The 41045-nt window shown below is 61.1% G+C and carries 39 protein-coding genes and 1 riboswitch (1 of these 40 only partly in view); of the genes, 19 read left to right on the forward strand and 20 right to left on the reverse strand.

From position 1 onward, the window contains the following. Positions 1–377, reverse strand: partial view of a 2'-deoxycytidine 5'-triphosphate deaminase gene (locus G359_RS19290; RefSeq protein ID WP_045837436.1) — the 5' end (the start) only. It extends 748 nt beyond the left edge of the window; only the first 377 of its 1125 coding nucleotides appear in the window; the start codon lies at positions 375–377; its stop codon lies off the left edge, out of view. A gap of 136 nt (positions 378–513) precedes the next feature. Next, positions 514–592, forward strand: a riboswitch (SAM riboswitch). A 72-nt stretch (positions 593–664) separates the two neighbouring features. Here G359_RS19290 and metZ point away from each other — a divergent pair. The 5 genes from metZ to G359_RS19315 all read left to right on the forward strand — a co-directional run bounded on the left by metZ (position 665) and on the right by G359_RS19315 (position 4550). After that, complete coding sequence (metZ, locus tag G359_RS19295) at positions 665–1876, forward strand: O-succinylhomoserine sulfhydrylase (RefSeq protein ID WP_045837437.1); 1212 nt, start codon at positions 665–667, stop codon at positions 1874–1876. A 10-nt stretch (positions 1877–1886) separates the two neighbouring features. Next, complete coding sequence (gene apaG / locus G359_RS19300) at positions 1887–2336, forward strand: Co2+/Mg2+ efflux protein ApaG (protein WP_082073025.1); 450 nt, start codon at positions 1887–1889, stop codon at positions 2334–2336. A 15-nt stretch (positions 2337–2351) separates the two neighbouring features. Further along, the gene (argE, locus tag G359_RS19305; RefSeq protein WP_045837438.1) at positions 2352–3521 is read left to right on the forward strand and encodes an acetylornithine deacetylase; all 1170 of its coding nucleotides are present in this window, start codon (positions 2352–2354) and stop codon (positions 3519–3521) included. Positions 3522–3735: 214 nt separating this feature from the next. Continuing rightward, on the forward strand, positions 3736–4299 hold the full coding sequence (locus G359_RS19310; protein WP_045837439.1) for an EF-hand domain-containing protein: 564 nt from the start codon (positions 3736–3738) through the stop codon (positions 4297–4299). A 26-nt stretch (positions 4300–4325) separates the two neighbouring features. Next, positions 4326–4550, forward strand: coding sequence for a hypothetical protein (locus tag G359_RS19315; protein ID WP_045837440.1), 225 nt, complete (start codon positions 4326–4328; stop codon positions 4548–4550). A 106-nt stretch (positions 4551–4656) separates the two neighbouring features. Here G359_RS19315 and G359_RS19320 read toward each other — a convergent pair whose 3' ends face one another. Genes G359_RS19320 through G359_RS19330 form a run of 3 tightly spaced genes read right to left on the reverse strand, consistent with a single transcriptional unit; the run spans position 4657 to position 7790 of the window. Then, on the reverse strand, positions 4657–5619 hold the full coding sequence (locus G359_RS19320; RefSeq protein ID WP_045837441.1) for an Hsp33 family molecular chaperone HslO: 963 nt from the start codon (positions 5617–5619) through the stop codon (positions 4657–4659). Positions 5620–5634: 15 nt separating this feature from the next. Further along, positions 5635–6618, reverse strand: coding sequence for an ornithine carbamoyltransferase (argF, locus tag G359_RS19325; protein WP_082073026.1), 984 nt, complete (start codon positions 6616–6618; stop codon positions 5635–5637). Beyond that, a complete protein-coding gene (locus G359_RS19330; RefSeq protein WP_045837442.1) occupies positions 6615–7790 on the reverse strand; it encodes an aspartate aminotransferase family protein in 1176 nt (391 codons plus the stop codon). The genes argF and G359_RS19330 overlap by 4 nt, the downstream gene beginning before the upstream one ends. 665 nt (positions 7791–8455) lie before the next feature. Between G359_RS19330 and G359_RS19335 the strand changes: the two genes are divergently transcribed. Then, positions 8456–9019 (forward strand): GcrA family cell cycle regulator, encoded by a 564-nt coding sequence (locus G359_RS19335; protein WP_045837443.1) that lies wholly within the window; start codon positions 8456–8458, stop codon positions 9017–9019. Positions 9020–9206: 187 nt separating this feature from the next. Next, on the forward strand, positions 9207–10202 hold the full coding sequence (ppk2, locus tag G359_RS19340) for a polyphosphate kinase 2 (RefSeq protein ID WP_082073028.1): 996 nt from the start codon (positions 9207–9209) through the stop codon (positions 10200–10202). Positions 10203–10211: 9 nt separating this feature from the next. Here ppk2 and G359_RS19345 read toward each other — a convergent pair whose 3' ends face one another. Together G359_RS19345 and G359_RS19350 are read right to left on the reverse strand one after the other, a co-directional pair. Then, entirely contained in the window at positions 10212–11069 is an 858-nt protein-coding gene (locus tag G359_RS19345) for a hypothetical protein (RefSeq protein ID WP_045837444.1), read from the reverse strand. Next, on the reverse strand, positions 11066–12784 hold the full coding sequence (locus G359_RS19350; RefSeq protein ID WP_045837445.1) for an AAA family ATPase: 1719 nt from the start codon (positions 12782–12784) through the stop codon (positions 11066–11068). The genes G359_RS19345 and G359_RS19350 overlap by 4 nt, the downstream gene beginning before the upstream one ends. Before the next feature lie 115 nt (positions 12785–12899). Between G359_RS19350 and G359_RS19355 the strand changes: the two genes are divergently transcribed. Next, positions 12900–13397: an MmcB family DNA repair protein gene (locus tag G359_RS19355; RefSeq protein WP_045837446.1), complete on the forward strand. Its 498-nt coding sequence runs from the start codon at positions 12900–12902 to the stop codon at positions 13395–13397. A 31-nt stretch (positions 13398–13428) separates the two neighbouring features. Here the strand turns inward: G359_RS19355 and G359_RS19360 are convergent, their stop codons facing one another. Together G359_RS19360 and G359_RS19365 are read right to left on the reverse strand one after the other, a co-directional pair. Further along, positions 13429–13995 (reverse strand): ActR/PrrA/RegA family redox response regulator transcription factor, encoded by a 567-nt coding sequence (locus tag G359_RS19360; RefSeq protein WP_045837447.1) that lies wholly within the window; start codon positions 13993–13995, stop codon positions 13429–13431. A 158-nt stretch (positions 13996–14153) separates the two neighbouring features. After that, positions 14154–15551 carry an ActS/PrrB/RegB family redox-sensitive histidine kinase gene (locus G359_RS19365; RefSeq protein ID WP_082073117.1) on the reverse strand — a complete coding sequence of 466 codons (1398 nt, stop codon included), beginning with the start codon at positions 15549–15551 and terminating at the stop codon, positions 14154–14156. A gap of 135 nt (positions 15552–15686) precedes the next feature. On the opposite strand from G359_RS19365, the gene G359_RS19370 reads away from it, so the two are divergent. Both G359_RS19370 and G359_RS19375 read left to right on the forward strand, forming a co-directional pair. Then, positions 15687–16292: an SCO family protein gene (locus tag G359_RS19370; protein WP_045837448.1), complete on the forward strand. Its 606-nt coding sequence runs from the start codon at positions 15687–15689 to the stop codon at positions 16290–16292. 191 nt (positions 16293–16483) lie between these two features. Then, on the forward strand, positions 16484–17257 hold the full coding sequence (locus tag G359_RS19375) for a M48 family metallopeptidase (protein ID WP_045837449.1): 774 nt from the start codon (positions 16484–16486) through the stop codon (positions 17255–17257). Between the two features lie 7 nt (positions 17258–17264). On the opposite strand, the gene G359_RS19380 is transcribed toward G359_RS19375, so the two are convergent. Then, positions 17265–19652, reverse strand: a complete 2388-nt coding sequence (locus G359_RS19380; RefSeq protein ID WP_082073029.1) for a transglycosylase domain-containing protein — start codon at positions 19650–19652, stop codon at positions 17265–17267. Between the two features lie 261 nt (positions 19653–19913). Between G359_RS19380 and G359_RS19385 the strand changes: the two genes are divergently transcribed. Next, positions 19914–21704, forward strand: a complete 1791-nt coding sequence (locus G359_RS19385; protein WP_045837450.1) for a cation:proton antiporter domain-containing protein — start codon at positions 19914–19916, stop codon at positions 21702–21704. A 95-nt stretch (positions 21705–21799) separates the two neighbouring features. Beyond that, entirely contained in the window at positions 21800–22255 is a 456-nt protein-coding gene (locus G359_RS19390) for a DUF4112 domain-containing protein (RefSeq protein WP_245280095.1), read from the forward strand. 200 nt (positions 22256–22455) lie between these two features. Here the strand turns inward: G359_RS19390 and gyrB are convergent, their stop codons facing one another. From gyrB to rpsT, 6 genes are all read right to left on the reverse strand, one after another. Next, on the reverse strand, positions 22456–24909 hold the full coding sequence (gene gyrB / locus G359_RS19395) for a DNA topoisomerase (ATP-hydrolyzing) subunit B (protein ID WP_045837451.1): 2454 nt from the start codon (positions 24907–24909) through the stop codon (positions 22456–22458). 147 nt (positions 24910–25056) lie between these two features. Further along, positions 25057–26262: a DNA replication/repair protein RecF gene (gene recF / locus G359_RS19400; RefSeq protein ID WP_045837452.1), complete on the reverse strand. Its 1206-nt coding sequence runs from the start codon at positions 26260–26262 to the stop codon at positions 25057–25059. 180 nt (positions 26263–26442) lie between these two features. Further along, positions 26443–27561 carry a DNA polymerase III subunit beta gene (dnaN, locus tag G359_RS19405; protein WP_045837453.1) on the reverse strand — a complete coding sequence of 373 codons (1119 nt, stop codon included), beginning with the start codon at positions 27559–27561 and terminating at the stop codon, positions 26443–26445. Positions 27562–27890: 329 nt separating this feature from the next. After that, entirely contained in the window at positions 27891–29411 is a 1521-nt protein-coding gene (dnaA, locus tag G359_RS19410; RefSeq protein WP_045837454.1) for a chromosomal replication initiator protein DnaA, read from the reverse strand. Positions 29412–29520: 109 nt separating this feature from the next. Next, the gene (locus tag G359_RS19415; protein WP_045837455.1) at positions 29521–29964 is read right to left on the reverse strand and encodes a rhodanese-like domain-containing protein; all 444 of its coding nucleotides are present in this window, start codon (positions 29962–29964) and stop codon (positions 29521–29523) included. Positions 29965–30596: 632 nt separating this feature from the next. Further along, positions 30597–30863 (reverse strand): 30S ribosomal protein S20, encoded by a 267-nt coding sequence (gene rpsT, locus G359_RS19420; protein WP_045837456.1) that lies wholly within the window; start codon positions 30861–30863, stop codon positions 30597–30599. 288 nt (positions 30864–31151) lie between these two features. On the opposite strand from rpsT, the gene G359_RS19425 reads away from it, so the two are divergent. Together G359_RS19425 and G359_RS19430 are read left to right on the forward strand one after the other, a co-directional pair. Further along, positions 31152–31736, forward strand: coding sequence for a hypothetical protein (locus tag G359_RS19425; RefSeq protein ID WP_045837457.1), 585 nt, complete (start codon positions 31152–31154; stop codon positions 31734–31736). A 37-nt stretch (positions 31737–31773) separates the two neighbouring features. Then, entirely contained in the window at positions 31774–32391 is a 618-nt protein-coding gene (locus G359_RS19430) for a hypothetical protein (RefSeq protein ID WP_045837458.1), read from the forward strand. A gap of 1 nt (position 32392) precedes the next feature. On the opposite strand, the gene mutM is transcribed toward G359_RS19430, so the two are convergent. Next, positions 32393–33274, reverse strand: coding sequence for a bifunctional DNA-formamidopyrimidine glycosylase/DNA-(apurinic or apyrimidinic site) lyase (mutM, locus tag G359_RS19435; RefSeq protein ID WP_045837459.1), 882 nt, complete (start codon positions 33272–33274; stop codon positions 32393–32395). A 78-nt stretch (positions 33275–33352) separates the two neighbouring features. Between mutM and ubiE the strand changes: the two genes are divergently transcribed. The 3 genes from ubiE (at position 33353) to ubiB (ending at position 36413) form a co-directional block, all read left to right on the forward strand. After that, on the forward strand, positions 33353–34165 hold the full coding sequence (ubiE, locus tag G359_RS19440; protein ID WP_045837460.1) for a bifunctional demethylmenaquinone methyltransferase/2-methoxy-6-polyprenyl-1,4-benzoquinol methylase UbiE: 813 nt from the start codon (positions 33353–33355) through the stop codon (positions 34163–34165). A 126-nt stretch (positions 34166–34291) separates the two neighbouring features. After that, entirely contained in the window at positions 34292–34585 is a 294-nt protein-coding gene (locus tag G359_RS19445) for a hypothetical protein (RefSeq protein WP_045837461.1), read from the forward strand. A 235-nt stretch (positions 34586–34820) separates the two neighbouring features. Beyond that, positions 34821–36413 (forward strand): 2-polyprenylphenol 6-hydroxylase, encoded by a 1593-nt coding sequence (ubiB, locus tag G359_RS19450; protein ID WP_045837462.1) that lies wholly within the window; start codon positions 34821–34823, stop codon positions 36411–36413. 13 nt (positions 36414–36426) lie between these two features. Here ubiB and G359_RS19455 read toward each other — a convergent pair whose 3' ends face one another. After that, positions 36427–36747 (reverse strand): carboxymuconolactone decarboxylase family protein, encoded by a 321-nt coding sequence (locus tag G359_RS19455; RefSeq protein ID WP_045838265.1) that lies wholly within the window; start codon positions 36745–36747, stop codon positions 36427–36429. A 113-nt stretch (positions 36748–36860) separates the two neighbouring features. Between G359_RS19455 and G359_RS19460 the strand changes: the two genes are divergently transcribed. Continuing rightward, positions 36861–37331 (forward strand): nuclear transport factor 2 family protein, encoded by a 471-nt coding sequence (locus G359_RS19460; RefSeq protein ID WP_045837463.1) that lies wholly within the window; start codon positions 36861–36863, stop codon positions 37329–37331. 44 nt (positions 37332–37375) lie between these two features. Here G359_RS19460 and G359_RS19465 read toward each other — a convergent pair whose 3' ends face one another. Then, positions 37376–38203 (reverse strand): FTR1 family iron permease, encoded by an 828-nt coding sequence (locus tag G359_RS19465; RefSeq protein ID WP_045837464.1) that lies wholly within the window; start codon positions 38201–38203, stop codon positions 37376–37378. Between the two features lie 6 nt (positions 38204–38209). After that, a complete protein-coding gene (locus G359_RS19470) occupies positions 38210–38599 on the reverse strand; it encodes a cupredoxin domain-containing protein (protein WP_052699468.1) in 390 nt (129 codons plus the stop codon). A gap of 231 nt (positions 38600–38830) precedes the next feature. Here G359_RS19470 and G359_RS19830 point away from each other — a divergent pair, with 231 nt between their 5' ends. Then, positions 38831–39655 carry a hypothetical protein gene (locus tag G359_RS19830; protein ID WP_052699469.1) on the forward strand — a complete coding sequence of 275 codons (825 nt, stop codon included), beginning with the start codon at positions 38831–38833 and terminating at the stop codon, positions 39653–39655. Between the two features lie 12 nt (positions 39656–39667). Here the strand turns inward: G359_RS19830 and G359_RS19480 are convergent, their stop codons facing one another. Beyond that, positions 39668–40630 carry a hypothetical protein gene (locus G359_RS19480; protein ID WP_045837465.1) on the reverse strand — a complete coding sequence of 321 codons (963 nt, stop codon included), beginning with the start codon at positions 40628–40630 and terminating at the stop codon, positions 39668–39670. Between the last annotated feature and the right edge of the window lie 415 nt (positions 40631–41045).

Below are 41045 nucleotides of genomic sequence, written 5' to 3' on the forward strand. Positions count from 1 at the left end.
CGGCCCGTCGAGCTTTTCGGGTTCGCGGATGCTTCAACGTCGCTCGGCAGCGCGAGGGCTTCAAGCAGCGGCACGATGTAGACGCAGCCCGTTTCGAGCACAGCGCCTTGGCTGAGGCTGATCGTATGAAGCGCAAGATCATCGAGCTTCGTCTGCACGCGCCCGCCCGGCCTCGGAAGAAAACTCGCGCGCACCCGGTAGGCGACGGCGCCAAGTCTGAGATCGAGACTCGCTGGCTGCACCTGCCCCTCGATGACAGGCTCCGCAATCTCAATCTCACCATCGGCAATCATGCCCGCAATCGCTTGCGACGGCAGAATGCCGACCGTTCGCTCGCGCCGCTTCGACGCCGGATGAGTTTTCTCAGTTTTAGTCATGGCGCCGGTCTACCCCCTAGGGCTTCGTCTAAAGTAGGCCTAATGCTTCGCCAAGCGCGACAATGTCCATAATAGCGGTTATTCCGTGCGGATCGATGCCGCCCCTTGACGCCGCGGGGTGCGAGCGGTAATCCCGCTGAACTCTCGTGGTCCTTTGGCCGGCCGGCTTGCAGCCACGTTAAACAAGTCGCTAAAGAGGCCGTGTGCGCTCCCGGTTTCCCGCGCCCGGTCTTTCGTCAGCCGGCGTCTGCGGACCGGGATTTTTTATTGCGCGAAAGGCCGTTCCGATGGCGAATGACGAACAGTTCCCGTCCAATAACCCCGCATGGCGTCCCGCAACGGCGCTTGTCCATGGCGGCATCACCCGGTCAGAATGGGGCGAGACGTCCGAAGCCCTCCATCTGACTCAAGGCTTCGTCTACAAAAGCGCCGAGCAGGCAGAAGCCCGATTCAAGCAGGAAGACCCGGGCTATCAGTACACGCGCTTCGGAAACCCGACGATCTCGATGTTCGAAGATCGCCTGAAGATTTTCGAAGGCGCCGAGGAATGCCGCGCCACAGCGACGGGCATGGCCGCCGTAACGGCTTCGATGCTGTCATATATGAAGACCGGCGATCACGTGGTCGCAGCGCGCGCGCTGTTCGGCTCCTGCCGCTACATCGTCGAGACGCTCTGTCCGCGCTTCGGCATCGAAGCGACGCTTGTCGACGGCAAAGATCTCGACGCCTGGCGCGCCGCCATTCGCCCGAATACCAAGATGTTCTTCTTCGAGACGCCATCCAATCCGACGCTCGAACTCGTCGATATCGCAGCCGTCAGCAAGATCGCGCGCGACAACGGCATTCTGACCATCGTCGACAACGTGTTCGCCACGCCGATGCTGCAGCGGCCGTTGGCGCTCGGCGCCGATATCGTCGTCTATTCGGCGACGAAGCATATCGACGGACAGGGCCGCTGCCTCGGTGGCGCCGTCCTCGGCAAGAGCGAGTTCATCACCAAATACGTCCAGGAATGGCTCCGCCAGACGGGTCCGTCCATCAGCCCGTTCAATGCGTGGGTGATGTTGAAGGGCCTCGAGACGCTTCCTATCCGCGTGAAGGCGCAGTGCGAAACGTCCGCCAAGATCGCCGACTTGCTGGCTGGCCTCAAAGGCGTGACGCGCGTCCTCTATCCGGGCCGGGCGGATCATCCCCAGGCGGCGCTTGCGGCAAAGCAGATGCCGGGCGGGGGACAGATGGTGGCGTTCGAGGTCGAAGGCGGTAAACAGGGTGCCTTCCGCTGCCTTAACGCGCTGCGTTTGATCCGCATCTCGAACAACCTCGGCGACGCCAAGAGCTTGGTCACCCACCCGGCGACGACGACCCACTTCAAGCTGACGCCCGCGCAGCGCTCGGAACTCGGTATTAGTGATGGTATGATCCGTCTATCGATCGGGCTTGAAGCGGCGGAAGATTTGGCAGACGATCTCACCAATGCGGTGAAGAGGGTCACGGGGTGACAGGGACAATATGAGTAAAAGTACGCCGACTTCGACAGCCAGAAAGGCCGCTGCAGCGGCCTTCCAACCCTATGAAGCAACGACGCGTGGGATCCGCATTCGCGTCGAGCCGCGGTACATGGAAGATCAATCGTCTCCGGAAGACAGCCATTTCGTGTGGTCTTACGCCGTCGAGATCAGCAATGACGGTGCCGAAACCGTCCAACTGAAATCGCGCATGTGGCGGATCACGGATGCGCTCGGCCGCACAGAAGAAGTTCGCGGCGCGGGCGTCGTCGGCCAGACGCCGGTCATCGAACCGGGCAAGTCGTTCCACTACACGTCGGGCTGTCCGCTGAAGACGCCGCAGGGTATCATGGTCGGCAGCTATCAGATGTCGGATGAGGCCGGTAAGCTTTTCGACGTAGCCATTCCCGCCTTCTCGCTCGATAGCCCCTATACCCGGCGCAGCATGAATTGACAGCGGCGACAGCCGATGAGCGAAGTCCGAGGCCCAACCTACACGCCTGTTGAATTGCTCGCGCGCCTCGTGGCCTTCGACACCACGAGCCACAAGAACAATCTTGGCCTGATCGCCTTCGTCGAAGATTATCTTCGCGAGCACGGCGTACCGTCGCATCGGATCGTCAGCGACGACGGTCAGAAATCCTCGCTCTACGCAACGATCGGCTCGGCCGACGAAGGCGGGATTGCCCTCTCCGGCCACACCGACGTCGTACCCGTCGATGGACAGGACTGGACGAGCGACCCATTCACGCTGAGAGCGGAAAATGGCCGCCTGTACGGCCGCGGCTCAGCCGACATGAAAGGCTTCATCGCCGCTTCGCTCGCCGCCGTCCCTGACTTCAAAACGCGCAAGTTGAAGAAGCCGATCCATCTCGCCTTCTCCTATGACGAAGAAGTCGGGTGCATTGGCGTTCGCCCGATGATCGCCGAACTCGGCAAAGCGCTCCCGAAACCGCGCATGGTAATTGTCGGCGAGCCGACGAGCATGCAGGTCGTCGATGCGCACAAAGGGCCGGTTCGCTGGAATGTCGAGGTCAAGGGTCGGGCGGCCCATTCGAGCATGGCCCATCTCGGCGTCAACGCCGTCACCTACGCGACGCGCCTCATCGGCGAGCTCAACCGTATCGAAGCCGAGCTCAAGCAGCGGGTCATAGACATTCGCTTCGAGCCACCCTATTCGACGCTGCAGGTAACGAAGATCGAGGGTGGAACGGCGACGAACATCGTGCCCGTCCATTGCAGCTTCGTTTTCGACATCCGCGCTTTGCCCGGATTGCATCCCGACGAAATCGAAGACCGGTTGCGCCGCTTTGCGGAGACGCATTGTCTCGCTGAAATGCGCGCCATCGCACCTGAAACCGGCATCGATATCGTGCGCGTCAACGCCGTACCGCCCTTTGGCGCCGAGCCATCGTCCGAAGTCGTAGCGCTCGCCTTGAAGTTGACCGGGCAGAATGAAACCTACGGCGTCTCCTACGGCACCGAAGCCTCTCTCTTTCAGAATGCGGGCGCACCCTCCGTCGTCTGCGGACCCGGCGACATCGCGCAAGCGCACACCGCCGACGAATGGATCGCCGAGAGCGAGATCGCGAAATGCATGAGGTTCTTGCACCGCCTGGGGGATTGGGCCGAGACCTGAGAAAAAGCCCCTCGGCCAACGAATGAGCCGTCAAAACTTCATTGCGCCGCAATAAGTTAGCTGGAAATCGCCCTCAGTGTGACCGGACTGCGACACGCCGTGCGACAATCTTGCCGACCCACACTTTTTTCGCGAAGCGCCGTGCTTCCAACGCACTGTTGAGGGTACCAATCACCTGAGCCGCCGAGCTTTCGCAATCTTCAGAGACGTATCAATGACCAAACGCCTTCAACTGCTCAACGTCTCCGCCTGCGCGATCTCCGCTGCGCTCACCGTGGCCGGATGCTCGACCGCCTCCATGCCGACCATCGGCTCCATCAGTCCCTTTGGAGGGAACTCGATTTCTGAAATCGACCGCGCTTATCTGCAGGCCGCAGGAAGCTGGGATCTCAACCACGACAACGTCGTGACGTGCAACGAGTGGAAATCTTACGCGGAAGACCTCTTCAACAGTGCCGACACCGACCACGACGATTCCCTCGACGCGTCCGAGTGGAACAATCTGACCAAGATCGACAAGTTGTTCGTGACTGCAGATTTGAAATATTTCGACCAGAACGGCGACGGCAAAGTCACGCGACAGGAATTCGTCGACAAGCCGAACCCCGCGTTCGTGCTGATGGACAAGGCCGGCACGTGCAAGCTCGATGGATCTCAGATCGCGAGCGCACGCTCGAAGACCGAATACGACACGTCCGGCGCGAAACCGCAAAACAGCGACCCGCGTGAGCAGGGTGGCGACGTCGGTAAAGCCGCAAACGGCGGCCTCAGCAAATAACCATCGTCCTCGGGACAAGCCCGAGGATGACATTTGTGGCTGAAGCGCTGCGCTCGATCCCAACCACCGTCATCCCGGCGAAGGCCGGGATCCAGGCAACGTACTGCGCATTCGCGCTTGCGGGTCACGCGGAGCTAACCGCGCCTGACGTTTTGTTGAAGCTTGTCTGGGTGCCGGCCTCCGCCGGCATGACGGAGTGTGTGCAAGCATGCGGGCAATCCGCCGCCTTCCCGGGCGAAGCGCAAGCCTGACCTTTGAAAACGTCATCCTCGGCTTTATGCTGAGGATCCATGTTTCAACTTGCGCTGCTGCTTGATGGAAATGCGAGGTTAGGATCCTGACCCCGGCACGCGAAGCTCAGCCGCCGGCCGCTCGCAATTCATCGAGCGAGAAGACATATCGCGCGGTGCAGAACTCGCACGTGACGACGATCTTTCCGTTTTCGTCGAGCATGTCGGAAAGTTCGTTTGCACCGAATGCCAGCAGCACGTTCTCGACTTTCTCCCGGCTGCACCGGCAGAAAGATGACAGCGGAATGACCCGCTCGATGGCAACGGCCTCTTCATGGAAGAGCCGGAGCAACAGCCGCTCGACGGTCAGACCCGGATCGAGCAGTTCGAGATCTTCGACGGTCGCGGCGAGCATCTCCACACGCTTCCAGTCGTCGTCCTGGTCGACACCGCCTTCGTCGAGCGACGCCCCGAGGCTTTGCACCATCAAGCCGCCCGCGCGCCGGTGCCAGCGCGTGTCCGACTGCGGCGCCTGCTTCGGCGCAACGTAGTGCTCAGCAACGGCGGTCCGTATGAACGTCGGCAGACTTTCACGCTGCTGGAAGTAAGCGGCAGCCGTCGCCGAGAGCGGCGCATTCTCGAAAGCCAACACGCCTTGATAGCGCTCTTGGCCCGGACCTGAATCGAGCGTGATCGCGAGATGACCGTTGCCCAGCGCCGCCGCAGTCTCCTGCCGCGTCCCGCTTTGAGCGATCTCCGCGACCTTCTCCGCATCATAGCGCGCATAGCCTCTGAGGCGGCCGCTTGCGGTGTAGTCGGCAACGAGAATGGAAACCGGACCGTCCGATCGCGTCAGCAGATTGAGATTGCCGCCTTGCGGCAGCGCTGACCCGCACAACGCCGCCAACGCCAGCGCTTCCGAAAGTGCGCGGCCTGGAAGATCGGGCATCGCATGCGGAGCGACGATCTGATCGAGCGTCGCGCCGAGCCGCACCAGCCGGCCGCGAATATTCGAGTTCTGCGTGCGGAACGCGACGACGACATCGTCGATCGGTATCGCGGGCGATTTTGGCGGAGTGTCAACCGGCATGGGCGAGACAATCCCTCAGGCGCCGAAGCACCATGCAAGAATGGCTTTCTGAGCATGCAGCCGGTTTTCGGCTTCGTCAAAAATAACGGACTGCGGACCCTCGAGAACGTCCTCAGTGACCTCATGCCCCCGGTAGGCGGGCAGGCAGTGCATGAAGATCGCGTTCTTGGCCGCTTTGCTCATGAGCTTCGCATCGACCGCGTAGGGCGCGAGCATCTTCTTCCGCCGCGCCGCATCCGACTGTCCCATCGAAACCCACGTATCCGTGACGACGCAATCGACGCCTTCGACCGCGCGCACCGGATCCGTCCCGATCTCGACATCGCCGTTCTCGCGACGAACCCACGCGAGCGCTTCCTCTTCGGGGAAAAGCTCTTTCGGGCATGCGAGCTTCAGCTTGAAACCGAAACGGACGGCTGCATGCATCCAGGAAACCGCGACGTTGTTGCCGTCACCTACCCAAGCGACCGACTTGCCCTCGATCGGGCCGAGATGCTCCTCGAACGTCTGGACGTCGGCCATTACCTGACAGGGATGGCTCTTCTCCGTCAAACCGTTGATGACGGGGATCGTCGCATGCTGAGCAAGCTCTGCGAGCGTCGCATGCGCGTTGGCGCGGATCATGATGCCATCGGCATAGCGCGAGAGAACGCGCGCGGTATCGGCAACGGATTCACCGCGGCCGAGCTGCAGATCGTTATTGTTGAGCGTCAGCGCACCGCCGCCAAGCTGACGCATCGCGATATCGAACGAAACGCGCGTCCGGGTCGACGGCTTCTCGAAAATGAGAACGAGGACCCGGTCCTCGATATCCTTCGGCCGCAAATTGGCGGGGACGCGTTTGCCTGCCACTTTCATCGCATGCGCCGCATCGATGATCCCGCGCAGCGTCTTGCTGTCGAGATCGGAGATATCGAGAAAATGCCGGACGGTCCGGACAGGTTGTTTCGTGGTCATAACTTGCGGAGCTTTCTCCAGCTCTTTCGAATAGCCGGTCATCGGGACGTCTCGCGAGCGACACGCGAGAGTGCGCGCGATAGGGCTCTCACCCCTTCGCTAATCTCTTCCTCGGTCGCGATGAGGGGTGGAAGAACGCGGACGCTATTATCGCCGGCCCCAACGATGAGAAGCTTCTCCTCATTGGCGGCCTTGACCACCTGCGGTGGCGTGACGTGGGGCTTCAGCTTCAGTCCCGTCAACAGACCCGCGCCACGGACTTCTTCGACGAGCCCCGCGTGCTGATCCTTGAGACTCTCAAGACCCTGCTTGAGGCGAAGTGTTTTCATCTGCACGGCTTCGAGGAAACCGGGCTCCGCGATGACATCGAGAACCGTCGAGGCGACAGCCATCGCCAGCGGATTGCCGCCGAACGTTGAACCATGCGTACCCGGCGTCATGCCTTTGGAGGCTTCCGCAGTCGCCAGCACGGCGCCGACCGGAAATCCGCCCCCGAAGCCTTTCGCAATCGCCATGACGTCCGGCGTGATGCCAGCCCATTCGTGCGCGAACAGTTTGCCCGTCCGCCCGATGCCCGTCTGAACCTCGTCGAGCACGAGCAGCAGACCGTGCTTGTCGCAAAGCTCGCGAACGGCCCTGAGGAATTCCGGAGCAACGGCCCGGACGCCGCCCTCGCCCTGAATGGGCTCCAGCATGATCGCCGCCGTCTCCGGCCTGATCGCAGCTTCAAGTGCATCGAAATCGCCGAGATCGACGTGATCGAAGCCCTCGGCGGTCGGCCCAAAGCCTTCGAGATATTTGTCGTTCCCCGCGGCCGCGAGCGTCGCCAGCGTGCGCCCGTGGAAGGCGCCGCGAAATGCGATGATGCGCTGGCGATTGGGTTCGCCCGATACATAATGATAGCGGCGCGCGACCTTGATCGCGCCCTCGCAGGCTTCCGCGCCCGAATTACAGAAGAAGACCCGTTCAGCAAACGTCAGGCGCGTCAGCTTATCAGCGACGGTCTCCTGACCCTCGACACGGTAGAGGTTCGAGGTGTGCCACAGCTTTTCGGCCTGTGTCTTCAGCGCCGCGACGAGTTGCGGATGCGCATGGCCGAGCGAATTGACGGCGACGCCGGATCCGAAATCGAGATAGCGCTCGCCGCTCTCGGCGATGAGGCAGCAGCCCTCACCGCGCACGAATACGATGTCCTGACGGGCATATGTGCCCATCACAGCCGTTGACGGTCCGCCGTTTTCGGAAGCGCTACGGGAAGCTTTCCCCAGCGCAGCAGGGGAAGAAGACATGGTGCGTGGATAACCCTGAGCAGAAAATCAAAAAGCCGCCCAATTCCGGCGGCTCAATCACAACCCCTGATAACGCCCTCGCGCAATCCTGTCAATAAATGCTCGGTTCGGGCCCTAGACTTCACGGGCTGAATTGCCAACGCCACCCCCTTATGGTTGAATTAGGGGCAAGAGCGCACCGAAATCTGACATATCCCCTGGCGCGAATCGTCTGTGGCGCAGTCGCCACTTCTCCCTGTCAATACCCTGAAGCTTGCAGCTCTGGCTTGTAGACGGGATTCAGCATGTTGTAACTTATGCTTGTCAGGCCACGACATATGGCGGCGCCAGCTGCCTTTTGATCGGTTGTGTATCGGCCCTGACCGCGCTTTGGGCTAACCGCTTGTCAGCGGACTGCCCGTGTCACGTGCGCGTTTCTGTTCTGCGTCTCCTCAAGTTTTTGCGTTTGTAAACCGGTCGGGACCGTCGTCCTCCGCCGTCGCGTCGTGTTCGTTCGCACGCGCTGGCTGGGGTTCGATTGCGGCCGGGGTAACTGCGGGCACCGGGGGGTGCACCGCCGCTGATGCGGCTCGAGAGGGAGCAATCGACGGATGTCTTGGACTGATGAGCGCGTGGACCTTTTAAAAAGGCTCTGGTCGGAAGGACTGAGCGCCAGCCAGATCGCAGGCCGCCTTGGAAGCGTGACGCGCAATGCCGTCATCGGCAAAGTGCACCGGCTTGGCCTATCCGGCCGGGCAACGACGTCACGAATGAAATCGCACCGCCCTCGCACCCGGCTAGCGAATGCAAAGCGCCCGGTGAAGCAGCGCTTCGCGCAAGCCGGAAATCCGGTCGTGCGGGCACTCTATATGGACGCCGAAGCTTACGTGGCGCCTGCGGAGGAGATCGAAATTCCGGCCGCCGAAAGAAAAACTATTCAGACGCTCGGCGAATGCAGCTGCCGCTGGCCGATCGGCGACCCGCAGACCTCTGATTTCCATTTCTGCGGTCGCGCCAAGGTGCCGTTGCTTCCCTATTGCGAAGTGCATGCCCGGCGCGCCTTCCAGCCTGTCGCGCCGCGCCGCCGCGATCGCACGGACGTCGAAGCGCCGCTCACGGCGAGCCTTCCGGCTCCCGCGATCGCAGGCTCCGACCCGACCAAGCAGCGGGCCTGACATTTAACCACCGGCGTGCCGGGGGGCTTGGCCGGTGGATGAAGAGAGAAAGCCAGCAGTCGCGGGGGCGACTGCTGGCTTTCTCGTGTCCTTCAGAGCGATTGACCATCCGCCCATGGTAATTGCTGTCCGGCCGCGCCCCCGTGCTAGGCTCGGAGCCGCTGGTGTCCGGCGACGGAGATTGTAAATGGCTAAAAACAAGCACAAAGACAAAAAGCCTGATGAGCCCAACGTCGATCCGCTGACCGATGAAGCCGCCACCGTGAGTTCGAGCCACGACGGCTCGGGGCGGTCCGCTGAGCATTTGGGCGATCACCACCGATCGGCGTTGCCGAAAGGTTATTCGCTCGACCCTCCGAAATTGCCGAAGGAGATCGACGACGCCGCGATGCGCTCCGGCGGCTATCCCTACGACAAGCGCATGAAGCGGGAAGAGTTTGAGGAACGGTTGCTGACTCTGCAGATCGAGCTCATGAAGTTGCAGAAGCACAATCTCAAAGTCGGCAACCGCATTCTTTGCCTCTACGAAGGACGCGATGGATCAGGCAAAGGCTCATGCATCAAGGCCTTCAATGAACACATGAACCCGCGCAACACACGAACCGTTGCGCTTCCCAAGCCGACGGAGACGGAACGCGGCCAGCTCTATTTTCAGCGCTACATGGTCCATCTGCCGAGCGCCGGCGAAGTCGTTCTCTTCGATCGCTCCTGGTACAATCGCGCCGGCGTCGAACGCGTGATGGGATTTTGCACGCCGGATCAGCTTGCCGTCTTCCTGCGCGAAGCGCCGGAATACGAGGGCCTTCTCGTTCGCGACGGCATCAAGCTCTTCAAGTATTATCTGACGATCGGCCGCGAGATGCAGCTGAAGCGCTTCTACGAGCGCGCCAAAAATCCACTGAAGCAATGGAAGCTATCGTCCGTAGATCTGGCGTCTCTCGGCAAGTACGACGATTACACACGCGCCGAAATCGAGATGTTTCGCTTCACCCACACGGCCATCGCACCCTGGGCCGTCGTGCGCGCCAACGACCAGCGCCGCGCGCGCCTCGAAACCATTCGCCACGTTCTGCTCTCGATCGAATACGAGGGACGGGATCTCGACGCGATCGGTAAGCACGATCCGTTGATCATCGGATCGGGTCCCGAATTTTTCCATCCGGGCGTCGATCAGCAAAATTAGCAGCGCGCTTTAGCGAACGAGAAGGATCGGCGTACGTGCGACGACGGACGCCCGCGCCAATTCACGGCCATCGGCCAACGCCGAGCCGCCGAAAACGGCGATTGTTAAGCTTGGCTTCAGCCGCGCGATGAATTCCGTCAGCGCGCCCGGAACGCCGAACGTCGGACCCGCCTCCTCGAAGATGAGAGGCAGGCTCGATTCCGATGCGAGCAACCGCGACTGCCCTTCGATCTCGGCGTAGTCATGCGCGGTGTCGGCACCGATCACGATATGCACCGGCGCGCGGGGCGCAGATAACCGCTCCGCTGCGCGCAGCATCGACGGCAGCCGTTCGACATCTTCGACGATGACGACAACTCGCGATTGCGTCGATCTTTGTTCGCCACAGAGAAGAAACCCCGTCGCGCCGCTGACATTGGCAAGCAGCGTCCCGATTACGGAGTCGCTGCGCGCGGCCGGCATGCGCGCCAACGCGACGATGTTCCAAGGCCCGCGCTCGTCGCACATCTCCGAAATCCGGTCGACGGCGTCGCCCGAAGCAAGCGTGTGGCGCACCCGAACGCCGTGAGCCGCGCCCACGTCATCGACGGCGCGGCGGCACCGCGTCATGAGCAGCTCGAAGCGCCGCTCGTGTTCGACGAAACCGCCCTTCTCGACGCGCGCGGCTTGGCCGACCATCCGGACAGGCACGCCTTCCGCTTCGCCGGCACTGCCATCGGAAACGACGACCGTTTCGATCTCTGCGCCATAAGCGGCAGCGAGGCGAACAGGCGCTTCAAGGCGCGATGCCGGATAGTTCGCTTCCGGGTCGAGCCAGAGCACGACGCGACCGGAAAGCTCCGATGCTTCCGCGACATGCGCGATCACGGCGCGTTACCTTCAGCGCGCCGCGTGAGCGCTTCAGTCAAATCGGCAGCCCGGATTTGCGATACCGAGTGATCGGCCGCAATCGCATCCGCTTCCTGCAGCAGATGCAAGAGCGCGATCCCCGCGAGCGACACGCGTCCGCCGCCACGGCGAACCGCATCCTTGTAGATCAGCGGCGCAACGGCCGGGTTGAGTGGGCGAAGGCCGTGATCTGACGCCATACGCGCCGCGCCCTTGGCGAAATCGGCTTCGCTGAGTTCCGCGATCGGCACGGTGTCGGCAAGCTTCGCGACGTGCGGGAAATATCGCGCGACGCCCGGCTCGATGGCTTCGAGCTTCGACCACGATTGCGCATCGGCAATGAGCACGATCGTCGCGAGCAGCGGAATGGGATCGGCTTTGAGGCCAACGCCGGCCGCATTGATCGGCACAATCTCTTTGCTGCGAATGGCGGCGCTGAGCGCAAGCCATGCACGCGGGTCAGCGGCAAGCTTCCACGCCTCGATGATGACGATACCTGATCCGGCGCGCATCAGATGGCCGGGAAGAAGTACGGGCACACCCAGCGCATCGCGGCTGATTTCGCCGAGCAGATCGGACGCCGAGGCATTCCGCGCGATGACGACATGGCTGCGCACCGATGGATCGTAAAAATGCCCGTCATCGCAGTCGAGCAGCACAGCCGGCATATACCGTTCGACACCGACGCCGCGGACGGCCGACGTCATGAACGCTTCTTCGATCGCGTCCAGCGCCGCAGCAATGGAGGCGTTCTCAGGATAGGATTTCTTGATCGCAGCAAGGCCCGGACGCACAGCCCGGAGCGCCGTCTGCCGGAGAAGAGCCTCGTGCTTCTCGCTGGCGCTGAATTCAGCCTCCGGAAGCGTCGCGACGATGGACTGAAGCTCGTCCTCGAAGGCCGTGATCTTGGCTTCGACATTGCGCTTGAGGGAATCCGGCAGCGCGCGAAAAACATCCGATCGGACGACGCGGCCCTCATGCATGGGCGCGAGGACGTAACCGTCGAGCGATTTGACGACGGCGATGTTCTGCGCCTCCGCCCGCCGCCGCACGGGCTCGACGGCCTTTTCGCTTTGATAGCGCATCTCCTCCTCGAGCAAATCGAGGCTGATGCGATGCTCTTCGCTTTTGAGATAGCGATTGAATGCGGCCCACGCCTTGGTCGTCGCCCCGCGAACGTCGCGCCGGAAACGCGCCCCGTCGCCAGGCGGCAAGACGAAGCCCTTCGCGCGCGACGGCGCATCATGATCGACGACGTAAATCCAATCCGGAGACGGCGACCGCTCGACATCCTTGCCGATGGACTCGGCAAGTTGGAGACGGCCCGTGCCGGGCTGCCCCAGGATAACGAGATGCTCTCCGCGGCTCGCTTCGAGTGCCGTGCGAATTTTCGCAATCGCGCGTTTCTGTCCGAAGAAGTGCGTCTGCTCGATGGGCTTGATCGTCGCCGGATCTTTCGCCGTCTTTTGCTCGTTCGGCGTCTTCTGCTCTTTCGTTTCGCCGTCCTCTGCCACCGCAGAGACGTCGGCCAAACGATCGGCGAGACGGCTCGTCACGAGCGTCACGACATTGGTCGCAGCCTCCGTTGCGCTGCGCTTGATCGCGCTCCCCGGCTTATCCGCGGCCGCACTCTCGTCCCCAACGTTCGTCGGAGCGTCGGCTTTTTTCTCCGATCTGCTACGCCAGAAAACCATTCGCACGATCTCTCCCCTGGAGACTTACGACTATCGCATGCTGTGTCGGGTGACAAAGAGGCTGCCCCCGCCGCCCGCTTGCCAGTGACAGTCGCACGGGCATAATGGCGGCACCATGACCGAGGCCGCGCCGTCCGCAACGAATCCCGCCTCTCCCGTTCTTCCCAGCGAAAAGGCCCGGGATTATGAACGCGCCCGCGCCATCCTCCGCGGCACGCAGCGGCTGCTCCGGTCGCTCGATTTCGAAAGCGTGAGCGAGGTCTCGCTCGCCAATGGACGCCGCGCCGACGTCTTGGGTATCCGCCGCGACGGCGAGATTTGGATCGTTGAGATCAAGTCGAGTATTGCCGACTTCCGGGCCGATCAGAAATGGCCGGAGTATCGCGACTACTGCGATGCACTTCTCTTCGCAGTCGCAGCGGATTTCCCGTCGGAGATTTTGCCGGTCGATACCGGATTGATCCTCGCCGACGCCTATGCGGGCGAGATGGTGCGAACGCCGCCGCACCATCCATTACCAGCCGCTCGGCGTAAAGCCGTGACGATTGCGCTCGCGCGCACGGCGTCGATGCGGTTGCACGCCGAGCGTGATCCGGGCTTCGGGATAGAATGAAAAGCCAAGCGCTTTAGCTGTCGCCGCCGCTTTATTTCGGTGCGCGCTTCGCGAGGATGCGTTGCAGCGTACGGCGATGCATATTCAGCCGGCGCGCTGTTTCCGAGACGTTGCGATTGCAAAGCTCATACACGCGCTGAATGTGCTCCCAACGCACGCGGTCCGCCGACATCGGGTTCTCCGGCGGTGGTGCCTTTGAATCCGTCGGAGCGAGAAGCGCGTCGGTAACATCGTCGGCGTCAGCAGGCTTCGCGAGATAATCGACGGCGCCGAGCTTCACGGCCGAAACCGCCGTTGCGATATTGCCGTAGCCGGTGAGAACGATCGCGCGCGCATCGGGTCGGGCCCTCGCGAGCTCGGCGATGACGTCGAGACCGGAGCCATCTTCGAGACGCATGTCGACGACAGCAAAGGCCGGCGCCTTTTCGCGGATGAGATCGACGCCTTCAGCAACGGAATGGCCGAAACGAACCTCGAAGCCGCGAAGCTCCATGGCGCGCGCCAAGCGTTGCAGAAACGACCTGTCGTCGTCGACGATGACCAACGAACGGTCGGCCGGCAATTCATCCTGTTTGAATGACAGGTCTTCGGTAACCAAAGGAGCCTCCCGGATCACTTATTATCCGTTGCTTTTTTCATGACAGGCCATAATCCATCGCCGCCTACCCGGCTGCAACCCCTTACGCAAGCAAAAAACAACCTAAAAGGTTACTATCAGAGCAAAAACCGAACACCCATTCGTGCCAAATCGACGGATTATGCCACTTTCGTCGCCGAAGAACGCCGTCCCGGCCAGGCGAAAGCACCGGGCGGGAGTTCGAAAGCGGTTCTCGGCCATGAGATCTGAATATTGGCCCCATGACGAGGCGGCGTGAGGTTTGAGAAGGACACGGTCGCGCCTGAACGCTCCAGAAGCGTCTTGGCGATGAAGAGTCCGAGCCCCAGTCCCGAGTGGCCGTGATCGCCCTTGTCTTCGAAGCGCCGCGTCGTGACGTAAGGCTCGCCGATGCTGTCCATCATCTCGGGCGCAAAGCCCGGACCATCGTCGGAGATCGTGAAGAAGACGTGCGAGCCGTTCCAGCGCGCCGTGATCTGCACCTCCGAATTCGCGAAGCCGACGGCATTCTCGATGAGATTGCCGAGCCCGTAGATGACGCCCGGGCGGCGATGCGCAACGGGCTCGATCCTCACTTCGTCGTCGAGGCCCGGCAACGGACTTGCAGAAATGATGATGCGCTTGCCGGCGTTCCGATGCGGCGTCGATGCTTCTTCGAGGAGCTCCACCACGCTGAGGCTCGCGTGCATCGGATCCTGCTCGTCAGGCTTACGCGTCAGCTTCTGCAGAATTTCCCGGCAGCGGCGGGCCTGACTGTGAAGAAGCTGCAAGTCCTCGCGATAGCGGCTATCGCTGCCAAGCTCGTGCTCAAGTTCCTTGGCGACGAGCGCGATCGTCGAAAGCGGCGTGCCGAGTTCATGCGCCGCCGCTGCCGCCAATCCGTCGAGCGCGTGCAGCCTCTGCTCGCTCGCAAGCACCATGTCTGTCGCCGCCAAAGCAGCTGACATCTGCCGGGATTCCTTGTTCAATCGCCATGTGAAGAAGGCCATGAACACCATCGACGCGGTCATCGCCAGCAGCAAACCGATCTTGTAATCGGTCGGAAGTTCGAAACGCGTCCCCTCCCGCCACGGCAGCGGATAATGATTGTTGATGAGCAGCATGCCGATCGCGATCACGGCTGAACCAAGGAACACCGTGTAGCGCGGCGGCAGCGTCGCGGCCGCGACCGTGACCGGGGCGACGAGCAAAACCGAAAACGGATTTTGAATGCCGCCCGTCAGATAGAGGAGACCCGCGAGCTGCAAGACGTCGTAGACGAGAAGACCGAGCGCGAACCGCGTGCTGAGGCGGTAGCGCACCGGAAAGCGGATCGACAGAAAGACATTCAGCCACGCCGACAGCGCGATGAGAACGAGGCAACTTCCGATGTTCAATGGGAAGCCGTAGAGCAGCGTCACTGCCGCGATGGCAGCGAGCTGGCCGAGCACCGCCATCCAGCGAAGACGAACGCTCGTCATGAGGCGGAGCTGGCTCTCGCGTTCGTTTACGATGCCCTTGAGAACCGGCGCGGGCGCGCTATCAGTAGGCATACTCATGAAATCGATGAATCCGGTTTCGAAGTCGTGACCGCAAGCCGCATATCGCTCGCGCTTGCACGCCTGCATTAGAAAGCCGACATCTTATCAGCTTAGCTTCATTCTTACCCAAAGGGCGACGGAGACATCAAGCTTATGAACCGCACGACGATTGGGATGGTCTTCGCCGGCCTTCTGACAGGCGCCGCACTTGGGTTTATTGCGCTTAAAGTACCGACCCCGGCAATGAATACCGAAACCCAAGTCACCGGTAAGCCGGCTGTCGGGGGTCCGTTCAGCCTTTTCGATCAGACCGGCAAGCGGGTGACCGACAAGGACTTTCTTGGACGGTATATGCTCGTCTTCTTTGGTTATACAAATTGTCCGGATATTTGTCCTGCCGGTCTTCAGGTGATGTCAGCTGCTCTCGACAAGCTCGGCGACCGCGCCCGCGACGTCGTTCCGGTCTTCATCACGCTTGACCCGAAGGAAGATACGCCCGAGCGGCTCGCGACATATCTGAAAAGCTTTCATCCGCGTCTCGTCGGCTTGACCGGAAGCGAGAGCGACACTGCAGCGGCAGCCAAAGCCTATCGCGTTTTTTACCAGAAGGTTCCTGACGACAAAGATCCTTCGCACTACAGCATCGATCACTCGGCGATCTTCTACCTGATGGGCAAGGACGGAACATTGGTTGCGCCGATCCCGCACACGAACGACGTTGATCAACTCGCACTCGCGATCGAAAAAGCAATTCATTAAACATTCGCGGCGATTCGTTCCTGAGACCGGAGCGCCACACTTTCACACGCTGGAGTTATCACTCCGGACATTGCTGCTGGAGCAACGAGCCGAACCTTGTTAGGTCATCTTAGTGCTGTATTGATCCGGCACACGCGAACGGCACTTCGTTGCATCAGTCAGATGCGCGTCGGCTTTTGGGGGCAGAGCGCATGAGGATCATAAATGGACATCGCGCCATCGACCTGAGTTCAAAATCGCGATCGGTTCGTCTCGAGGACATCGGCGCACAGTTGGAAGTCCGCCGTCATCCGGGAGCACGCCGCTTGACGTTGCGCGTCAGCCGCACGCGCCGCGCGGTGATCGTCACGCTTCCTCTTCAATGCGATCTCGATGAAGCAGGCACGTTTCTCAACCGGCACATCGATTGGGTTCGCGCACGGTTGGACAGTCTTCCCAACCACGTTCCCTTCGAAGACGCAGCCGCGATGCCACTGCGCGGTGTCCCGCATACGATTTCATTTACGGGCAACACGCGCACGCGTTTGATCTCCGTCGACGATCGTCAAGCCAATCGCCCCACGATCGTCGTCCCGGGCGACAAGGAGCGTGCACCCGACAGGCTGACGCGTTTTCTGTTCGATGAAGCCAAAAGCGATCTCGCGACCAGCGTTGCCAAGTACGCGCGTCCGCTAGCCGTGAAGCCAACGCGCATCGCCATTCGCGATCAGACGAGCCGATGGGGCTCGTGCTCCACAACGGGCGCGCTTTCGTTCTCGTGGCGCCTGATCCTGGCTCCGTCCTTCGTGCTCGATTACGTCGCCGCGCACGAAGTCGCTCATCTCTCGGAGATGAACCACGGCCCGCGCTTTTGGGCGCTCGTCAAAAAGATCTGCCCCGAATTCGAAACCGCGAAGCAATGGTTGCAGGTTCTGGGACCCGATCTTCATCGCTACGGACCAGCGCACGGCCAGTCACAGAACTGACCCGCACTCACCGCCAGTTGGCGAACGACAAAAACCCACTCTGTTGTTCAGCGGGCGTCTCATTGGACGCGGTGCCGGTCGCGGTTTTCAACTCGCCCGGCGTCGTCGAAACCGCACGAGTGATGAAATTATCATCGATCTCTTCAGCGGGATGATTTTGCGAACCCGCTGACGGGCGACCGGCATCCGCCGCAATCGTTCTTTTCCCCGCTGGCTGCGCCCGCGCGTCCCGCCGCGGCGCCCATGGCAGAACTTCTTTCGCCTCGACGACACGCGGTGTCCGCGACGCCGTCGAAGCAGGCACGAGCGGATTGATGCCGAAGTCTGCCGCATCCGCATCGACGCTTCCAATGACAGTTCCCGGCAACGGCTCGGGCGTCAGACCTTCGTGCGCAACACGCATGACCTGCTTCCAGATCTCGGCAGGCAGCGTGCCGCCGGTTGCGCGGTTCATCGGCTTACCGTTGTCGTTCCCGATCCACACGCCGGCCGTCAGATGGCTCGTGTAACCAATGAACCAGGCATCGCGAAAATCCTGCGTCGTGCCGGTCTTGCCCGCAACCGGCTGATCGGCGAGCGCAGCCCGCTTTCCCGTCCCATAAACAACCGCCGCATTCAGCATGTCGTTCAAAGCACCGAGCCGGTCCGCCTCGGCGATCCTGTGATCCTTCGCTGGCGGCTGGGCTTTGAAAAGCACGCGGCCCGTGCTCGTCGAGACCTTGACGATAACGTGCGGTTCGACGACCTCGCCGCCGTTCGAGAACGCCGTGTAAGCGCCCGCCATCTCGAGAAGCGTCACTTCCGACGTTCCGAGCGCGAGCGCGGGCCCTTCGCGCAATTCCGATTTGATCCCGAGGCGCTGCGCGAGATCGGCCGCCGTGCCGCGCCCGATATCCTGATTGAGCCGCACCGCAACCGTGTTGACCGATTGCGCCAACGCGCGTCGCAGCGTGATCGGCCCAGCGTACTCGTTCTTATCGTTCTTCGGCGACCAGCCGCCGATGGTGATCGGCGCATCGTCGGCGATCGTCTGAGGCGACATGCCCCGCTGCAACGCCGCGAGATAGACGAACGGCTTGAACGCCGAACCCGGCTGGCGCTTCGCCTTGACTGCACGATTGAACTGGCTGTCGGCATAATCCCGCCCGCCGACGAGCGCCCGGATGCCGCCGTCGCTGTCGAGCACGGCGACAGCCGCCTGACTGGCGCCGAACGCCGTCCCTTTCTGTTCGAGACTGTCCGTGACGATTTCCTGCGCGCGGCGCTGCAGCGATTTATCGATCGTCGTCTCCACGACGAGGTCGATGTCATCCGCGCCCGTGATCGGCTGCAGCTGCTCGACAACGTAATCGACGACGTAACCGGCATCGGCCGACGTCTTCGCCATCTTCTGCTCGTTGAAGACGAGCGTTTGCTCAAGCGCTTGCGTCTCCTGCGCTTCGGAGATGAACCCCGCGTCGAACATTTTCGCAAGGACGACGCGCGCACGCGCACGCGCAGCTCCAGGGCTCGCAGCCGGCGAATATTTGGATGGCGCCTTGAGGAGGCCGGCAATCAGTGCCGCTTCCGGCAATGTCAGCTCGCGAGCAGGCTTATCGAAATATCTTCGGCTCGCCGCTTCCACCCCGTAAGCGCCGCCGCCAAAGTAAACTTGATTTAAGTAGAGTTCGAGGATTTCGGACTTCGAGAGCCGAACCTCGAGCCAGAGCGCAAGCCCAAGCTCCGCGATCTTACGCGTCAGCGTCCGGTCCTGAGTAAGAAAGAGGTTTTTCGCCAGCTGCTGGGTCAGCGTCGATCCGCCTTGCGCAAAGCGCCCAGCGCGCAAGTTCGCAAACATCGCCCGGATCATGCCGGCAGGATCGACGCCATAGTGATCGAAGAACCGGCGATCCTCCGTTGCAACGACCGCGGCCGGAACGAGCTTCCCCAGCTGATCGAGCGACACGTACTCGCGAGGCGTTCCCCGCTCCGTCAGCGTCGAGCCGTCGCGCGCCAGAATGCGGAGCAGCGGCGTATGCGCCGTGTTGCGAAGGGCAAGTGGATCGGGAAATACGACGGTATAATAGACCATCATCACGGCGAAGGTCAGCATCGCCACGCCCGCGCCAAGCACCCCGGCACCGAGCGCCACACGGTATTTGAGCTTCAGCCTGGCCAAAAATCCGCGTCGCGCCTCAACCGGCAATGTTGCCTGCAGTTGTTGCGGCGTTTGCGCGTGCAGTTGCGCGAAATCTGCCGGATCGTCGTCGACCCGAAAAGCTTGTTGGGCGACCGATTGAAATGAACCCGGCAGCGTCGGCTCCGGTTGAGGCGCGACTGGGCGCGACCCGCCGAACAGCATCCTGCGGACCAGCCACAGTGCAAAACGCAAAGCTGCAGCGATGGCGCGCAACACGTCAAAACCTCGAAGGCGGAAGTCGCCCCTTGCCGTCCAAGCCTGAAAAGCCTGATCTGAAAGGAAAGCGGGATCAATCCCACAATTGTAATCGAACGTTGGCTAAGGTCGCGTTAACCCGCGGCCCCGCGCCGGTCAGGTATCAAATTCGCAAGTTGTAGGCGCTGCAAAAAAGTCCCGCGTGGCGGGCGAAACGAAATGCCCTGTGGCATCCGGCCCCTCAGGCGGTCATAGTAAATATGAATCTATTGAGGAGAGCTGATGTCTGCTGCGGGTGATCTGGCCAACTACAAGGACGCACTTCTCGTTCTCGGCACGGCCGGTGTCGTCGTACCCGTGTTGCATCGCTTCGGCGTTAGCACCGTTCTTGCTTTCCTGCTGACAGGCGCTTTCCTAAGCCCTGGCGGCCTCGGCGCCTTGACGTCCTACGTACCTCAGCTCTCCTGGCTGACGATCACCGACCCCGAACGATTATCCAAATTCGCCGAGTGGGGCGTCGTCTTCCTCCTGTTCATCATCGGCCTCGAACTTTCCTTCGAGCGCTTATCGACGATGCGGCGCTTGGTCTTCGGCCTCGGTGGTTCGCAGGTCGTCGTCTCCGCCGCACTTATCGGTTCGGTTGCCTATGCGCTCGGCCAGCCTCCGGCGATCGCCCTCGTCATCGGCTCCGCCCTCTGCCTGTCCTCGACGGCCATCGTCATCGAGTTGCTTGCCACTCAAAAGCGGCTGTCGACGTCGGTCGGCAGGACTTCCTTCTCGATCCTGCTCTTTCAGGATCTCGCGGTCGTTCCGATCCTCATTCTCGTCGGCATTCTAGAGCCGGGAAATGAGACGTCGATCGCCACCAAAATTTTAACGGCGCTGGCACAGGCAGCCATCGCGCTCGTCACCATCGTCGCCGTCGGCCGCTTCCTGTTGCAGCCGCTATTTCGGCTTGTAGCTCAGACTCACAACGCCGACCTCTTCATCGCCGCGACCTTGTTCGTCGCCGTCAGCACGGCCTTCGTGACGGCCGCTGCGGGCCTATCTCTCGCTCTCGGAGCGTTCGTCGCCGGCCTCCTGCTCGCTGAAACCGAATATCGCCGGGCCGTGCAAACGACCATCGAGCCGATAAAATCGCTTTTGCTCGGCGTGTTTTTCTTTTCGGTCGGCTCGCAGCTCGACATTCAATCGCTGATATCCGAGCCGGTCGCGATCCTCGCGACGACGTTGGGTCTTCTCGGAATCCAGGTCGTCATCATCTACGGATTGGCCCGCCTCTTCAGCGTCTCGAGATCGGCGTCGATTGAATCAGCCGCACTGCTGGCGCCGGGCGGCGAATTCGCCTTCGTGATCCTGACGCTCGCGCACGCTTCACAGCTCATCAATCAGGAGTTGATGAGTATCCTGCTCACCGCGGTATCGATCACAATGGCATTGATACCTGCGTGCGCGAAGTTCGGCCGTAAGTTCGCCAAACGATACGTGCCGCCGCCGACAATCGATCCGGCATTGACGGTCACGCCCGTCAGCGACGGCAGCGTCAAAGCCCTCGTTGTGGGCTACGGACGGGTTGGACAGCTGATCGGCGACATGCTTGCAGAACACAACATCTCCTACATCGCCGTCGACCGCGCGCCGAGCCTCGTCGCCAACGCGCGACAGGAAGGCAAGCCCGTGTTTTACGGCGACGTGACCTACGCCGAATTCCTTGAGCACTGCGGTCTCGATACCGCAAAAGCGGCGATCATCACGATCCACAAGGAAGCCGAGATCGACGGGATCGTGAAAATCCTCAGAGCGCGGTATCCGAACCTGCTCATCGTCTCGCGTGCAAAGGACGCGGCTCACGCGCGCCATCTCTACGAGATCGGCGTCAACGATGCCGTGCCGGAAACGATCGAGGCGAGCCTTCAGCTCTCGGAAGCAGCCCTCGTCGGTCTCGGCGTTCCGACGGGGCCCGTCATCGCTTCCATTCACGAGAAGCGCGACGAATTCCGTACCGAGCTTCAAGGAGCCGCCAAAAAGGCGGGGACCGTAACGCGCGCGTTTCCCAGAAAGCGCTCTACCTGAGCGCTTTCGACGCGAACTGACTGAGCCGAACGTCTTGTGCCGGAACTTGTCGTTCCTACATCACGTTTCCTATTGGAGACAGGATGGCGGAGCCGATGTCGACAATGTTCGAAAGACTGAATGGAACCCGTTTTGGAGACGCCTTTGCCGGCTCTCTGCCTGCGGGCGAATTCGACGAGAGCTTTGCGCGCATTGAAGCCTTGGCGAAGATGCTCGACAGCGCCATTCGCATTCCCGGCACGAGCGTCGTCATGGGCATTGATGCCGTTCTCGGCCTCGTGCCCATCATCGGCGATGCCATTTCTGGCGCGATGGCAAGCTACATCATTTGGGAAGCCCGGCGTCTCGGCGCGCCGCGCTGGTTGATCGCGCGCATGGCCATGAACACGGCGCTCGATACCGCCGTCGGCAGCATCCCGGTCTTCGGCGACATGTTCGACGTCGCCTACAAATCAAACCTCAAAAACGTCGCGCTGCTGAAAAGACATGCTGAAAAGCATGGGGCCCGCTACGGCCGCCGCACCATCGAGACGACGTACACCGTCGGCTGAATGGCCCCTCTTGTCATCCCGGCCGCAGCGTAGCGAAGAGCCGAGACCCAGCGCAAACCTACCGTCATCCCGGCGAAGGCCGGGATCCTCCGAACGAACAGCAACACCGCCCTATGTCGTGGTGCCGACCTTCGTCGGCATGACGGTAGTGGACCAGTCCTTGCCTCTCGCAAGTTGGCTCGCAGGAACGAGCCGCGCCCTTAGACGTCCAGGTTCGACGCGTTGAGCGCGTTCTCCTGGATGAACTCGCGCCGCGGCTCGACGATATCGCCCATGAGCTTGGCGAAGATCTCATCCGCCTCCGCGAGGTCGCCGACCTTCACCTGCAAGAGCGTCCGCGCGTCCGGATCGAGCGTCGTTTCCCAAAGCTGCTCGGGATTCATCTCGCCCAAGCCTTTGTAGCGCTGCAGATCGAGACCCTTGCGGCCAACGTCGTAAACCGCATTGAGCAGCGAACGCGGACCGGTGATGATCTCCGTCTTGTCCTTGCGCCTGAGCCTCGCCGGCGTGTTGTAGATTTCGACGAGATGCTCATGACGCTCGTTGAGCCGCCGCGCATCGAGCGAACCCAAAAGCGCCCGGTCGAGTACGTGAACCTCGGTAACCCCGCGAACCTCGCGCTTGAAAACGTAACCGTCGTTGCCGTAGCGGCCTTCCCATCCCGTCTCCATCTCTTCGGCGATGGAATCGAGACGCTGCGCGATACGGTTCGCAATCTCTTCCGCCTTCGCGGCATCCGGCGTCGACAGGATCGAAGCATCGAACACGCCGCCGATGGCGCCCTGCTCGACGACATTGCGATTGTAGCGCGAATGCAGCCCATTGATGCCGCCCGCGATCTGCCGAGCCTGCTCGACGACGTCGCGCAAATCCCGGCCCGCCCGCTCCGTGCCATCGCCAGCAACAAGCACCGCATCCGCGAGACCCTGATCGATCAGGTAATCCTCGAGCGCGCGCTCGTCCTTGAGATACGAATGCGCTTTGCCCTTCGCCACTTTGTAGAGCGGCGGCTGCGCGATGTAGACGTGGCCCTTTTCAACGAGCTCCGGCATCTGCCGGTAGAAGAACGTCAGCAACAGCGTGCGGATGTGCGCACCATCGACGTCGGCGTCCGTCATGATGATGATCTTGTGATAGCGAAGCTTGTCGAGCTTGAATTCGTCGCGCCCGATGCCGGTCCCGAGCGCGGCGATGATGTTCGTCACCTGCTCCGATGACAGCATCTTGTCGGTGCGCGCGCGCTCGACGTTGAGGATTTTACCTCGGATCGGCAGCACGGCCTGAAACTCGCGCTTGCGGCCCTGCTTGGCCGAACCGCCTGCCGAGTCACCCTCGACGATGAACATTTCCGTTTTCGACGCGTCGCGATCCTGACACTCCGCAAGACCGCCCGGCAGGCGCAGACCATCGAGCGCACCCTTGCGCCGCGTGAGATCGCGAGCCTTGCGCGCAGCCTCACGGGCGAGCGCCGCTTCCACGATCTTGCCGACGATGACCTTCGCTTCTTTCGGGTGTTCCTCGAACCACGCGCCGAGCTGATCGCCGACCGCCGATTCCACGACCGGTTTCACTTCCGACGAAACGAGCTTGTCCTTCGTCTGCGATGAAAACTTCGGATCCGGCACCTTCACCGAAAGCACGCACGTCAAACCTTCGCGCGCGTCGTCGCCCGAAAGCGCAACCTTTTCCTTCTTCGCGAGCCCGGTCTCGTCCGCGTACTTGTTGACGATGCGCGTCAGCGAGCTCCGGAAACCGGCGAGATGCGTGCCGCCGTCGCGCTGTGGAATGTTGTTCGTGAAGCAGAGCACGGTCTCATGGTAGCTGTCGTTCCACCAGAGGGCCGCTTCGACGGTGATGCCGTCCTTCTCGCCGAAGATCATGATCGGCTCGGCAAGCGCCGACGTCTTGGAACGATCAAGGTAACGGACGAAGGCAGCCGTACCGCCATCATAATTGAATTCCTGACGCTTCACATCGGCATGACGTGCGTCGATCAAAACGATCTTCGCGCCGGAGTTCAGGAACGCGAGTTCGCGCAAGCGATGCTCGAGCGTCGCGAAGTCGAACTCGGTCACGTTGTGAAACGTCTCGGTGCTCGGCAGGAACGAAACTTCCGTGCCGCGCTCCTCGCCCGCGTCGCCGACGACTTTCAACGGCGCAACGGCGTTGCCGTTGTGAAACTCGATGAAATGCTCTTTGCCTTCGCGCCAGACCCGGCACCTGAGCCACGTCGATAGCGCGTTGACGACGGAGACGCCGACACCGTGCAGGCCACCCGAAACCTTGTACGAGTTCTGATCGAACTTGCCGCCCGCGTGCAGCTCGGTGAACACGATCTCGGCAGCCGAACGCTTCGGCACCTGATCGTCGTCGCGTTTGATGCCGGTTGGAATGCCGCGGCCGTCGTCGCGCACCGTGCACGACCCGTCGGGGTTCAGCGTCACGGTGCACGCCTTCGCGTGACCGGCCAGAACCTCGTCGATGGCGTTGTCGACGACTTCGTAAATCATGTGGTGGAGGCCCGACCCGTCGTCGGTGTCGCCGATGTACATTCCGGGACGTTTGCGAACCGCGTCGAGGCCCTTCAGCATCTTGATGCTGTCTTCGCCGTATTCCTCCGGCGCAGGGGTTTTCTTGAGCGGTTGAGCGTTCATTTTTGGGCTTTCTCAGCGGACGGAATTAAGGTCCATTTGTATAGCACAAACCGGCCCGGATCGCCCCAAAAAATCGACAGAAATCATCATCAAAAAGCCCTTTGTTTTCAGTCTTTTGGATGTGGCCGTTTGTCCCGTTCAGAAGACTCAGGAAAGAGCCCTAATCTTTCCCTCCTCGACGCCCCAGAACTGCGCTTTTTCTTTGAGCGCCGAGAAGGCTTCCGCATCCGTCCCTGTCATCCAAGCTTGCGCCCCGAGCCGGAGAATTTCGGCGAACAGCGCGGCCCTCCGGTGGACGTCGAGATGCGCCGTGATCTCATCGAGAAGCAGGATCGGCGCGGCGCCCTCCTGCCGCTCCGTCAGAAGCTCCGCATGCGCGAGCACCAGCCCGAGAAGCAGCGCTTTCTGCTCCCCTGTCGAACACTGACGCGCTTCGAGCGCCTTCGGACCGTGTTCGACGATCAGATCGGAGCGATGCGGTCCGTCGAGCGTGCGCCCCGCCCCACGGTCGCGCTCGCGCGTTTCAGCGAGAGTCCGCGCATAGGCATCTTCCGCTTCGATGGCCGAGAGACGCCTGAGATCGTCCTCGATCGTCCCGACGAGTTGAAAGGACGACCAAGGAAACGCGGAATCGGGATCGCGCTCCCGCCGCTTCTCGACGATCGCAGCCATCGCCGCCACGGCTTCGAGGCGCGCAGCCGCGACCGCGACGCCCATCTCCGCCATCACCTGCTCGAAACCTGAAAGCTGCGCGTTGTCGCGCACACCGTCGGCGAGCAGCCGGTTGCGGCTCGTCATCGCCCGCTCGAACCTTCCGGCGATCGTCCGATAGCTGTGATCGAAACAGAGAATGAGCCGATCGAGAAACCGCCGCCGCTCGGAAGCCGGGCCCGTGAAAAGGCCGTCCATCGCAGGCGTCACCCAGACGATTTCGAGATAGTCCGCGAGAACGCCCGAGCCCGACTGCGCCGAACCATCGATGCGCACGATACGGCCTGCGCGCTCGCTGCGCTCCGATGACCGCGAAAATCCCCCTCCCCCTTGCGGGGAGGGGTTAGGGGTGGGGGGTCTGGCTTGCAACCCCGTGCCGATATCCGCTGGCCCCGAAAGCGTATGCGCATACGCGGCAATCGCAAAACTTCCGTCGCCCCCAGCGCGCGCCAGATCGACGAACGGCACGCGCCGCAAACCCGTCCCCGGCGACAGCAGCGACAGCGCCTCGAGCAGATTGGTCTTGCCCGAGCCATTCGCGCCCACGATCACCTGCGGCCCCGCGTCCGTCGAAACGCTCGCCGAGACATAGCTTCGGAAATTCGTCAGCGTCAGCCGCTCGACCCAAAGTCCGGAAGACATGTTTCACTGACGCCTATCGAATTGTCCGTCATCCTCGGCCGAGCGCGCACTTGCGCGTCGAAGGCCGGGGATCCAGCGTAAGAAGCGCCGAAGGCTCGAAAGAAAAGCGTCTTCGACGACTCTAACGCTGGATCCCCGAACGCATTCGCTCACTCATGCGTTCGAGGATGACGGGGAGAATCACACCCGCATCGGCATCAAAACGTAGAGCGCGCTGCCGTCGCCGCCGTCGCGCACCATCGTCGGCGAGCCGGGATCGGCCAGCAAAAACCGCGCATCTTCGCTCTCGAGCTGATCGGCGATGTCGAGCAGATAGCGCGCGTTGAAGCCGATCTCGAGCGGACCCGCCGTGTAGCCGACGGAGATTTCCTCAGTCGCACTGCCGCCTTCCGGATTGTTCACGGTCAGGATCAGCTTGTCCTTGCCGACGTTGAGCTTCACGGCACGCCCGCGCTCGCTCGCAATCGTCGACACGCGATCGACGGCGCTCTTGAACGAGGCATTCGGGACCTTCATTTCCTTGTCGTTGTTGTGCGGAATGACGCGGCCGTAATCGGGGAACGTTCCGTCGATCAGCTTCGACGTCAGAACGACCGGCCCGATCTCGAAACGCACCTTCGTCTGCGACACGCCGACTTTGACCTTCGCGCTCGTGTCTTCGAGAAGCCGCGTGAGTTCATGCACCGTCTTCCTCGGCACGATGACGCCCGGCATGCCTTCCGCGCCCTTCGGCAGCGGCAGCTCCACTTGCGCCAGGCGGTGTCCGTCGGTCGCAACCGCGCGCAGCGTCTTGACGCCGTTCGTCTCGGCAGGGTGCAGATAGATGCCGTTGAGGTAGTAGCGCGTTTCTTCCGTCGAGATCGCGAAGCGCGTCTTGTCGATCAGCCGCTTCAAGTCGCCGGCTTCAATCGTGAACTCGTGACCGATCTCGCCGACCGCCAGATCCGGGAAGTCGTCGGCCGCGAGCGTCTGCAGGCTGAAACGCGAATGCCCGGACGTAATCGTCAGCCGCTCCTTGTCTCCGTCGCGCTTCATCTCGATTTCGGCGCCGTCAGGAAGCTTGCGCACGATGTCGTGCAGAACGTGCGCCGGAACCGTCAGCGTGCCGGGCGTCGAAACCTTCGCGCCGACGCTCTCGCTGACCTCGCGCTCGAGGTCGGTTGCCTTGAACATCAGCGCGTCGCCGCTCGCCTTCAGCAAGATGTTCGACAGGATCGGTATCGTTGTGCGGCGTTCGACGACGCTCGTAACGTGGCTCAGCGCCTTCAAGAGTTCCCCACGTTCGATCTCGAGACGCATATCTATCCTCAGCATTGACTATGGAATTGCGCGTGGAATGGCGGCCTGAACACGCCGTGGCATCACGCGCGAGAAAACGGTTGGCCCGAGGCGAACGGAATCGCCCGCGGAGCCGGATCAGAGCCGAAACATGGCATCTTTTCAAGCAAGATGTATTGGCTAGCCCAGAACTTGCCTGCAACCGGACCCGATCGGGCCAGGAACCGGCCGCCAACCGGCCGGGAATCCGCTGCATAGGAGCCATCGAGAGGCACCCAAGGCAAGGCCGGCACTCCGGGGGAGGTGTGCCGGCCCTACGTCGCATCAGGCCGCAAGGGGTGACTTTGCGGTCAGTGGTTGAGAAGCCTCTTCAGCTCCTCAAGCTCGTCTCCGAGGTTCGGGTTCTTGCTGATTTCGCCTTCGATTTTGCGGATCGCATGCAGAACGGTCGTGTGGTCGCGGCCGCCAAAACGGCGTCCGATTTCCGGCAGCGAGCGCGCCGTCAGGTGCTTGGCGAGATACATGCCGATCTGGCGCGGCCAGACGACGGAACGATGACGCCGCTGCGACAGGAGATCGCCCTTCGAGACACCGTAATGCCGCGAAATGATCCGCAGAATGTCTTCGATCTTGATCCGCCGCGGCTCGAGGTTCTGAACCAGATCGCGAATGACGGTCTCGGCGATGTCGAGCGTGATCGGCGTGCGCATATACTGCCACGTCGCATAAAGGCGCGTAACGGCACCCTCGAGCTCACGCCCGTTCTCCGTCAGCCTCTGCGCCAAGAGATCGATGACGTCCCGCGACAGCGAGAACGACGGATCCGCCGCACGCTTCTCGGCAAGCCGCTTGTCGAGCACTTTGAGCCGAAGCTCGTGATCGAGCGATTGCAGCTCCGTGACGAGCCCGCGCTGCAGCCGCGACCGCATGCGTTCATTGAGTCGCTCGATCTGGTTGGGAGCGCGAGCCGACGCAACGACCACCTGCTTGCCGCCGTCGAGCAACGCATTGATGATGTGATCGAATTCCTGCTCCGTCCGTTCGCCCTGAAGGAATTCAAGGTCGTCGATCAGCAGCATGTTGATGTTGCGGAACCGCTCCTTGAACGCCAACGGATCGGAAGATCGAAGCGCTTCGACGAACTGATAACGGAAGCGTTCAGCCGTCAGATAGAGAACCTGAGCGTTCGGCGCGCGCTTCTTCACTTCCCACGCAATGGCGTGAAGAAGATGGCTTTTGCCCAGGCCCACCTGCGAGTGGATATAGAGCGGATTGTATCCCGGAGCGCCGGAAAGAACCGTTTCAGCAACCTGCGTCGCACCTGCATGCGCCATGCGGTTTGAAGCGCCGACAACGAAGCTGTCGAATGTATAGCGCGGGTCGAGCGGAGAACCTTCAAGGCCGCCCGCCGATGTCCGCTGCACCGGAAGCACCGGCGCGCGCAAAGCAGTTGGACGCTGCGGAAGTTCGGTGTGCTGTGCTGGCGGGGGTGCTGTCGCCGCGGCAGTGTTCGTCGTCTCGACGGAACGCGTCTCGCCCGGCCTCTGGGCAATCGCACCCGGCTGACGCCAGATCACTTCAACGCGCTCGACCGTCGCAAACTCGATGCGAGAGCAGTGCAGCAGATGCTCGGAATAGTGTTCCTGGATCCAGTTGCGAACGAATTTGACAGGCACCGAAACCTTGACGATCCGCCCGTCAAAGCTTTCGAATTCTAGGCTCTTGAACCAGCTCGAATAAACCTCTTCGCCGAGCTGGACTCTAAGCATCGCGCGAACCTTCTGACCGCGGCCCTCTACCGCGCTCGCAGGAGTCTCTACGACCTGTCCACCACCCGCGTCCTGAGATTCTGCTTTTTGTGCTGCCTGCATAATATGTACTCCCCGCTGATAACGCGGGACGCCTGGAAGCGCCCCCCTCTTCATCGCCCGCCGTAACCCTCTGGTGTGCGATGCCGTCTATTCCGTCTGCGACTTGCCTCTAGCCCTGTACCCAATCGAGCCCGGCAAACTTCCAACCGGAAATTTCGCCCCGCTCGTGGCTAGCGTTCATGGCTCCCTCAAAACCCTCCTTAACGTTGTGACAACGGCGATACCCCGCCGCGGTCATCTGCTCTGCAGCGAACCGGCTGCGCACGCCCGAGCGGCAAATGAAAAAAATCTCGGTACTCTTCTCGACCCCTTTGTCTGCCAGCACCGCGTCCAGACGTTCGGCGAAGTCCTGGTCGATCCGGCCGTCAGGAAATATTCGCCACTCCATCAGCAGCACCTCCCGATGAATCTTGGACAGATCCGGAATACCGACGGACGCCCACTCGGCGGGCGTACGAACATCAACAAGAACAGCCTTTGGGTCGCCTTCGAGACGCTTCCAAGTTTCGAGGACGGGAACGTCCTCGACTCCAGAAGCTTCCAGTTTTTCCACTTATCCCCTCACGTCCCACGCAATACCGATAAAGACCTGCACAAGTCATCCCCAGGAAGAGCCCAGAGAATCCCCCGCTATTCCGGTCATTGCCAAAGCAACGCCAAAGGTTAATCGCAGGTCTTTATCTGTTTTGACGATGCGTCCGTGGTCGCCAATTCTCTTGGCCCCGAACGCTACGCTCGCCGAACTTACTCTTGCGAACGACCGCTTTTACCCCGCTGCCATCCACTGCCAAATTTACTATCCCTTAACCTTCTTTTCGACAAGCGCCCCCAACCCCCAATATGGCCGTCCAGCGAGAAGAAAAGTTGTCCACAGGCATTGGTGACAACGTGAGTCACTTCGCAAGGCCTGTGCATAAACACCCTGACTCGTTCGGGTTTCTTGCAATGGAAGTCACCGCGAAAGCCGAGTAGTCGCAGCCGTCATCCGAGCGTCATTTTTTTTTGGACCGGGGGCCGGGCGAAAGCCAATGCGCCCGCTTATCAACCAGCTCAACGCCCCCGATCAGCGGGATTTCAGCAGGTTAATGACGTTAAAAAAACAGCGGGCCCGAAATCGGGCCCGCTCTTTACCGGTGCGAATATGCAACAGGGAGGAAAATTGGCCCCTGTTATTCACATGTTACGTTACGCGCTCATGGCCTTGACACGCTGCGTAAGCCTGGAAACCTTCCGGCTGGCCGTACGCTTGTGCATGATGCCCTTCTGGGCGCTGCGGATGAGGCTCGGCTCTGCGGCAGCGAGAGCGGCCTTGGCCTTAGAGGCATCACCCGACTGAATAGCCTCTTCCACCGCGCGAACTTCGGTCTTCACGCGCGAATGGCGGCTTTTGTTGACTTCAGTGCGGCGGATCATCTGGCGCGTGGCTTTTTTCGCCGACGACGTGTTAGCCATAGGTTGTCCTTACGTTGCTACGAATACGCCCGCGCGTTAGCGAAGAGCTACAGCGAGGCGGCGGGTTGAAGAAATCTCTCGTCGGCCCAGGATTGTCGGTCCAGGCACACGGTTTGCGGGGGGTATAGCCGTCCAAAGGGCATCGGTCAATGAAGCCCCGTAACGAAAAAGCCCAATTCCGGGCGAAATTCGATGCCGCCGCCGGTCGCAGCGCTTTTCCCTGTCATTTGCGATAAGCCGGATCGCCGACAAGACGGAAACTCGGCATCTTAGGGGGGCCTCTAGAGAATGTTGTCTTGGACCGGATGGCTGGTTGCCCTGACTGCCGCCATTTTTGCGACCATCCTCGCCGCAGCAGCGAACCAGCCAATGCTGCAGATGGCAGCGGCAGCAGTCGTCGCCATCGCCATCACCCTGCTCGCGATCCGCGATCATCAAAGCCTCAAGAACGGGGGCGCGCCCGCAAGCGCCGTCGCCAGCTCAACCGCCCGTTACCTTGCCCTGATCTGGGCATGGGCCGCCCTGACGCTGTTGATAACCTACGTGTTCATCATCCAAAAGCACTGGCCGGAATGGTGGCAGTTCTTCCTCGGCTTCTCTTTCGCAGCCGTTGCGAGCCTCGGTTTCTCGATCATGCTGGATCGCGATCGCGCGGCCGGCAACGCTGACCTCGCGCTCGTCAAATTCGGGCGCATCCTCGTGCAGGCCCAGTTGATCGGCATGGTCGCCGGCATCGCCAGCCTCTTCGTCGACGGCAAATTTCCGCGCCCCGAAACATATGCCGACTGGGCCGGCTGCAACATCTTCTTCTTCGGCGCCCTCGCGATTGCTGCGATTAGCCTCGATGCATTAAGGTCGCCCGCTTACGCGTGATTGAAGACCAACCGCCCCATCGGAACATTCGCCCGAGATGACCTTGCGCCCATCGCTTCCCTCGTTGCTGATCACTCTGGCAGCTGCTCTCATCGCTATGTACTTGGCGGCGAGCCATGTGCTGAAAGCCGAAGCGGCGGTTGCCGCGGCGGTCTTCGCATTGGTCATTGTCGTGGCGGCGATACGAACCAACGCCCCGGTGTGGCGGCGACCACCCAGCGCCGCCGGCCCAACGCCGCGTGACGCGCTCTTAGTTACGACCAAGCTCATGATGTTGGCCTATCTTTGGTGCGCGATCGCCTTCTACGCGATCTATCTTGGCACCAACACGCGCTGGCAGCACGGCTGGGAATATGGGACGGGCATGCTGCTTATCTCCGGCGCCTACGGCTATTACCTCTCACGCCTCAGCGATCCGGCTGACCACCTGTCGAGCCCCAACGCAATCGAGCGCATGGTGAGATTTTCAGCGTATCTCGCCTTCCTGATCGGCGCCGGTTTAGTCTGGCTCGTCGGATCGGGAAAGCTCGCGACACTCAAAGGCGATTGGGCGGCAAACCAGCTTTTCCTCGCCGGCGGTTTCGCCGTGATCTGCCTGAGCGCCATTATCGTGAAGACCAACAGCGCACTGACCGAACGTCACGCCGCCAACTGACTCAGCGCTGACAGCGCGGGCAGTAGAACGTCGCGCGCCCCGAGTGAACCAAGCGCCGTATCTCACCGCCGCATCCGGGCGTTTGGCACAGAGACCCAGCGCGATCGTAAACCCCGAACCGCTCTTGAAATGCGCCGCGCTTTCCATCGGCATGCCGGTAATCGCGCAGCGTCGAACCGCCGGCCTCGATGGCACGCCCGAGCACGTCCCGGATCGCAGGCACCAGCTTGACGGCGCGCTCCGTTGGAACACCACGCCGGTCCACGAGGCTCTTCGCTGCCCGGTTCGGCGATAACCCGGCTTGAAACAGCGCCTCCGAAACGTAGATGTTGCCAAGCCCCGCAACCACATGCTGATCCATCAGAAAGGCTTTGAGGTTCACCTTCCGGCTCTTTGCCTTGGACGCGAGATAGTCCGCGGTTAGCTCCTCACCCAGCGGCTCGGCGCCGAGATCGCGAAAGAGCGGATGCTGCGAGCGCTCCGCATGCGCCATCATCACCATGAAGCCGAACCGCCGCGGATCGTTGTAGATCACGCGCGTCCCATCCGAGAGATTGAACACGACATGATCGTGCGTCGGGTCCGGACCGGTCCCATGCGCGTACTGGCCCGGCGTATCGGCCACCCCGTCATGAACGATCGTAAAGCGCCCGGTCATGCCAAGATGCATGACGAGATCTTCGCCGCTCGAAAGGGACGCGACGAGATATTTCGCCCGCCGTTCAAGCCCGATGATCGATTGCCCCTTCACGCGCTCTGCAAACTTCTCAGGGAACGGAAACCGTAAATCCGGACGCCGGGTCTCGAGCGACGCAACCCGCTTGCCGACGAGAACGGGCGCCAAGCCGCGACGAACGGTTTCGACCTCCGGAAGTTCGGGCATGACAGCAATGATACCTGGCGTTGAGGATGAGACGAGCCGACGATAGCGCGCTGGCGCGGGAACGGCTATGCTGCGGATATGGATCAGAATTCCGAAACTGCAAGTCAGCCCGCGGGCCAAAGCGCCGGCCCAAATACGGGCGAGAACACCGCCTCCTTCGGCTTCCGCGCCGTACCCGAGACCGAGCGTCAGGGCCTCGTCAATAAGGTCTTCGCGTCGGTCGCCAGCCGTTACGACCTGATGAATGATCTGATGTCGGGTGGCCTGCATCGGCTGTGGAAGCGCGAGCTCATCACGATGCTCAACCCGCCGCGCGGCGCGACGCCCTTCAAGCTGCTCGACGTCGCCGGCGGCACCGGCGATATCTCCATTCGGTATGCGAACGACAGCGGCCCGAACGCCTCCGCCATAATCTGCGACATCAGTCCCGAGATGCTCGAGGTCGGCCGCCGCCGCATCGCTGACGCAGGCTTGCAAAATCGCATTCAATGCGTCGAAGGAAACGCCGAGGAATTGCCGTTCGAGAACGGCAGCTTCGACGCCTACACGATCGCATTCGGCATTCGCAACGTTACCCACATCGATAAGGCGCTCGCCGAAGCCTACCGCGTGTTGAAGCCGGGCGGCCGCTTTCTCTGCCTCGAATTTTCCGAATGCCGGGTTCCGGTTCTCGACCGCCTGTATGACTTTCACTCATTCGAGATCATTCCGCGTCTTGGCCAATTGACCGCCGGAGATGCTGAATCCTATCGTTATCTCGTTGAGAGCATCCGCCGCTTCCCGACTCAGGAGAAATTCGCGGATCTTATTCGCAGCACTGGTTTTTCCCGGGTCAGCTACCGCAATTTGACGGGCGGCATCGCGGCTATCCACGGCGGCTGGAAGATCTGACGGCAACAATCCAACAGTCTTCTGCCTTGGCCGGTGTGTCTGCAATTGACGCCGCGCGAGACGATTCATAGTTTTCCACACAGGGACGGGAAGAATCTTTTTCTTCCCTAGGAGGAGGTGGGACACATGAAAACAATCACTCTTGCCTGCGCGTTGGCCGTCGCCGCTATTTCGTTTGGCGCCGGAACCGCGAACGCTGGATGCATGACGAAAGCCGCGGTCGCCACATCGACGTCGGCTGATTCCGCAAAGTGGTTTGCACTCGAAACGATGGTGCAGAATGTCAGCTGGGGCCTGTGGCCGGGCTTCCTCGCAAACGGCGACGTCGCGGGCTACAAGGTCATCAACAAGCAGTACAAGTGCAGCCCCGATGGCGGCATGGTCACCTGCCACGGCCGCGCGACCTTTTGCGCGAAGTAAGCGAATTTGAATTCACGAATTCCGGAAGCGCCCGTATTTCTACGCGGGCGCTTTTCGTTTGAGCCGCGGAATGCCACGCGTTGTATGGCAACTTCGTCGTCGCGCTTCGCAATGGCGCAGGATATTTAACCGTCTTTACCCGATACATGGGCTTTGCTTGACCTAGACACATTGCGGCGCAATGTGGCCTCACACCAGCTATCGACCTCGAACTCAGGACCACGAAGCTCAAGCCATGCCCGGAGCGATCGTCAACACGCTAAGACTCGCGCGCGCCGGTTTTGTGCTTGCACAGTATGGGGTTCGCTTCGTGCCGGCGGGCGTGCCCGTTCCGCTGCCGCTGAAAATCGCGCGCGCGGCGACGCTGCCGGTCGAATTCCTTTCGGCACCTTTTCGGAAAAGCGTGCCCAGATCGACCCGCGTTGCGACGGCGCTGACGAAGCTCGGACCGAGCTACGTCAAGCTCGGTCAGTTCCTCGCGACCCGCGCCGACGTCATCGGACCTGAGTTATCGGCTGACCTGCGCCACCTGCAGGACAAGGCCGAACCCTTCTCGATGGCCGAAGCGCGCGAAGCGGTGGAGCGTGCGCTCGGCGGCAAACTCGAAGATCATTTCGTCGAGTTCGGTCCGCCCGTCGCTGCCGCATCGATCGCCCAGGTTCACAAGGCTTACGTGCTCGAAGGCGGCGTTCGCAAACCCGTCGCTGTCAAAATCCTGCGCCCCAATATCGAGAAGCGCTTCAATCGCGATCTCGATAGCTATTATTTTGCAGCCCAGATGATCGAGCGCTTCTATCCGCCGTCACGGCGTTTGAAGCCCGTCGCCGTCGTCGACAATCTGAAGCACACGACTGCGCTCGAAATGGACCTCCGCCTCGAGGCGGCGGCGATTTCCGAGATGGCGTCGAACACCACCGAAGACGAAGGCTTCCGCGTTCCGGCGATCGACTGGAAGCGCACAGCCAAGCGCGTGCTGACTATCGAATGGATCGACGGCACGCCGATCTCCCAGCGTGAGACGCTGAAAGAGAAGGGCTTCGACACCTCCGCGCTCGGTCAGACCGTATTGCGATCGTTCCTTCGCCACGCGATGCGCGACGGCTTCTTTCATGCCGACATGCACCAGGGCAATCTGTTCGTCGACGCGAACGGCAAAGTCGTCGCGGTCGACTTCGGCATCATGGGCCGGCTCGGCCTTCCCGAGCGGCGTTTTCTTGCCGAAATTCTTTACGGCCTAATCACGCGCGATTACCATCGCGCCGCCGCAATACACTTCGAAGCCGGATACGTGCCGCCCCATCACACGGTCGAGGAATTTGCGCAGGCGATGCGCGCCATCGGCGAGCCCATTCAGGGCCGGACAGCGGAAGAAATTTCCATGGCCGATCTGCTCGGCCAGCTTTTCGCCTACACTGAGGTCTTCGACATGGAGACGCGGCCGGAACTCATCCTGCTGCAAAAGAGCATGGTCATCGTCGAGGGCGTCGCGCGCGACCTCGACCCTTCGCTCAACGTTTGGGTTGCAGCTGAACCCGTCGCCAAGGAATGGATGGAGGCCAACCTCTCGCCACTCGGCCGCCTTCGCGAAGCGGGACGCGGAGCCGAAAGCATCGGCGAAGTCCTGCTGAAAACGCCGGCCCTTCTCCAAAGCCTTGCTCAGGCGGTCACCGGCTTTTCCGAAATGGCGCGCACCGGCGTTCGCCTCGACGATCAGACGACTGAAGATATCGCCTCGCGCTCCAAGCGCAGCCGCACCGCCGATATCGCGCTCTGGGTCGGCGCATTGAGCCTCGCCCTCATCGCCGTAAAGCTCTTGGGCTTTTTCTGATCGCCGCGATGGCTCACCGCTTCGCCTTGCGCGGCCCGACCAGATGCGTGCCATGCGCGATCGCCGCCGTCGCCCGCATTGCCGCGGCGATATAGACGACTTCCGCGATCTCGGCCTCGGTGACACCGGCGTTCTCAGCGTTGGTGCGATGGACTTCGAGGCTATAAGGGCACTGCGTCGCGAGCGCCACGCCGAGTGCAATTAATTCCTTGTACCGACGGGGAATAGCCCCCGGCGCCATCGCCGCACGGTCAAAATTTTCGAACGCCGCCATCGTCGTCGCTGAAAGATTACGGAGATGCGGTAGATTGGATAGATTGGCGATATCATACATTTGCAGGCCTCCCTCTATCGTCGTCACTTGACCCGACGATGTGTAGGAAAGCCTCGTGACGTTTGGATCGAAGGTCAAGCCGCTATAGCAGCAGGAAATCTGAGGAGACGAGAATGTCAGACGTTCGGCCGCCGCTACCGCCCTTCACGCGCGAAACCGCAATTCAGAAAGTCCGCGCGGCGGAAGATGGCTGGAACTCCCGCGATCCGAAAAAGGTGTCGCTCGCGTATACGGTCGACAGCCGCTGGCGCAATCGCGCCGAGTTTCCCGTCGGCCGCGAACAGATCGTCGAATTTCTGACGCGCAAATGGAACCGCGAGCTCGACTATCGCCTGATCAAAGAACTTTGGGCATTCACCGACAACCGCATCGCCGTCCGCTTCGCCTACGAATTCCGCGATGACAGCAATCAATGGTACCGCTCATATGGCAACGAGAATTGGGAATTCGATGAGAATGGTCTGATGCGCGTGCGTTACGCCAGCATCAACGACCTGAGAATTTCGGAAAGCGATCGCAAGTACCATTGGCCGCTCGGACCTCGCCCTGCCGATCATCCGGGACTGTCCGATCTCGGGCTCTGAACAAAAAAAATCGGCGCCAGCAGATGCCGGCGCCGAAAATTTTTTTATGCGCTGAGCGCCGGCTTGTTCGCCGGGGTACGCCGCGCAAACCCGAGAAGGAAAATAGTGCCGGCAGTGACGGCATAGGCGATCAGCTGCATGCCCGTTGGCCTGTCCATGTACCCGATCAAAACGTGCAGGATTCGTCCTGGCCAGCTGTTTTCCGACAGAAGCCACGATGAATCCCAAACCGGCGTGTCGAGAACGCTGATGAGGCCGGCGTTGGAAAGCTGCGCCACCGCGGATGCAGCCAGGCCCGCAGCGAGCAGCGTCACCAGAACGCCGGTTACCGAGAACATCCGATTCAACGGAATTGCGGCAAGCCCGAAATAAAGCACCAGCGACACGGCAGCGCCGAGCGCCAGCCCAATCACCGACCCGAGCAGCAACTGGCCTGCGGTTTCCGTTCCACCCATAACGATGCCGGTCATGAAAAGCACGACCTCGCTACCTTCGCGCATGACCGCGATGGCGACGGCCGCACCAAGTGCGAATAACGATTGGCGTCCCGCGGTCACATCGCTGCCGAGCTGCCGCAACTGCTGCGTCATCTCACGCGCGTGTTGCGCCATCCAGACGACATGCCAAGCGAGCATCACAACTGCGAAGAGCAGAATGGCCGCGATGAAAATTTCCTGCCCGCGACCATCGAATGCGTTCGAAATGCCGGCCGCGAAGAACGCGACGATGGCTGACCCGACGATTCCGGCAAGCACGCCGACAGACACAGCACCGGTTCGGCCGCTCACGCCACGCGAAGCAGCAAGCACCACGCCGACAATAAGACCTGCTTCGAGAACTTCGCGGAAAACGATAACGAGCGCGGCAAGCATGGGCGATTACTCCGCTACGATGTGGCCCAACGCGGTATCCTGGTGATATTCGCCGAAGAACATGTAGGTCCCGGGCTTGAGCGGCTTCAGCCTGATGATGGCGCCGCTGTTGCCGGCGATGACTTTCTCGAATCCGAGCTCGTAGCTTTCGAATTCTTCCGGCGATGCGTCGAGGTTCTTGATTGAAATCTTGATCGGCTTGCCGACCGGCAGCTTCAGCGCATCCGGTTCGAACTTGTGATCCTTGATGGAGATTTCGACTTCATGCTCCTCTTCCGACGCCTGAACCGCAACGCTGCTGATCCAAGCGCCGCCGAGGGCGAAAAGCGCGACGGCTGATGCGGAAACAAATGTGCGGAAACGCGCGCCGTTGCGCGAGAAATACGAGGAGCTCATGGCATCTCCTAATAGGTCAGGATTCAAGGTCCCGAGATCAGGTTAAGTGTCAGCTAGAGCCCAAGTAGCCAATAAGAGTCAAGAATTTTCAGCCCCAAAAGACTAGGGCGAATTTTACGAATTCGTGAGGTCGAAGAGGGGGCTATCGAGTTTGTCGATGATCGCCATTTTTTGGCCAGGAGGATGCGGTGCATATGCAGCGCGGGAACAGTCAGCCAGTGAGGATTGGCCATGCACGCCCGCGCTTCCTATTCGACCGACACGTTCCCAGACTACGAGCTGGAAGACGTGCTTATACGGGCCGACGAGCCAGAGGCTTTCTACGCAGGAGAGCCAATCTCCGCGCCGCCGCGAAAGCGCGGCAATCCGGTCCGGAAGTTTTATGTCTTCTTATTCGCGGTCCTGGGTACCGGCGCGGGCCTCATACATTTTGACGCTCCGTGGCAGCAATGGGTCTCCAACATCGAGCAGGTTGTTTCATCGGCCATGAGCGCGAGACAGTTGTCTGCGTCGCTCGAATCGGCGCCGCCGAAAGACGTGGCTGTGGCGGAAACCTCCGGAGCACTTCCTCCGTCGCCGCCGCCCGCGGCGAATTCGCAGCCGTTACCTGAGGTCGTCATCGCGGAAGCGCCAGGCTCGGAAACAGGTTCTCCATCTTCAGAGACAAAGTCGGATGCCGGCGCGAGTGAGTCATCTTCAACGCCAAGCACACCGGCCGATCCGTACCGTAAACGTGCGGAAGCCGTGGGGCTACATCCCGATCTCTCACACGTGCTGCTATCGCGACTGACCGCAACCGATTATCGCAACGCCGCCTTCGCGATCGATAAGGCACTGAAGACAATTCCGGACGATGGAGTTTTTGAGTGGCCGCGTTCTCGCAAGAACGGCAGCGCCGTCTTCAATATCCATTTCGTGGCCGGCGCCGGGCATGATTGCCGCCGCTACGTCGTGACAGTGACGAAGGATCGCTGGACGACAACCGCGCTGCCAATGGAGCGCTGCGGCGTGAAGCTCGCTGATCGCGGAGCTGCCAAGGGGCAGTCAATCGAATGATTGACGTCGAGCTCAGAGGCCTTGCAGTCCAAAACCCATGCGCATCTTCTTACGAAATTTCGAATCTTTCGCTTTGTCGCCGGACTTGCCCTGCGCAGGACCGCCGTACTTCGCGTAAAGAAAATCCCGAACCTCCGGAGCGCGGTCGTACTGGTGGACGGCAGCCGGAACAGATCCCTTTGTGGTGACGAGAAGCCCGTCCTTCACTGAGATGAAATTGGTGTTCGGTCCGGAGAGCGTCGCGATCGCGCCGTCGTAGGGTAACACCAGCGACGACGGCACAAGGCTCAATCTGACGGCGACATTTGTCGTCGCCTGATCGACACCCGAGCGCATGTGATGCCGCCGGCCGACCATTTGCCCCAGAAGAAGCTTCTGCCAACAGTACATGATCGCATCGTGATGCCGGGCAAGCACCGTCCCGCTGCATATGACTTCATGATGCCCGATGCGCTCGAAAACATCGTCTCCAAACGTTCTCCGGAGCGCATTCCTGTTCCATCCCGCGACTTTATACGAGAAACCTTGGCTCTCTTCGACAAAGACCAGAGGCACGTCCGGCAGCGCCCGAAAAACATCGTGCTGAAAAACGACGTCGCGCGTATCAGCCAAAAACACGCGATCGACCCGCCCTGTGAGTGACTGGAGCACCGCAATGTAATCCGCTACTCGCGCGAAGTTCATATGGGGCCGGCCGGCACACGAGGAGCCCGGCAGCAAAAGACAATCCACGCCTTCAGCTTCAAGCGCTCTGGCGAGCGCCGGGTCATCCCCGATGACGAGAAGGATACGGCAATCGTGGAATTTTCGGGCCGATCGAACGAACGGCCGGAGATCCGCGAGAGTGTAATTGCGCCCGATACCGAGAATGAGATTTTGTCCCGTCCCGTGACGGAGCGGGATCGGATGTCGAGGTCGTATCAACTCATCGCGCAGCCAGCGCGCGTACAGTTTCGACCAAAGATAGTTCAACATGTGAAGCAGCTCCGAACGCTCCCCACCCGTAAGCTCGTTCAGCCCCGAGGAGTTTCACGCGAATTGATCACTGTTTAATATGATCGGAGGATCCACAAGCAAAGGATGTTGGATGCGCGTGGCGGCCGGCGTTTCAGTGCCATTTTTCGCTTGGCGAGCTTGATGTTGGGCAGTTCACGCCGCTCAAGGTGGCCAAAGAAATCCACAGGCTGGGTTTCTTCGGATCGGGTTCGCAATCGCCGCGCATCTCTTTGAACAAACGAGCAGCTCAAATGCGAAAGCGCAGCCCATCGAGCTCTATTTGCGGAACCACAAAAACAAAAAACGCGCCGCTGGCTTAGGGCACAGCGGCGCGTTTGAATGGAATGTATAGAGGCGATTGACTTCGTTTTATTTAGAACTTCACATGACGTCT

Source organism: Hyphomicrobium sp. 99 (assembly GCF_000384335.2).
In the GTDB taxonomy this organism is placed as follows: Bacteria; Pseudomonadota; Alphaproteobacteria; order Rhizobiales; family Hyphomicrobiaceae; genus Hyphomicrobium_B.

Bases quoted from the DNA above. Each gene is read 5' to 3' on its own strand.
- metZ (WP_045837437.1), top strand. From the start codon at position 665: ATGGCGAATGACGAACAGTTCCCGTCCAATAACCCCGCATGGCGTCCC.
- apaG (WP_082073025.1), top strand. From the start codon at position 1,887: ATGAGTAAAAGTACGCCGACTTCGACAGCCAGAAAGGCCGCTGCAGCG.
- argE (WP_045837438.1), top strand. From the start codon at position 2,352: ATGAGCGAAGTCCGAGGCCCAACCTACACGCCTGTTGAATTGCTCGCG.
- G359_RS19310 (WP_045837439.1), top strand. From the start codon at position 3,736: ATGACCAAACGCCTTCAACTGCTCAACGTCTCCGCCTGCGCGATCTCC.
- G359_RS19315 (WP_045837440.1), top strand. From the start codon at position 4,326: ATGACATTTGTGGCTGAAGCGCTGCGCTCGATCCCAACCACCGTCATC.
- G359_RS19320 (WP_045837441.1), bottom strand. From the start codon at position 5,619: ATGCCGGTTGACACTCCGCCAAAATCGCCCGCGATACCGATCGACGAT.
- argF (WP_082073026.1), bottom strand. From the start codon at position 6,618: ATGACCGGCTATTCGAAAGAGCTGGAGAAAGCTCCGCAAGTTATGACC.
- G359_RS19330 (WP_045837442.1), bottom strand. From the start codon at position 7,790: ATGGGCACATATGCCCGTCAGGACATCGTATTCGTGCGCGGTGAGGGC.
- G359_RS19335 (WP_045837443.1), top strand. From the start codon at position 8,456: ATGTCTTGGACTGATGAGCGCGTGGACCTTTTAAAAAGGCTCTGGTCG.
- ppk2 (WP_082073028.1), top strand. From the start codon at position 9,207: ATGGCTAAAAACAAGCACAAAGACAAAAAGCCTGATGAGCCCAACGTC.
- G359_RS19350 (WP_045837445.1), bottom strand. From the start codon at position 12,784: ATGGTTTTCTGGCGTAGCAGATCGGAGAAAAAAGCCGACGCTCCGACG.
- G359_RS19355 (WP_045837446.1), top strand. From the start codon at position 12,900: ATGACCGAGGCCGCGCCGTCCGCAACGAATCCCGCCTCTCCCGTTCTT.
- G359_RS19365 (WP_082073117.1), bottom strand. From the start codon at position 15,551: ATGAGTATGCCTACTGATAGCGCGCCCGCGCCGGTTCTCAAGGGCATC.
- G359_RS19370 (WP_045837448.1), top strand. From the start codon at position 15,687: ATGAACCGCACGACGATTGGGATGGTCTTCGCCGGCCTTCTGACAGGC.
- G359_RS19375 (WP_045837449.1), top strand. From the start codon at position 16,484: ATGAGGATCATAAATGGACATCGCGCCATCGACCTGAGTTCAAAATCG.
- G359_RS19385 (WP_045837450.1), top strand. From the start codon at position 19,914: ATGTCTGCTGCGGGTGATCTGGCCAACTACAAGGACGCACTTCTCGTT.
- G359_RS19390 (WP_245280095.1), top strand. From the start codon at position 21,800: ATGTCGACAATGTTCGAAAGACTGAATGGAACCCGTTTTGGAGACGCC.
- gyrB (WP_045837451.1), bottom strand. From the start codon at position 24,909: ATGAACGCTCAACCGCTCAAGAAAACCCCTGCGCCGGAGGAATACGGC.
- recF (WP_045837452.1), bottom strand. From the start codon at position 26,262: ATGTCTTCCGGACTTTGGGTCGAGCGGCTGACGCTGACGAATTTCCGA.
- dnaN (WP_045837453.1), bottom strand. From the start codon at position 27,561: ATGCGTCTCGAGATCGAACGTGGGGAACTCTTGAAGGCGCTGAGCCAC.
- dnaA (WP_045837454.1), bottom strand. From the start codon at position 29,411: ATGCAGGCAGCACAAAAAGCAGAATCTCAGGACGCGGGTGGTGGACAG.
- rpsT (WP_045837456.1), bottom strand. From the start codon at position 30,863: ATGGCTAACACGTCGTCGGCGAAAAAAGCCACGCGCCAGATGATCCGC.
- G359_RS19425 (WP_045837457.1), top strand. From the start codon at position 31,152: ATGTTGTCTTGGACCGGATGGCTGGTTGCCCTGACTGCCGCCATTTTT.
- G359_RS19430 (WP_045837458.1), top strand. From the start codon at position 31,774: ATGACCTTGCGCCCATCGCTTCCCTCGTTGCTGATCACTCTGGCAGCT.
- mutM (WP_045837459.1), bottom strand. From the start codon at position 33,274: ATGCCCGAACTTCCGGAGGTCGAAACCGTTCGTCGCGGCTTGGCGCCC.
- ubiE (WP_045837460.1), top strand. From the start codon at position 33,353: ATGGATCAGAATTCCGAAACTGCAAGTCAGCCCGCGGGCCAAAGCGCC.
- G359_RS19445 (WP_045837461.1), top strand. From the start codon at position 34,292: ATGAAAACAATCACTCTTGCCTGCGCGTTGGCCGTCGCCGCTATTTCG.
- ubiB (WP_045837462.1), top strand. From the start codon at position 34,821: ATGCCCGGAGCGATCGTCAACACGCTAAGACTCGCGCGCGCCGGTTTT.
- G359_RS19455 (WP_045838265.1), bottom strand. From the start codon at position 36,747: ATGTATGATATCGCCAATCTATCCAATCTACCGCATCTCCGTAATCTT.
- G359_RS19460 (WP_045837463.1), top strand. From the start codon at position 36,861: ATGTCAGACGTTCGGCCGCCGCTACCGCCCTTCACGCGCGAAACCGCA.
- G359_RS19465 (WP_045837464.1), bottom strand. From the start codon at position 38,203: ATGCTTGCCGCGCTCGTTATCGTTTTCCGCGAAGTTCTCGAAGCAGGT.
- G359_RS19470 (WP_052699468.1), bottom strand. From the start codon at position 38,599: ATGAGCTCCTCGTATTTCTCGCGCAACGGCGCGCGTTTCCGCACATTT.
- G359_RS19830 (WP_052699469.1), top strand. From the start codon at position 38,831: ATGCACGCCCGCGCTTCCTATTCGACCGACACGTTCCCAGACTACGAG.
- G359_RS19480 (WP_045837465.1), bottom strand. From the start codon at position 40,630: ATGTTGAACTATCTTTGGTCGAAACTGTACGCGCGCTGGCTGCGCGAT.